Genomic DNA, 57671 nt, shown 5'->3' on the forward strand with positions numbered 1-57671 from the left:
CTTGTGGTCATCACCCCACCGCCCCCGGCGGCGGGGTTCACCCAGCGGGGGGGGGGGGGGGGGCGGGGTCTGGCGCCCCACCATAATTCCCGCCCCCCCCGACAGACCCGGGGTTGGAACCGCGGGCGGCAGAGGCGGCCCAGCTGGCGCGTCCGGCGGCGCCAGCCTTGTTGAAGCTCGAAGCTCTGGTTGCAGCGGGACATCGCCCGAGCAGCCCTTGTCCTGACTCATTTTGAGCACAACTGGCTACCTGCAATTCGCTGAGATCACCTCATTGTCATCTTCCGCGTCCTGTGATGAGTTGGTAGATGGTTCGCGTCGGATCGGCGGCTCCGACGGGAATCGCGGCAAGTCGCTCGACGCGATTTCGGTCCACCCACGCGAGGCGATCAATGGAAAGGTTTGTCGCCCAGATGGGAGAGTGATGAGGGGGACCGGTATGATGCGTCGCGAATCGAATCCCTTACTTGCGTGACACGTGTTTGCCTGAATTCAATACGGCCTCACCATTTCCGGCCGGTGAGTCGGACGTAATCGGCAAGGAGTTCATTTCGTGTACGATAAGACTCTGATCAAGGTCTACAAGGACCGCGAGTACATCTCCACTACAATGGTCCGGCACAACGGCACCGTGGTCGGCTTCGCCCTCGGCGTCGACCGGCGCGTCTACTACAGCGTGCTCAGCCTGGACCAGGCCGACCGGGCGCGCGGCGCACTCGACGCGGCCTACTGGAACGCCGACCCGGCCGTGCTGGTGTTCCCCACCGAGATCGTCGACGTGGGCGCCGAGACGCCCCAGGTGGCGGTCATGCCGATCGTCAAGAAGCTGGGCTCGACAGAGGTGTCGCCCTCGGAGAAGCTGCTGCCCGGCGAGGAGGACCCGTTCCTGTCCACGACCGCCCGGCTGACCTCCGAGTTCCCCATCCAGGTGGTTTCCGACGGCCGCTACCTGCTGGTATTCCGCCAGTCGGTGGCGGCGGGCGCGGCCGGCTCGGTCTACGAGACGACCACCGGGCGGCTGACTGGCGACGCCACCGGAGGCAAGGCGGCCAAGGCCGACGCCGCGCTGCTGTGCGACCGCTTCGTCCTGGTGGGCGCCGAGCTAAAGCCGGTGGTGGACGTGCGCTACCAGCGCAGCCGCAGCCGGATCCTGCCCGCCTCCGGCGGTGACACGCTGGGCACCCGGGACATGGAGGGCCGGCTGTTCTACGAGCCGACCATGGAACTGTCGTTCGCCGGACGGCTCACCGGCGGCCTGTTCACCGCGCTGACGCTGCCCACGGCCGTCACCGGGCACACCCGCTGGCAGATCTTCACCGCCGACGCGTCCGGCACCGTGCACGGCCACAACCTGGAGCAGACCCCCGACGGGCTGTTCAACCCCGCCGGAACCCAACTGTGGACCAGCCCCGACCCCAAGTACGCCGCCTCGGTGCTGGAACGGTCCCCTGGGATCGACTCGCACACCCGCAAGCTGCTGGTTCCGGTCAAGCCGCCGCAAGACCGGGCCGGAACGGCGCTGCGCTTCGACGGCACGGGCGCCCCGGTGATCGCGGGCGTGGACGTCACGGCCGCGCCGGCGGGGCCGTACACGCTGGAGGCCTGGATCAAGCCCGCCGCCGCCACCGGGACCGGGCTGATCATCGGGCGCACCCAGCGCACCAGCATGGACAGCCCTGTGCACGTGAGCCTCCAGGCCGACGGCAAACTGCGGTTCGGCCACGGCACGCAGACCCTGACCTCGACGACGGTGGCGCCGATGGGTGTCTGGGCGCACGTGGCGGCCGTCTTCGACGGAGCGGCGCTGCGGCTGTATCTGAACGGCGCGGCGGCGGGCACGCTCACCACGTCCGAGAAGGTCGACGTCAGCGCCCGGATCGTGGTCGGTGGGCGCGGCCCTGGTCAGACCTCCGCCGACGTGTTCACCGGCCAGATCGACGAGGTGCGGATCTGGACGATCGCGCGCACCGACTTCGCCACCCGGGGCCAGCGCCTGTCGGGCGGCGAGAGCGGCCTGTACGCCTACTTCCCCCTCGACGAGGGCGCCGGCGTGGAAGTCCGCGACCGGAGCGCCAACAAGTTCTCCGGCCGCTTCGACCCCGGCCCCGTGTGGGCCGACTCCGACGCCCCCGTCTACGACGGCCCCGGCATCACCCGCCAGTCGTTCACAGTCACCGGCCGAAAGGCTGTCGCCGGCCTGACCGCGACGCTGTACTACCAGCAGCAGTCCTCGGTGACGGGCTACGGCCAAGCGCCGGTGCCCGAGCGCAGGCAGGCGCGCGTGCTGCTGGCCTTCGCCACCTCCGGGCCGCCGCCCACGAGCGAACCGGCCGACCGCTCCTACGTCGCCACCCTGGACTTCGCCGTCTCCAAGGACGGCCGGCTGTCCAGGCTGCCCGGCGTCGTCGACCTGGCCTGGATTGGCACACCCGACCCGACCAAGGACACCGAGCGACTCCGTCAGGCGGAGGAGGCGGTGACCGCGGCGCGCGGCAAGCTCTATACCGACCAGCAGCTCACCGACTGGATGCCGAGCACCGTGGCCCGGCTGAAGCAGCTCGAGGAGGAGTTGAACGGCGGCGGTATCTTCAGCATGTACAACCTCAACCGGAACATCGTCGGCCCAGCCAGGAACGCGGGGCGGCAGCGGGAGGCCGAGATCATGGCCGAGGCGGTGCCGCTAGCGCAGAAGTACCTGCAGCAGCTGGAGGCCTCCAGCCGGCTCGGCGGCGACAAGGCGGCCCTGGACACCGCGCTCAACACCCTGGCCACGCTGACCGGCGCGCAGGCGGGCGCGGCCGAGGCGGTGCTGCCGATGCCCACGCTGCACACCGACCGTGCCGGGCTCACCACACTCGGCGCGCTGCTGTCCTTCGCCTGGACGGCCAACGCCCCCGCGCTGCTGGACAGCTCGACCGGCGAGGTGGTGCTGTACTTCCGCGGCGGCGCTGGCCAGTATTTCGCCGCCTACTACGCCGCCACGATCGCCCCTGCCGTCAAGCAGTTCACCGTCGCCGATGGCACGTTGCGGCTGTCGGCCCGCGACATGGCCCTGCGCTCGGCCGACTTCGCGGTCAAGGTGACCGCCACCGGGACGGACCTGTGCACGGTCGAGGTTAGCCGCGGCACGACCAAGGAGACGTTCCCCTCGGTGCCCGACCGGGCCGACCGGCTGGCCTCGGTGCTGAACGGCACCGCCAAAGGAGCCGAGCTGGGCACGGTGCTGTCGATCCAGGACAAGGTGGTGACGCTGATAGAGCCGCTGGCGACCGCGCTGACCGCCGGCTCGGCCGTGACGGTCGGCGCCGACAGCCGTACGGCCGAGGCGGCCCCGGCCGGTTCGGCGCAGATCACGCTGACCAGCGGCGGCCTGACCGCTGGTACGGGCGCCAAGGTGCGCACCCCCGCCTACGACTACACCAAGGCCACCTGCAGCGCCCCCGGCGTGTCGGTGGCCTCCGGTTCGCTGATCGTCAGCGCGTACGCCCAGAGCGCCACCGGGCCGGTCCCCGCCGGGACCGCCGCCGACGTCAGCCAGCCGCTCGGCCCGCGCTGGCACGGCGACGCCCCCGGCCGGGCGTTCTCCTTCGACCGCGACGCCAAGAACCGTCTGCACCTGGCGAACACCGCCAACGTCGCGGCCCTGGCCGCCTCCGGCGACCTGACGCTGGAGGCGTGGATCAGGCCGACCGTGGTCAACAACGGAGACCTGATCCTGGCCACCGACGCCGGCCCCACCCGGTACGCGCTGAGCCTGGCGCAGCTCATGAAGGGCGACGGCTCCTTCGCCTACCAGATCGACGCGACCGTCAACGAACAGAGCGTGCGCAGCGTCGACCAGTTCCCGCCGGGGGAATGGGCCCACCTGGCCGTCGCGTTCACCCAGGACTGGGCGATGCGGATGGACGGCGCCGGCTACCTGGACGCCGGCGGCCCCGGCGGCCTGGACATCGTGGAGAACCTGACCATCGAGGCGTTCGTGCAGATCGAGTCCAGCGGCCGGCACGGGCTCGTCGGCAAGGGCGTGCTCGGCGACGGCGGTCAGACGGCCGTGCCCTACTGCCTGTACGTCGACAACGACAACCGCCTCGCCTTCGCCTTCGAGGCCGGATCCGGTACGGCCGCGCCCGTCGTGCACAAATCCACCACGGCCCTGACGACCGGCAGGTTCCACAAGGTCGCCGTCGTGCGCAGGAACCCGACGGGCATCGAGACGGGGGTGGAGATCCGCTTCTACGTCGACGGCGCCGACGCCGGGGCGCAGCGCTACAAGGGCGCCAAGCCCGTGGGCAACGACGCGCCCGCCGAACTGGGCCGCATGGTCGAGGGCAAGACCGTGTCCGGCCTGAAGGGCATCCTGTCGGAGGTACGGATCTGGAACGTGGCCAGGGACGCCGACCAGATCGGCGTGCCCATCAGTCCCAAGGCGCAGGGGCTGGTCGCCTGGTGGAGGTTCCCGGAGTCCAAGGGCTCCACCACGCAGGACATGTGCGGCTCCTATCCCGCCACGCTGCGCGCCGTGACGCGGGTGCGCACCCCCGACCTGGCGGGCAACAGGTTCACCCTGTACCGCAACGGCAGTCCCGTGGCGACGGCGCCGATGACGCAGCCGGCCGTCGGCCGGTCCGCCGCGCCACGCTCGGTGGTGGGCGAGGGGTTCACCGGCGACCTGGACGAGATCCGGGTCTGGCGGACCGTCCGTACGCAGGAGCAGATCCTGGACAACATGTTCGGCCGCGTCAAGGGCGACCGGCAGCACCTGCTCGCCTACTACCCGTTCGAGGCCGACGACACGGTGGCCGGGGCGCTGGTCAAGGACGCCGGGCTGAGTGGCCAGCACCTGACTCAGTCAGCGCCCGGTCCGAAGATCGTGCTGTCCACAGCGCCGATCTCCACCGACGCCGCCCGGATCCGCTCGGCGCTGACCGGCATCAAGACCTCCTTCCACGGCACGATCGCGACCACCCCGGCCGCCACCGAGTACGGCGACGTGCAGCGGCTCCCGGACGACTCGATCATCGGAGTGCTCAAGCGGGCCTACGGCTACCTCCAGGACGACAAGTCGTGGGCGCTGAGCACCGGCTTCAAGGTCGGCGAACTGGCCACCACCTGGGTCGGCCAGGTGCAGTTCGACCCCCAGCTCATCGGCTACATCGAGGGCGCGCCGCCGGTCCCGTCGGAGAACATGATCGACGAGAAGAAGGACTACGCGGGCGCCTCGTCGGTCTCCTTCGTGCAGGCCGACAACGTCGTCAACACCATGTCGTCGCAGCGGGACGTCAGCGTCGACACCGCGATGAAGATCGCCTTCGACCAGGCGTTCGGCGACGAGGTCTGGGCCGTCGCCGCGCCGCTGGGCGCCGGCACCGCCAAGCCGATAAGCGCGGTCAAGCAGGAGTGGGGCTTCTACCTGTCCCTCGACTTCTCCAACAGCTGGAGCAACACCACGGAGGTGTCCCAGGGCGCCAACACCACCCGCGCCAGCAAGGTCACCCTCGCCGGCGGCTGGGAGGACGGCGACGGCACCAAGCATGTCAACCCCACCGTCGGACGCCGCTGGGTGCCCGCCAACACCGGCTTCGCCGTCGTGCAGTCCGAGACCGCCGACATGTACGCATTGCGCTTGACGCACACCGGCGCCGTCGTCGCCTACCGGATGCTGCCCAGCCCCGACATCCCCCGCGACTGGAACCTGATCCCGTTCCCGATCAACCCCCGCTATACCAAGCAGGGCACCCTGGACGGGATCGTCGGCTTCCACGAGTACGGCCAGGTCCCCGGCCTGCGTCCGTTCCCCGACCCGCACTTCCCCAACGCCGCCGACGGGGTGAGCGGCGAGTACAGCTACTACCGCCCCGCCGAGGCATACCGGATCAAGAAGCGCATCCAGCGCGAGCAGCAGCAGTTACAGGGCTTCTACGACTCGGTGTCCATCCAAACCCACACCTGGGACCCCACCCACGGCCAGGCGGCCAAGGTGCTGAACGGGATGACGGGCGGCACCGGCGCCACCACCGAGGCCGGTTCCGGCGGCGACCCCGAGGCCAAACGCGCGGCCACCAGGTCGGCCTCGCGCCGCAACATCGTCAACACGTACGTGTGGACCGCCGCTGGCGGCTTCTTCGCCGAGACGACGGCCACGACCGACCAGGTCACCGAGACCACCTCGGGGGCGTTCTCCTTCAAGTCCTCCTTCGGCGGCAACTACGCCATCAGCTTCGACATCATGAACTTCGGCAACAAGTTCGGCGTGGAGGCGTCCGTAAGCGCCGGGTACAGCGTCACCCGCAAGAAGTCCAAACAGGCCACCCGTACGTTCAGCCTCGATGTGAGCTGCGGGCCCGGCGCCGAGCTGCAGAAGTTCGTCAGTGACAAGCCGCAGTTCGATGCCGAGGGCAAGCCGATCCTGGTGCCCGGCCGGGTCGACGCCTACCGGTTCATGACGCTCTACCTGGACACCACCACCGACAACTTCGAGGACTTCTACGGCAAGGTGATCGACCCCGAGTGGCTGGACCGGGGCACCGACCCGAACGCGCTGGCGCTCAAGCGGGCCCAGCAGACCGAGACCAAGCCGCCGTGCTGGCGGATCATGCACCGGGTCACGTTCGTCAGCCGGGTGCTGGACACCGGTGTGAGCACACCGTCGCTGGCCCAGGCGATGGGCTCGCTCGGCATCGCCAGCGACTACGCGCTCATCACCAAGCTCCAGCCGCACCTGACCGGCGCGACGAAGGACTTCGCCGCGCTCAACAAGGCGGCCAGGGCCGCGCTGGTGGGCAACTTCGCCCGGCTGGCCCCGTACGCCGACACGATCGTGGGCCGCCTGGCGGCCTACTACAACCTGCAACCGGACGACGCCCCGCTCACCTCCGCGCTGCCCGCCGCGGCGGCGGCTCCCGACGGCAAGCTCACCCTGGGCGCGACGTCGGTCCCCAAGGGCACGAGCCTGACCTTCACCTACTCCACGCTGCCCGCCACGGTCAGCGCGAAGAACTGGATCGGCCTCTACCCGGCCACCATGGCCCCCAAGGACGGCGCGTCCATCGACTGGCGCTACACCCCCGGCGCGGACGGCACGCTCGTGATGCCGACCGACAAACTCCCCGGCCCGGGCGCGTACGCGGCGTACTACCTCCACAACGACGGCTACACGGTTCTGGCGGGACCCATCCGCTTCACTGTGACCTGACGTACCGGGCGACGCCGACCGGCATCGGTCGGCGTCGCCGATGAAAGCGTTCACGCGCGTCCTGCGGAGACGTTGGCCCGGCCGGGGAATCTTGTAAACCGTGAATTCTTTAACGGTCTCGGATGATCGGCATGCCCAGGTGTGCGACGCCCACTGCCGGCGGCTGTCGTGCGGGTGAGCTGGCCCAGCGTCGCCTTGGCCGCATCGAGGCTGACCTGCAGCGCGTACGCATAGCTCCGCACGCTGCCCGCCGTGTTCCCAGAGGCGACGAAATCCCGCAGGAACCGTACGACTGGCTCCACCGGCTGTCCGCCGGGATCGAGCAGGAGCCATGGCACCGTTCCTGATGCAGGCACGACTCTGCCCCAGTGCTCGAGCCGGATTGTCGCGATGTCGCGTTCCGGATGATCGAAGCTTGCCAACGCAGCCCTCCCACCTGGCTGGACTGCGTCAGTTCTAGCTGGCCATGGATCCCCTCAGGGATGGACACGCGGACCCTGGCCTGCGTAGTTCGGTCAACACCCCGAAGTCGCGGCGACGCATCTCCAGGTGCTGCGCTGCCTGCTAACCCCGGACACGCCCGCCGGTGGGGAGGACGGTGCCGCGGGTCAGGGAGCGGGCGCGTCCAGCGCCGGGATGAGCTGCTCCTCCTCGTAGTCCAGGTGGGCCTCCAGCTCGTCGATGAGCCGCTCCACGCGGGCGAGCACCTGGGCCGGCCCCGCGTCCGGGGTGGAGACGGCCCGCCGCAGTTCTTCCAGCAGCGCGGCGACCTTCTCGTGCTCCTGGCGCAGGCGTTCGAGCACCGGGGCCAGGTCGGGGCGCATCCCGGCCACGTAGGGGAAGATGCCGGTGTCCTCGCCGACGTGGTGATGGTGCAGGCCCTGGCAGACGGTCAGGCAGTTCACCCGCAACTGGGCGGCGAGCCCCGGCCCCGAGCGTGCGACCTCCCCGCGGACCACGGCCAGCTCCCGCCGGAACGCGTCGTGGATCGCCTTCAGCGCCGCGCCGAACGACCCGGCCCGGGGCGGCCCGCCCGCGACCTGCCGGAGGGCCACCACGGGCAGGACGCGCGTGGTCTCGGCCTGGTAGGCGGCCCAGCCGGGGTCGGCCTCGGCCGCGCGGGCGAACAGGCTGTCCCGTTCGGCCCCCTCCAGCACGGTCGCCCGCGCCTCGACGGTGAAGACGCCGTACTCGACGGTGACGCGGGGGTCTGCGACCACGTTGTGGTACCAGTCGGGGTGGCGGGGGGCGCCGCCGGCCGAGGCGATGACCAGGGTGCGCTCGCCGCCGTCGGGAAGGTAGGCGAGCGGCGTGGTGTGCGGCCGTCCGGACCGCGCTCCGGTGGTGGTCAGCAGGAGCAGCCGCCCGCCCTCGAACGGGCCGCCGACCCGCCCGCCGTTGGCGCGGAACTCCTCGATGATCTGCCGGTTGAAATCGATGGGCATTCTGTGTTTCTTCTCCAGGCATGACGATGCCGCGAACGGTACGCGGGCATGGCGAGACGGCCGCCCGGCGGGTGGCCGGAATCGAACCGCGGAATGGCTTTTCGCCGCGGCGCGGGGAATGGGGGAGCGGAGCCGGGACATTCGCGGGAATCGGACGGCCCGCCGTCCGCACGGGAATTCACCGGGGCTGCGACCTGGGCGGCGACGCGCGCCGCAACATGAAATCGGGTCACGCGGAATGCGCGGATAACATCGGAAGGCGGACCTCTGGCCCGCCCGGCGCTCACGGGATGGCCGGGTGCCTCACTCGGTTATGGCCCATGGCCGACCCGGCAGTCACAAAACAAACCTTAATGCCGGGAAACACACCACGGCAACCTCGCATACCGTGGTCATGCCGTGGCCATGTCGTCGCGGAACCACCCGGGCCCGGCGGCGCGAGACGCGTAGGACGGGGTGAAGGTCACGGTGATCTCCAGCCCGCCGCCCGGGTTGGCGCGCGCCCGTACCTCGGCCCCGTGCGCCCGGGCGATCGAGGCGACGATGGACAGGCCCAGCCCGCTGCCCTGGCCGCGGGTGGTGTGCAGCCGCCGGAACGGTTCGAACAGGTCGCCGAGGCGTTCGGCCGGCACGACCGGCCCGGTGTTGCGGACCGTCAGGACCCCGGCCGCCAGCGTCACCTCCACGCGGCCGCCGGAGTGGTTGTAGCGGACGGCGTTGTCGAGGAGGTTGGTGACCAGCCGGTTGAGCAGGACGGCGTCGCCGTCGACGACGAGCGGCTCGGCTCGGACGGTGACAGCGACCTGGCCGGCGCGGGTCTCGGCCACGACGAGCCGCACGACCTGGTCCAGGGCGACCGGGCGGCTGTCGTCCAGGCCGTGCTCGGCCTGGGCCAGCACCAGCAGGGCGCCGATGAGGTTCTCGATGCGGCGGTTGTGCGCCAGCAGCGTGCCGCGGATCTCGCCGGCGTCCTCGGGCAGGCCGATCTCGATCGCGGCCCGCTGGACGGCCAGCGGGGTGCGCAGTTCGTGGGAGGCGTTGGCGATGAACCGGCGTTGGCCCTGCACCGAGCGTTCGAGCCGGTCGAGCATCGCGTCGAAGGTGTCGGCCAGTTCCTTCAGTTCGTCCCGCGGCCCGGCGAGCGCGATACGTTCGTGCAGGTTGGAGACCGACAGCCGCCGCGCGGTCGCGGTGATGCGGTGGACGGGCCGCAGGATCCGCTCGGCGACCACCCATCCGACGGCCACCGACACCGCCGCCAGGATCACGACCGCGACCGCCGCCACGGCCCATTGGTAGCCGACGACGTCCTGCACCTCGTCGGGTAGAGGCGGCCGGGGACGCGGAACCGGCGTCCCGGCGATGAGCTCTGGCGGTATGGGGGCGGGCGGGGCCTGGGGGCCGTCGGGCCGGCCGCCGACGCGCGCGTGCAGCGCCTGGGTCAGCAGCAGGTTGAGCGTCACCACCAGCACGGTCCCGGTGAGCAGGAACAGCCCGGAGTAGATCAGCGTGAGGCGTACGCGGACCGTCGTCACAGCAGGTATCCCGCGCCGGGGACGGTCTGGATGCACGGCGGGTCGCCCAGCTTGGCGCGCAGGCGACTGACCACGACCCGCACCACCGTGGTGAACGGGTCGGCGTGCTGGTCCCACGCCTCCTCCAGCAGCCGCTCGGAGCTGACGACCGCGCCCTCGGCGCGCATCAGCGTCTCCAGGACGGCGAACTCCTTGAGCGACAGGTGCAGGTGACGCCCGTCGCGGGATGCCTGCATGCGGTGGGTGTCGACCACGATGCCGTGGCGCCGCAGCACCGGGGGAGCCTGGGGCATACTGCGCCGCCCGAGCGCCCGCACGCGCGCGACCAGCTCGGCGTAGTCGAAGGGCTTGGGCAGGTAGTCGTCGGCGCCCATCCCCAGGCCCGCGACCCGGTCGGGGACCGAGGCCGCGGCCGTCATCATCAGGATCCGCGTACGGGCGCCGCGTTCCACCAGCTCGCGGCACACCAGATCCCCGTGCGTCCCGGGCAGGTCCCGGTCGAGCACGAGCACGTCGTAGTCGTGCACCGCCAGCCGTTCGGCCGCCGCCGCCCCGTCATAGACAACGTCGACGGCCATCGCGTGCCGGCGCAGCCCCACCGCGACCAGGTCGGCGAGGTCACGTTCGTCTTCGGCCACCAGAACCCGCATATGGCCTTCGTACCCTGCCGGGGGTTACAGCGGCGTTAACCGCCGACGTAGGCCGCGAGGTGCCGGCCGGTGAGGGTGGAGCGGGCGGCGACGAGGTCGGCGGGTGTGCCCTCGAAGACGATCCGGCCGCCGTCGTGGCCGGCGCCGGGGCCGAGGTCGACGATCCAGTCGGCGTGCGCCATGACCGCCTGGTGGTGCTCGATGACGATGACCGACTTGCCGGAGTCGACCAGCCTGTCGAGCAGGCCGAGCAACTGCTCGACGTCGGCGAGGTGCAGGCCGGTGGTCGGCTCGTCGAGGATGTAGACGCCGCCCTTGTCGGCCATGTGGGTGGCCAGCTTGAGCCGCTGGCGCTCGCCGCCGGACAGCGTGGTGAGCGGCTGGCCGAGGCTGAGGTAGCCGAGCCCGACGTCGGCGAGCCGGACGAGGATGGCGTGCGCGGCGGGCGTGCGCGCCTCACCGGCGCCGAAGAACTCCGCAGCCTCGGTCACCGTCATCGCCAGCACCTCGCTGATGTCACGACCGCCGAGGTGGTGGTCCAGGACCGATGCCTGGAACCGCTTGCCTTCGCACTCCTCGCAGGTGGTGGCGACACCGGCCATCATCGCCAGGTCGGTGTAGATGACGCCGGCGCCGTTGCAGGCGGGGCAGGCGCCCTCGGAGTTGGCGCTGAACAGCGCCGGCTTCACGCCGTTGGCCTTCGCGAACGCCTTGCGGATCGGGTCGAGCAGTCCGGTGTAGGTCGCCGGGTTGCTCCGCCGCGAGCCGCGGATCGCGCCCTGGTCGACCGAGACAACGCCCGCGCCGGCGGGGATCGAGCCGTGCATGAGCGAGCTCTTGCCCGAGCCGGCGACGCCGGTGACGACGACGAGCACCCCGAGCGGGATGTCGACGTCGACGTCGCGCAGGTTGTGCCTCGTGGCGCCGCGGATCTCCAGCGTGCCGGTGGGCGTCCGCATCGTCTTCTTGAGGGTGGCCCGGTCGCCGAGATGGCGGCCGGTGAGGGTGCCACCGGCCCGCAGCTCCTCGACGGTGCCCTCGAAGCAGACGGTGCCGCCCGCCGTACCGGCGCCGGGGCCGAGATCGATCACGTGGTCGGCGATCACGATCGTCTCCGGCTTGTGCTCCACGACCAGCACCGTGTTGCCCTTGTCCCGCAGCCGCAGCAGCAGCTCGTTCATCCGCTGGATGTCATGGGGGTGCAGGCCCGCGGTGGGCTCGTCGAAGACGTAGGTGGTGTCGGTGAGCGAGGAACCGAGGTGGCGGATCATCTTGACGCGCTGCGCCTCGCCGCCCGACAGCGTGCCCGACGACCGGTCGAGCGAGAGGTAGCCCAGCCCGATCTCCACGAACGAATCGAGAGTCTCCCGCAACCTCGCCAGCAACGGCGCGACGGACGGCTCGTCCAGCCCGCGCACCCACTCGGCGAGGTCGCTGATCTGCATCGCACACGCGTCGGCGATGCTGATCCCCATGATCTTGGAGGACCGGGCCGCCTCGCTGAGCCGGGTGCCGTCACAGTCGGGACAGGTGGTGAACGTCACCGCCCGCTCCACGAAGGCACGGATGTGCGGCTGCATCGCCTCCTTGTCCTTGGAGAGCATCGACTTGCGGATTCGCGGCACCAACCCCTCGTAGGTCATGTTGATGCCCTCGATCTTCATCCTGGTCGGCTCCCGGTAGAGGAAGTCGTGGAGCTCCTTCTTCGTGTACCTGCGGATCGGCTTGTCCGGGTCGACGAAGCCCGAGGACGCGTAGAGGCGGTGGTTCCAGCCGCCCGCCGTGTAACCCGGGATGGTGAGCGCACCTTCGGCGAGCGACTTCGTGCCGTCGTAGAGCTGGGCGAGATCGATGTCGGTGACCGAGCCGCGGCCCTCGCAGCGCGGGCACATGCCGCCGGTGATGCTGAAGCTGCGACGCTCCTTCACGGTCTGTCCGGCGCGTTCCAGGGTGACCGCACCCGCTCCGCTGATCGAGGCGACGTTGAAGGAGAACGCCTGGGGCGAGCCGATGTGCGGCCGTCCGAGCCGGCTGAAGAGGATGCGCAGCATCGCGTTGGCGTCGGTGGCGGTGCCGACCGTGGAGCGGGGGTCGGCGCCCATCCGCTGCTGGTCGACGATGATCGCGGTCGTCAGCCCTTCGAGGACGTCGACCTCGGGCCGCGCCAGTGTCGGCATGAAGCCCTGCACGAAGGCGCTGTAGGTCTCGTTGATCAGCCGCTGCGACTCGGCGGCGATCGTGTCGAACACCAGAGAGCTCTTGCCCGAGCCGGAGACGCCGGTGAACACCGTGAGCCGGCGCTTCGGGATCTCGACGCTGACGTCCTTGAGATTGTTCTCGCGCGCGCCGTGCACGCGGATCAGATCGTGGCTGTCGGCGACGTGCAGCGTGGGCGACTGCGTGTCCGTCCTCGTCGTGATGCTCACCGTGTCTCCATCTATGTCTATCTGGTGGGCGGGGCCGCCTTCGCGGTCCCCACCGGCGCCGCCTGGCCGAATCTGACCAGGTTCGAGCAGTATGTCTGGTTTTCCTCCGCAGGCGCGATCGCGGCCGAGCGCGGGAGCGGGGGCGGACTCATCGGTCCTGAAGCGGCCCGGGGACGTCGCCCTCGGGGACGGTGACGGTGGCCACCAGGCGGACGCCACCGGCCCCGAGGACGGACTCCCTCACGGTGCCGTCTCCGTGCGGGTCACGGCTGCGATCGCCGGACGGCTCAGGGCAGTTGCTGGATGCGGACCATGTTGCCCGCGGGATCGCGGACAGCGCAGTCGCGAATCCCGTACGGCTGGTCGGTGGGCTCCTGGACGACCTCGGCGCTGCCGGCCTGCAGCCGCTCGAAAGCGCCATCGAGGTCCTTGGTGGCCAGGATGATGCCGGCGTAGGTGCCCTTGGCCATCATCTCGGTGATGGTGCGGCGCTCGTCGTCGGTGATGCCGGGGTCGACGGCCGGCGGATGCAGGACGATGGAGGTGCCGGGCTGGCCGGGGGGACCGACCGTGATCCAGCGCATCCCGCCGTATCCGACGTCGTTACGGACCTCGAAGCCGAGGGTGTCGCGATAGAAGGCCAGGGCGGCGTCCGGGTCGTCCTGCGGGAGGAAGCTCGCGTGAATGGTGATATCCATGCAGGTCAGACTAGTTGCGCCTCCGCGGAACGCGCTTCTCGATTCCTGACCGGTCTGGTCACCTGCTTCGCGACGCACGACGGGATCCCCACCGTCGCGCGCGTCGCGTGGCGCCGATAGACGCTGGGCGGTACGCCGACCAGTTCGGTGAACCGAGTGCTGAACGTGCCGAGCGACGAGCAGCCGACCTCGAAGCAGACCTCGGTGACGCTGAGGTCGCCACGACGCAGCAGCGCCATCGCGCGCTCGATGCGCCGCGTCATCAGGTAGCCGTACGGCGACTCACCGTAGGCGAGCCGGAACTGACGGCTGAGGTGCCCGGCCGACATGTTCACGCCGCGGGCGAGCGCCTCGACGTCCAGCGGCTGGGCGTACTCCCGGTCGATCCGGTCACGGACGCGGCGCAGCCGCGCGAGGTCGCGCAGGTGCTGCGCTGATGCGGATGTGCTGGTCACCCGGGAATCGTACGTCGCGCCGGGGTAGCCCGGTGCCGCCGACGTCCCACGTCACCACGTCTCGTCGGTGGCTGCGACCCGTGGCGACATGCCGGAAAACGCTGTCGATCCCGGCTTGTCGCACCATGGGCGAGCCGTAATCCCCGCGCGGACGCGCCGGCGGCCCGCGGCTTCCTACCGTGGGGGGGTTGCGGTGGTGTTAACGGATCCGTTCACGGCCGCGCAACCGGGGCGCCGTCATGCTGGCGGCCATGATCAGATCTGTTGGCGCGGCCATCGTGATGGTGGCCTCCTTGCTGTCCGCGCCCGCCACGGCGCCCACGCCCCAGCCCGTCCCGTCCTCGCCATCCTCCTCGGCCGCCGCCGAGGGCGACTGCGCGGTCCTCACCGCGCCCCCGCCCCAGCAGGCGCCGCCGACGACGGTGAACACGTTGCGGCAGGCGTACTACTGCGTACTGGACAACTACTACAGCGGCCCGGCCATGGACCCGAGGACGCCGCTGAAGGACGCCTTCTCCGCCTACACCCGGGACCTGTTACGGCGCGGCGCCGACCGGCCGGGACTGCAGTTGCCCGCGCTCACCGGGAACCGCGACACCGACTGGGCGGCGCTGGCGAAGGTCCTCGGCGCCGGGGACGCGACCGCGCTGCGCGCCGCGATCGCCGGCATCGTCGCCGGGCTGCGCGACAACCACGCCCGCCTGGAGCGGCCGTCCCCGCCACCGGAGGGCGGGCCGACGGGGATGGGCATCATGGGCGCCTCGGCGATGCAGGGCCCGCAGCTGGACCCGGCCGCCCGGCCGCCGCTGTTCATCACCAGCGTCCTGCCCGGCAGCCCGGCCGCCAAGGCCGACGTCAGGCCGGGCGACATCGTGCTGAAGGTGAACGGCGTCCCGGTGTTCGTCGGGGACGCGGCCACCCCGGGGATCCTGGAGGCCTTCAACGCCGCCTCGGTCCGGCTCACGCTCAAGCGCCCCACGACCGGGCGGGTGCGCACCGTCCGGATCACGAGGGGTCCCATCACGCTGCCGCCCCTGGAGGTGACCGCCAAGACGCTGCGCGAGGGCGTGACCTACGTGCGGCTGCCCGGGTTCTTCCCCGGCGGGGCCGACCAGGTCATCGCCAAGCTGCGGGGCGCCTCGGGGGCGGTGGTGCTGGACCTGCGCGGCAACGGCGGGGGCTCGCCGCGCGAGGTCACGCGGCTGCTCGGCGCGTTCGTCCACGGCAAGGTCACCAGCTACTTCTGCCCGCTCACCGGCGAGTGCGCGCCCAACCGGACCGACGACACCGTGCCGCTGCTCGGGCTGCGCCTGGTCGTCCTGACCGACCGCGGGTGCGCCTCGGCGTGCGAGGACTTCAGCGCGGCCGTCCACGACCTGGACCTCGGCCCGCTGGTCGGGACCCGCACGGGCGGGGCGATCTCCGGGCCCTCCGCCCCCTACGGCCTGGACGACGGCAGTGTCCTGCTGCTGCCCAAGGTGCGCCACCTCGGCCCGGCCCGGGAGATCATCGACACGGTCGGCGTGCCGGTCGACCACTACGCCCCCATGACGGCCCTGGACCTGGCGAGCGGACGCGATCCGGCGGTGACCAAGGCGCTCTCGCTCCTGTGACTCCCGCCCTGGCGCTTGGTCCCCGCCCTGTCGGCCGGACGAGCGTGCGCAGGACGTCGAGGACGTCGCCCGCCACCGGCGCCGCAGACTCGGGCCGCCACAAGAGGTGGTCTGCCACACATCCGGCCCGATCGTCTCCCTGGCCCACTGCCCATCACCGCGGGACATGAGTCTGGCCCCACCCTTCACAGGGCGGGGCCAGAACTCAAGATCTTCGGTCTTCTGGGCGGAGGCCGGTCAGGGGGGTCAGTTCACCTGGAAGACGGTGAGGACGGCGGCGTGGTCGGAGGTCCAAAGGTTGGCCGACGGGTTGGACTCGGAGGGGGTGCCTTCCCAGACGGCTTCGGAGGACAGGACCGAGAGAGGACCTCTGTAGTAGACGAAGTCGATGCGGTCCTGCGGTTCCGGCTCGCCGGTGTGGGAGTCGTAGCCGTAGCCGCCGGTGAAGGTCTTGGTAACCGGGGACCAGGTGGTGCCCGGGTGGGTGGCGGGGTTGGGGTGGGCCTGGCGGTAGGAGTCGGTGAGGCCGGCGTTGACCGGGGCCGTGGAGGTGGGCCAAGGGACGGCGCCGTAGCCGCAGCGGGAGTTCGCCGACGTCCAGTCGAGGTGGGACGGGGCGTTGAAGTCGCCTGTGAGGAGGACCGGGGTGGTCGCAGAGGCGGACAGGTCGGCGGACATCGCGGTGACGATGTCGTTGATCTGTCCGGTGCGGCCCGAGGTGGACTCGCGGTTCAGGAGCTGCTGGACGGTCATGCGCCCGAAGCAGGCGTCGTAGGGGCCGTAGGGCGTGTAGCCGAGGTGGGCGCTCCACAGGCGGAGGGAGCGGGAGCCCAGGTCGATCTTGGCGGCGAGGGCGCTGCCCGCGACGGTGGGCGTGGTGCCGGTGATCGGGTAGCGGCTGATGACGGCGACGTCGGAGTTCTGGAAGTAGGACCAGCCGAGGGAGTCCGCGAGGGTCTGGACGACGGTGCCCTGGTTCTCCTGGATGCCGACGACGTCGATGTCGCGTTCGAGCAGGAACTTCAGCTGCTTCTCCAGGCTGTTGGTCACCCGGGTGCCGCCGTGCCACAGGTTCCAGCTCAGCGCCTTGAGCTGCGGTACCAGCGCGCCGGACTGGACGCGGATCGTCACGGTCGCGTCGGCCGTCCCGGAGGCGGTGGTGGCGCGGATCCCGAGGGTGGCGTTACCGGCCGCCGTCGGCGTTCCGGTGACGGCGCCCGAGGAGGAGACCGACGCCCAGGCGGGCCCGGAGGTCTTGGTGAAGCTCAGCCCGGTGGTGTCGCCCTGGACGAGCCCGCCGATCTTCGCCGAGTAGGCCGCGCCGACCTTGGCGTTGCGCAGCGTGAACGCCGACGTCGGGAAGCGCGGCTTGGCGTTGCTCGTCAACCGCAGCGTGACGGGTAGGGTGAGCCACGTGTACCCGTCGTTGAACAGGTAGTAGACGATGTAGTCGCCCGTACTCAGCCCCGAGGTCGGCAGCGAGGCGGAGCCGCCGGCCCCAGGCGTGTAGGTCCACTGGAGCGACTGCCCGACGAAGGACTGGTTGACGGGGCCGTCGCCGGGGTTGCGGTAGAGCCCGACCCAGTTTGTGGCGTTCGGCTTGGTCGTCGTGTAGTTGAGCTGGATCGGGTCGCCCGCGGTGACCGTCGTCGAGGCGAGCGTCAGCGTGCCCGAAGGCGCGGTCAGCTGCAGCGCGACGGGCTGAGCCAGCCAGGTGTAGCCGTCGTTGTACAGGTAGAACAGCTTGTAGTTCCCGGCGGCCAGGCCCGCGGTCGGCAGCGTGCCGGTGCCGTTCGCGGAGGCGGCGTACACCCACTTGGTGGACGGCCCGACATAGGCCTCGTTGACGGGCCCGTTGCCGGGGTCGCTGTACAGCCCGACCCAGTTTGTGGCGTTGGGCCGGGGCGTGGAGTAGCTGAACTGTACATCGGCGCCGACCATGATGGACGCCGACGATACCGTCAGCGTCCCGTCGACGGCGGCCTGGGCGGGCCGGACGGTCAGGGTGACGGCCAACACGGCCAGCACCAGAGCGAGAAGTCTGCGCATGCGCGCTCCAAGGAACTGAGGGGGATGGGGGGAGTCCCTTGGTCATCCCTACACGGCGTGCACGCCATGTTCAAGTGCCGGGTTTGATGGAGGCTTTCCGATTCGATCAGCGAATCGTAGTTATGTCGTGGCTTGTTGTTACCAGCACGCCCGGCGCCCAGGCGACGTCGGGCACCCTCCCCGGTCAGGCTGTGCACGCCTGACCGGTCAGCGTCCGGAGGGACGTGCTCAGCGGGCCGGCGGCTCCGGTTGCCGGCACCAGGGCACGAAGACGATCGGTGAATACCGGGCAGCTCGTTGTGCCTTGATTCTGTGTAACACACAGGATCGCAAGCCAATCAGAGACGCTGTGATCACCCGCTGGCCGCACCTGTCCGCCTGGGTGGGTGCGGCCGGGCCGGTCGGGACGCGGGGCTCCGGAGGTGGTCAGCGCCAGCCGGGTTCCTGGACGCCACCGGGGACCGGGGCGGCGGGGTCGTAGGGCAGGCGGGTGAAGATGAAGGTGTTGAGGTCCAGGTGGCTGACCGAGCCGTCGGGGCGGCGCACCAGGCGCATGATCTCCCCGGCGTAGTAGCCGTCCAGCCCGAGCCAGGTGCCGTCGGCCTGGGCGGCGAAACGGGAGGCCCGGCCGACGTGGCCGAGCGGGGTGAGCGAGACGTCGCGGCCGGGCAGCAGGCGCAGCAGGTAGGCGGCCGGACCCCAGTACCAGGGGCCGGTGAGCTCCAGCAGGTCGGGCTCGGCGGGCGCGGGCGTCCACTCGGCGGGGATGGCCGGCTCGTGGGTGTCCAGGATGTCCAGCAGGTCGGTGGCGACCGACCCGCGCAGCCCAGAGGTGGTGTTGGCCATGCACAGCACGCCGGTGCGGTCGGCCGGGTCGGCCCACACCACGGCCAGGAAGCCGGGCATCGAGCCGCCGTGCCCGGCCAGGCGCCGCCCCCGGTGGCGCAGCAACTGCACCCCCAGGCCGTAGCCGCCGTTCCAGGCGTCGCCGTCCTCGACGATGGCGGGCTCGCGCATCTCGGCCAGCGTGGCCGGGCGCAGGACGCGCTCGTCGCCGCCGGACAGGAACGCCGCCCAGCGCGCCAGGTCGGCCGGGGTGGACCACAGCTGCCCGGCCGGGGCCATGGCCACCGCGTCGTGCTCGGGCTCGGGCAGCAGCATGTCGGCGAAGGGGTGGACGGCGTAGCCGCGGGCGTGCGGCTCGCGCGGGCGGGTGGTGGTGTCGCGCATGCCGAGCGGCTGGAGGATCTCGCAGGACACCGCCTGGTCCCAGCCGGTGCCGCGGTGGCGGGCCACGAGGTCGCCGAGCAGGGCGAAGCCGACGTTGGAGTAGTGGAACCTGCGGCCGGGGCGGTGACGCGCGGTCTCCTCGGTGAGGGCGCCGGTCAGGGCCTCGGCCGGTACGCCGGGGGTGCGTTCCCACCAGTGACCGGGGGGTTCGGCGGTGAGGCCGCCGGTGTGGGCGAGCAGCTGGGCCACGGTGACCTCGCCCACGGGGGTGGAGGGCACGTGCTTGCCGATCGGGTCGTTGAGCTCCACGGCGCCCTCGTCGCGCAGGCGCATCACCATGACGGCGACCAGGGTCTTGGTGATCGACCCGATGCGATACTGGGTGTCGGGCGTGGGGGCGGCGCCCTCGACCGTGCCGCGGGCGGCGAACCAGACCGGCTCGCCGTCGCGCACGATCATGACGGCGAGCGACGGCGCGCGCGCCTCGGACTGCTCGATCGCCACGCGCCGCAGCAGCGCGCGCGCCGTGGCCTCCAGAACCGCCGCCATCCGGCCGCCTCCCCGTCATCCGTACGCCGCTCGCCGGCAACCCTGCCACACTAGCGGGGATCTTCCCTCGCGCTCGACCTCGGCGCGGGGCGGCGCCACCGGTGTAACCGCCTAGGGTGGTTACGTGGCGGATGGTCTGACGATGCGCTCTCCGGAGGGCACCACCTACCGGTTCGACCCGGGCGCGTTGTGCCTGGAGTTCCTCACCACCGGCGGCCCCGGCGCGCCGGCCCGCCATCACGCGCTGCTCGTCCCTGACGACCTGGCCGTCTTCGCCGCCGCCTCCCGGCTGCGCCTGGATCCGGCCGAGGTCCGCGTCACCCCCGCCGAGCTCGCCCGCGCCGTACGACTGCGCGACGAGCTGTGGCGGCTGGCGCGCGACCGGGTCGCCGGCCGTCCTCTGACCGGCCCGGACGTGCTGAACGCCGCCGCGACCGGCCCCACTCCGGTGCCCCGGGCCGAGGACGGGCGGCGGAGCTGGGCGGCGCCGGTCACCGGCGACCAGGTGATCTCCCAGATCGCCCGAGACGCGATCGAGCTGTTCACCGGCCCGCTGCGCGACCGCGTGCGCGAGTGCGCCGCCCACGACTGCCACCTGGTCTTCGTGGACACTTCGCGGCCGGGCGCGCGCCGCTGGTGCTCGATGGAACGCTGCGGCAACCGCGACAAGGTGAGAAACCACCGCGCCCGCGGCGCCGGATGACCACCTGGTGAGCGCCGGATGCGCGCCGCCGTCGCGCCGGGCCCGCCGCAACCCCCGCGCCCCGTGGGCTGCGGGAGAATACCCGCCATGACCACCCCAGCCGACGGCTCCCCTCCCGGCCTGGAGCTGCGCGCCGTCCTCGAGCGCATCACCTACGCCAACGAGGAGACCGGGTACACCATCGCGCGGGTCGCCCCCGAGCGGGGCGGCGCCGACCTGGTCACCGCCGTCGGCCCGCTGCTGGGCGCGCAGGTGGGGGAGAGCCTGTGCCTGCGCGGCCGCTGGAGCTCCCATCCCAAGTACGGCCGGCAGTTCGAGGTGTGGTCCTACTCCACCGTCCTGCCGGCCACCGTGCAGGGCATCCAGCGTTACCTGGGATCGGGACTGGTCAAGGGGATCGGCCCGAAGATGGCCGAGCGCATCGTCGGCCATTTCGGCACCGCGACGCTGGACGTCATCGAGACCTCGCCCGAGCGCCTGGTGGAGGTCCCGGGGCTCGGCCCCAAGCGCACCAAGATGATCGCCGCGGCATGGGAAGAACAGAAGATCATCAAAGAGGTGATGATCTTCCTGCAGGGTGTCGGGGTGTCCACCTCCATCGCGGTGCGCATCTTCAAGCAGTACGGCGACACCTCCATCACCGTCGTCAGGACCGAGCCCTACCGCCTGGCCGACGACGTGTGGGGCATCGGCTTCAAGACCGCCGACACCATCGCCCAGGCCGTCGGCATCCCCCACGACAGCCCCGAGCGGGTCAAGGCCGGCCTGCGCTACACCCTGTCGCAGGCCGCCGACGCCGGCCACTGCTTCCTGCCCGCCCCCAACCTCGTCGCCGACGCCGTCAAGATCCTGGAGGTCGGCCCCGACCTGGTGGCGAGCTGCCTTGAGGAACTGGTCGCCGCCGAGGGCGCCGTCCGCGAGGAGGTCCCCGCCGCCGAGGGCCCGGTCCCGGCGGTCTACCTGCCGCCCTTCCACCGCGCCGAGCGGGCGCTGGCCGGCGGGCTGCGCCGCCTGCTGGACTCCGGGCACGACCGCCTCAAGACCTTCGCCGCCGTCGACTGGGAGGCCGCCTTCACCTGGCTGCGCAGGCACACCGGCTCCGAGCTGGCCCCCGAGCAGGCCGACGCGGTGCGGCTGGCCCTGACGTCCAAAATGGCCGTGCTCACCGGCGGCCCGGGCTGCGGCAAGAGCTTCACCGTGCGCTCCATCGTCGCCCTGGCCCGCGCCAAGAAGGCCAAGGTGATCCTCGCCGCCCCCACCGGCAGGGCCGCCAAGCGCCTGGCCGAGCTGACCGGCCACGAGGCCACCACCGTTCACCGGCTGCTGCAGCTGCGCCCCGGCGGGGAGGCCACCTTCGACCGTGAGAACCCCCTGGACGCCGACCTGCTGGTCGTCGACGAGGCCTCCATGCTCGACCTGCTGCTGGCCAACAAGCTGGTCAAGGCCGTGCCCTCCGGCGCTCACCTGCTGTTCGTCGGCGACGTCGACCAGTTGCCCTCGGTCGGCGCCGGGGAGGTCCTGCGCGACCTGCTCGCCGCCGACACCGTCCCCCGGGTACGGCTCACCCAGATCTTCCGCCAGGCCCAGCAGTCCGGCGTCGTGGTCAACGCCCACCGCATCAACACCGGCCTGAGCCCCGTCCTGGAGGGCATGGGCGACTTCTTCCTGTTCCCCTGCGAGGAACCCGAGGAGATCGCCGCGCTCACCGTCGACGTGGTGGCCCGGCGCATCCCGCGCAGGTTCGGCCTCAACGCGCGCCGCGACGTTCAGGTGCTGGCCCCGATGCACCGCGGCGCGGCCGGGGCGGCCAACCTCAACACCGCCCTGCAGGAGGCGCTCACCCCCTCCCGGGACGGCATGCCCGAGCGGCGCGTGGGCGGCCGGGTGTTCCGGATCGGCGACAAGGTCACCCAGCTGCGCAACAACTACGACAAGGGCGTGGCCGGGGTGTTCAACGGCACCGTCGGGGTGGTCACCGACCTGCGCCCGGAGGAGAGCAAGCTCACCGTCCTCACCGACGAGGACGAGAGCGTGGAGTACGCCTTCGACGAGCTGGACGAGCTCGCCCACGCCTACGCCGTCTCCATCCACCGCTCCCAGGGCAGCGAGTACCCCGCCGTGGTGATCCCGCTGGCCACCAGCGCGTGGATGATGCTGCAGCGCAACCTGCTCTACACGGCGGTGACGCGGGCCAAGAAGCTGGTCGTGCTGGTCGGCTCCCGCCGCGCCCTGGGCCAGGCCGTGCGCACCCGCGGCGCCGGCCGCCGCCACACCGGCCTCACCCACCGCCTGCGCCAGGACTGACCCGCCCTCGTCGCCGCCGGCGTGAAAGGCGCGATGATCCCGCGTCCGGCGCGGCGGCGAAACGCTTTACGGGCCGCGCGGGCGGAGGCTTTCGGGCTCGCCGCGCGGCCCGGCACGGCGAATTCCCGTTCGGATGCACGTGAAGCGGCGCGGGTTCACGGACGGTATCGGTGAATGCTCCCCGTGACCGGGCAGGCGGGGCCCGGCGCGGGCGTTCGGGTGATCTCAGCCCGTGCTCCACGCCGGTGCCGCCCCCGGCGAATGATCGTTCACGGCCGCGCCGCGCGGCCCTTTCCTGACCTATCGCGAAGATCTTCTTGACGGCCCGTAGTGGCTTTGCGGCCCGCATTACCCCTAGCAAGTGACCTAAATGTGATCTAACTCGCCCAAAAGATGTGCGTTCGGGCGCGCGTCCCCATTAGGGTTTTTTTAATTGGACTTTGCCGCCGTGGGGGAGAGGTCTGTGCGGGACTTTCGTCAGCGTCTGAGGACTCCGATCGCCGTGTTGGCCGTGGGGACGGCCGGGCTGCTGACCGCGTCATGCTCCGGCGCGCCCGGGTCACCGGGCCCCGGCGGCGGTACGGGCACGGGGACGACCGCGCCGGCCACGCCCGCGCCCATCATCAAGGTCAGCCCGGCGAAGGGCGCCAGCAAGGTCCGCCCCGACAAGAGCGTCGTGGTCACCGCCAGCAACGGGGAGCTGGAGGAGGTCACCGTCCAGGGCGAGGGCGGCAAGGTGCTGGAGGGCGAGTTCGACGCCGACCACACCAAGTGGGTGTCCAAGGGCCCGCTGACGCCCGCCAGCGGCTACACCGTCTCGGCCAAGGCCAGCGGCGACGGCGGCCCGGCCACGGTGACCAGCTCCTTCACCACGCTCAAGCCCGCCCAGGAGCTGCGCATCATCGACGTCACGCCCAACGTCAAGGGCGAGACAGTCGGCATCGGCATGCCGATCATGGTGCGGTTCAACCAGCCCGTCGGCGACAGGAAGGCCGTCGAGGAGGCGCTGAAGGTCACCACGCAGAAGCCCGTCGTGGGCGCGTGGCGCTGGATCGACGACAGGTACGTCATCTACCGGCCCGCCAAGTACTGGCCCGCCCACCAGAAGGTCCGCTTCACCGCGGCCCTGGAGGGCGTGCGCGCCGGCAAGGACATGTACGGCGTGAAGAACTACGCCACCACCATGCAGGTGGGCGCGGCGTGGATCAGCACCGTCGACACCAGGACCCACAGCATGGTCGTCCGCAAGGACGGCAAGATCGTCCAGCGGATGGCGATCAGCGCCGGCAAGGCCACCACCCGCGAGTACACCACCACCAACGGCATTCACCTGACCATGGAACGTGGCAGCCCGGTCACCATGATCTCCCCCGGGAAGAAGGAGGGCGACCCCGGCTACTACAAGGAGGTCGTCGACCACGCCGTGCGCATCTCCAACAGCGGCGAGTACGTCCACAGCGCGCCCTGGTCGGTCGGCTCGCAGGGCCGGGCCAACGTCAGCCACGGCTGCATCAACGCCCGCCCCGACCAGGCCAAGTGGTTCTATGAGAACTTCCACCGCGGCGACGTCGTCAAGATCGTCGGCACGACCCGGTCGCTTGAGTGGAACAACGGCTGGGGCTTTTGGCAGCTGCCGTTCAAGCAGTGGAAGAAGGGCAGCGCCCTCGACGCCTGACGGCCGTCTGCGCCGCCGTCCAGCGGCCGGTAGTCGGAAGGCGTTGACGGGGACGACGTGGACGGCGGCCCGATCCCGGCGGTCTTTCGGCGGGTCAGTCCGGGGACACCAGTCCGGCACGGTAGGCGATGATCACCAGGTGGACGCGGTCGCGCGCGTCGAGCCTGGTCAGAAGGTGGCGTACGTGCGTCTTGACCGTTCCCGGGCCGATGTGCAGCCGATGGGCGATCTCGGCGTTGGACAGACCCTGGGCGATGAGCGTCAGCACCTCCCGCTCGCGCCCGGTCACCCCGGGCAGGTCTCCCCGCGCGGGCAGGGGACGGGCGGCGAACTCGGCGATCAGCCGGCGGGTGACGCGGGGGGCCAGCAGCGCCTCCCCGGCGGCGACGACCCGGACCGCCTCCAGCAGGTCGCGCGGCGGGACGTCCTTGAGCAGGAAACCGCTGGCGCCGCCGCGCAGCGCCGCGTACACGTACTCGTCCAGGTCGAACGTGGTGAGCATGACCACCCGGGCCCACCCGGAGGCCGTGATGCGCCGGGTGGCCTCCAGGCCGTCCATGCCCGGCATGCGGATGTCCATGAGCACCACGTCCGGGCCGGTCCGCTCGGCCACCCGCACCGCCTCGGCTCCGGTGGCGGCCTGGCCGACCACCGTCAGATCCGGCGCGGTCCCGACGATCCCGCACACTCCGGCCCGGACCAGCGCCTGGTCGTCGGCCACCACCACGCGCACGCTCACCAGCCGTCCTCCGCACAGGGCAGCCGCGCCGCCACCTCGAACCCGCCCCGCGGCAACGGCCCGGCCCGCAGTTCCCCGCCGCACGCGGCGGCGCGTTCGCGCATGCCCACCAGGCCGTGGCCGGCGGTGAGAGCCTGGCCGGGGCGGGCGCGGCCCTCGTCGGTGACCTGGACGACGAGCTCGCCGGGCTGGTAGGCCAGGGCCACCCGGGCGCGGGACACGCCGGCGTGCTTGATCACGTTGGTGAGCGACTCCTGGACGATCCGGTAGGCGGTCAGGTCGACACCCGCGGGAAGGTCGCGCGCGGCGCCGCTCACCGCCAGCTCGACCTCCAGCCCCGCCCGCGCGGTGCGGCCGATCAGCGCGTCCAGGCCCGCCAGCCCGGGCAGCGGCGCGGGTGCGGCGTCCTGGTCCCCGTCCTCGCGCAGGACGCCGAGCAGGCGCCGCATCTCCGTCAGTGCCTGGCGGCCGGTGGTCTCGATGGTGTCCAGCGCGGCCCGCGCCTCGGCGGGGCGTTCGCCGACGACCAGGCCGCCGAACCCGGCCTGCAGGGTGACGATGCTCATGCTGTGCGCGACCACGTCGTGCAGTTCCCGGGCGATGCGCAGCCGTTCCTCGGCCACGCGCGCCCTGGCCCGCTGCGCCTCGGCCTCGGCCAGCCGTTCCTGGTGCGCCAGCAGCGCCCGGCCGTACTCGCGCTGCCTGCCCAGGGAGAACCCCGCCGCCCACGCCACGATGAAGATCAACGAGTACGGGGCGACCGCGCCGGTGCGGGAGAGATCGGGCAGCGCGGTGGCGACGGGGCCGGTCAGGGCGAGCCCGAGCATGACCAGGGCCGGGCGGGGACGCAGCGCCCCGGCGAGCGTGTACAGCACCGCCACCATCGGCGGCAGCGCGAGCGTCGCCATCAGCGGTTCCAGCGGCGTCAGCCAGAACGCGGACAGCACGGCCGCGAACGCGGTCAGCGGGCGGCGGCGGCGCCATGCCAGTGGCAGACAGGCCAGCGACGTCCCGGCGGCCGCCAGGATGCCGGGACCGTGCCGGTGGGAGAGCATGCCCCACGCCAGCAGGCCGTACCCGGCGGCCGCGCAGAGGTCCAGGGCCGCCCACACCCGGGCGCGCTGCCCTGGTGGCACAGGATTACGCATCGCCCAACCCTAGGAAGCCGCGGTCGGGCGGCGCATCGTCCATCCGGCCTATGCCCGCGGGGTGACGACGCGGGCCGGGGAGCACCGGCAGGCTGTGGGGCTTCGAACCCGATCTCAAGGACACCGATGCGCTGGACCCGGCGCGCTCTGCCGTACGGCATCGCCGCGGTGGCCCTGGCCCCGATCCTGGCTACGGCCGCCGTCCCCGTGGCCGCGGTCCCTGGGGCAGCGGTCACGGCCTGGGACCTGCACGAGTTCCGCCACCTGTATGCCCCGGCTCGTTCGCTGACGGGTTACAGCCAGCTTTCGCGCTGCTGCTGCAGTCCGTCGAGGATCAGGTCGAGTCCGATGTCGAACTCCTCGGTGTACGCATACCCACCTTTCAGGGCGCGGTCGACGATCATCTCGGTGAGGTGCGGGAACTCATCGCGGGGCATCTGCTTCAGGATCGAGCCCGCCACGTCCTCGAAGGCGGCGGATGATTTGAAGGGCAGGCTGAGCTCCTGGAACGTGAACCCGTAGATGTAGCTGTCCAGCGCTGAGAGTGCGTGTGCCGCACCAGCGATCGAGAAGCCGCCCGACCGCAAGCAGCCGATTACCGCGTTGTGGTGGCGCAGAGTCGCGTGGCCAGGGCTTGTCCGTGAGTCCATCAGGCTGATTGCCCACGGGTGGCGGATCAGTGCGCCGCGCATTGAGACGGCCCGCCGTCGCATCGCGACCCGCCAGTCGACGTCGTCCGGCGGGAGCTCGATCTCGCCGAAGACGAGGTCGACCATGCCGTCGAGGATCACGTCCTTGTTGCGGAAGTGGTGGTACAGCGACGCAGCCTCGACGCCGAGCCGCTCGCCGAGTCTGCGCATACTCGGCACACCGGTGCCGGCCTCGTCCGCCAGCGCGACCGCCGTGCGGAGCACCGTCTCCCTGCTGAGCGAGTTGCGGCGGGGTGCGGGCGTGCCGGTTGACTCCATGGCCACGAGGTCCTCCCGCCTAGGGTGCTTCGGCTTGACAACCTTACACCGTTAGGTGGAACCTTACGCCGTTAGCCTCCACCTAACGATGTAAGGGTGGAGGTGTCGGGTGCGCTGAGGAGAAGTCGTGGAACCGATCGGTTTAGACGGAGCCAAGATGCCGGGCACGGGCAAGCGGATGTGCATTGTCGGCGCGTCCGGGAAGCTCGGGCGCTACATGGTGCAGCACGCATTAGACCGCGGGTACGAGGTCGTGGGTGTCTGCCGAGAGCAGAGCCTTTCCAAGCTCGCCGAGTTCGAGGGACGGATCACGGTGATCCCCGGAGCGACCGACGCCCGTGCGGTCATCGCACGGGCGGTGAACGGATGCGATGCCGTGCTCACGGTGCTGGTGCCGTGGGGGGTGAACCACTATGCCTCCGGTACGGCCCAGGCTGTGCTCGACCACGCACGTCAGGGCGCCCGCTTGGTGTTCTCCTGTGGCTGGCACATCACCCGCGATGGGAAGGACGTGTACAGCCGGAAGTTCAAGGCGTACGCGGCCGTGTTCGGGCGGCTGGCGAAGCTCGCCCGTGTCGTGGACGTGGACGACCAGGTGGAGGCGTGCCGGAGGATCTTTGCCAGTGACACCAGCTGGACGGTCGTGCGTGGCAGCGACCTGGAGGAGGGCGACGGTCAGGGCCTGCCGGTGTGGAGCCGACACGTGGGCGACCCTGTCCTCGCGAGCAACCTGACCCGTCGCGTGGACTTCGCCCGCTTCATGGTCGAGGCGGTGGAGAACGACGCCCTCATCCGTGAGGCCCCGGCCATCGTCGGCCGGCTGACCCCATCGGCCCTTGCTCACGCCGGCGGTCCGGCGTGAGCCTCCGGCTCGCGTCCGCCCCGCGCGCGACGGAGGGGACTCGCCGGGACGCCGGGTCGAGGTCCGCCCACGAATCTTCGGCCCCGGGCTGGTCTGCACCGGGCGTTGGACTCGCTGCGATCTCCGCGGCTGCGGGGATCGCGGAAGCGATGTTCACGACGTGGATGCTCGTCAAGGCTGTGCGGGGTCCCGAATCCGACGCGCGTTCCCGCCACGGCCAGATTCGGCTCGCCGGCCCTGTAACCCAAGGGAGGACCAAACTGTGACCGCGCCGAAGACACTCGCGAGGATCGCGGGTTTCCTGTATCTGATCGTCGCCGTGCTCACCAGCTTTGCCGGGCTGGTGAACACGCGCATCGTCGAGTCAGGGGACGCAGCGGCCACGACCGGCAACATCGACACCTCGGCCACCCTGTTTCGCATCGGCTTGGTCAGCGAGTTGGTGGGGGCCGTGGCCTTTCTGGTGACGGGTATGGCCCTGTACCTGCTGCTCAAGCACGTCAACCAGATGGTTGCCGCGGCGATGGTCGCCTTCGTCGCGGTCAGCGTCGCGATGCAAAGCCTGAACCTGCTCAACCAGCATGCGGCGCTGACGATCGCCACCGGCCAGGGCTACACCGCCGCCTTTGGCCCTAAAGGTTCCGGCCAGCTCACTCTGCTGTTCGCCGCCATGCAACACGACGGGTACCTCATCGCCCAGACGTACTTCGGCCTGTGGCTGCTGCCGCTTGGCTACCTGGTCGTCAAGTCGGGCTACTTCCCCAAGGTGTTGGGCGTCCTGCTGATGATTGGATGCTTCGGCCACCTCGTGGACGTGTTCGCGCGCCTGCTCGCCCCCGACTTCGGCGCAAACATCTCACCCTTCGCCATGACCCCTGCGGCGGTCGCGGAACTTTCGTTCATCGCGTGGCTGTTGGTCAAGGCCGTGCGGGTTCCCGAACCCGGCACGCGGGTTCCTGTCATCGCCCACTCCGGCCCCCTAGGCCGCCTCGGTCAAGGTGGTGAAGTCGATCGCGGGTAGGTCGGGGTCGAAGTCGTCGGGGCGTAGTCGCAGCACGTCGGTGGCGTAGAGGCCGAACCGGCTGATGTGTGCGGTCAGGTAGGGCGAGAGCTGAACGTGCCGCACAGTCCGAGCCAGTTGTTGGTCACACAGTCCTCGGGTTGACGCATTCCGATATAGGCATATGATTGGCGCCATGGCACGAGCGGCGACGACCTCGGACGCGTTCAACGCGATCGCCGAGCCGCAGCGGCGGGAGATCCTGGTGCTGCTGCGGGGCGGCGAGCGGCCCGTGACCGAACTGGCGCGGGACCTGGGGATGAGCCAGCCGCAGGCGTCCAAGCACCTGCGGGTGCTCCGCGAGGTCGGGCTGGTGCGGGTCCGCGGGGCGGGCAAACAGCGGCTGTACGGCCTGGACGCCCGCGGGCTGCAGCCGGTGCACGAGTGGCTGGGCGGCTTCGAGCGGTTCTGGAACGAGACCTTCGACCGGCTGGACGAGTACGTGCGAGATCTGAAACAGGCAAGGCAGGAGGAACCACCGGATGACGACGACCAGTAGCGGCGTCGAGCCTGACCACACGACCGCGGACCGCGAGATCGTGGTCTCCCGGGTAATCGGCGCCCCACGGGAGCTGGTGTTCGAGGCGTTCACGCAGGTCCGGCACCTGTCGCGGTGGTGGGGACCGGAAGGGTTCTCCACCACGACGCGGTCCTTCGAGTTCCGCGTCGGCGGGGCCTGGGACTTCGTGATGCACGGGCCGGACGGGACCGACTACCAGGAGTGGATCACCTGGACCGAGATCGTCCCGCCGGAGCGGATCGCGCTGGAGCACGGCGAGTCCCGCGACGACCCCAACGCCTTCGAGTCGGTCCTGACCTTCGAGCCGGCCGGCGAGCAGACCCGGATCGTGATGCGCACGGTGTTCCCCACCAAGGAACTCCGTGAGGAGGCGGTGGAGAAATACCACGCGATCGAGGGCGGCGAGCAGACCCTGCGCAACCTGGCGGCCTACGTCGCCGAACTCACCTGGAACGAGACCGCCCGGAACGAGACCACACCGAAGGGAGCGGAGGGCTGATGGCCGGGAAGGTGTTCTTCAGCGTGACGATGTCGCTCGACGGCTTCATGGCGCCGGAGGCCGTGCCCGTCGAGCTCGTCTTCTCGCCCGAAGGCCGGAACGATCCGAGGGTCCAGCGCTGGATGACGAAGTGGTCGGAGCTGCAGGCGTGGGCGTTCCCGCAGCGGTGGATCAGGGAGAACCTCAAGCTCGGCGAGGGCGGCGAGGAAGGACTCGACAACGACATCGCTCGGGCGACGTACGAGCGCACCGGCGTGAGCGTCATGGGCAAGCGCATGTTCGACGCCGGAGAGCTGGCATGGCCGGAGGAGGCGCCGTTCCACACCCCGGTGTTCGTCGTCACCCACACCAAGCGTGACCCGTGGGAGCGGCCGGGCGGCACCACCTTCCACTTCGTCAACGACGGCATCTCCAGCGCCCTCGACCAGGCCCGCGAGGCCGCCGGCGACCGCGACGTCCGCATCGCCGGCGGCGCCGAGACGATCCAGGAGTACCTGGACAGCGGCCTGATCGACGAGTTCTCGATCACCCTCGCGCCCGTGCTGTTCGGCACCGGCATCCGCCTGTTCGACCGCGTGGACCCGGCCCGCCTCGCCCTCGACCAGACCCGCACGGACGCATCATCCCGGGTGACCCACCTGACCTACACCGCCGGGAAGCGGTAGCCGGCGCACCACGCCGCGGCCGAAGTTGCCTCTGACCTGCGTCGATCCCGGGTCCTATGGCTCTCGCCCGTGCCCGGCCCGCCCTGGAAGCCGATCGCGGCCGGCACGTTCGGGGTGAACGCGCCCCCGCACCGCCGCCGCGGCGTGCTCAGGCATGCTCAGCGGTACTCAGGCGGCTCGGATATTTTGGCCTCGGTGCCGGGAGGAGGTTCAGCCGAGCAGTTCCTCGGAGCGGTCCCAGAGCCGGCGGGCCAGGTCGGCGTCGAGGGCTTGGGGGTTGTTGCGCTTCGCCGGCTTGCGCTTCTCGTAGTAGGTGCCGGAGATCCAGTCGACGCCGGGCCGGCCCTGGGCGAGCCAGACGAGTTGATCGGCGCCCTTGTCGGGGGTGATGAGGAAGGCTCGGCCGAGGCGGGTGCCGGTGATGTACTTCAGGAAGCTGTCGGACTCGGTGGCGAAGCTCGTCGCGACGGTGCCCGGGTGGAAGGCGGCCGTGGAGATGCCCTCGGAGTGATAGCGGCGGTGTAGTTCCTTGGTGAACAGGATGTTCTCGAGCTTGGCGGTGCAGTAGGCCCGGACCGCGGTGAAGTCCCTGTCGTGATCGAGGTCGTCAAGGACGACCTCGCCGGCCATACGCGCGCCGGCACTCGCGGTCTGGATCACCGTCGCGTTGCTCGCGATGAGCCGGTCCATCAGCAGTTGGGTGAGCAGGAACGGCGCCAGGTGGTTGATCTGGAAGGTCTTCTCGAAACCGTCGACGGTCTTGGCGCGGTCACCGAAGATGCCGCCGGCGTTGTTGGCGAGCACGTCGATGCGCGGGTACGCGGTGTTCAACTCGGCGGCGAGCTTGCGGACCTCGTCGAGGCGCGTGAAGTCGGCCAGGTAGCGGTCCGCGCCGATCTCGCGGGCGATGGCCTGAGTCTTCCGCGGGGAGCGGCCGACGATGACGACGCGGTGGCCTTCCCGGTGGAGCCGGCGGGCCGCCGCGGCGCCGATGCCGTCGCTGCCGCCCGTGATGACGACCGTTTTTGGCTGGTTCATGTTCTTCCTCTGCTGCCGACGCGACCCCCTGATGTCGACGGTGCCGATGTCGACGGTGCTGCCGCCACGGGACGGCCGGCCCGCCGACAACGTGAAGCCGCGAGTCACCAGGGTCCTCCGCCGGCACGCGCCCGAAAGAGGGCCTTGGTCACGATTCGATGGGACATGGGATTTGCGCGCACATATACCCCCTAGGGTATGGTTCATGCTATGGAGCTGCACGAGAACATGGTGGGCGACGCGCTGACGCGGCTGAAGCGGGCGCACGGCCAGCTCGCCGGTGTGATCGCGATGATCGAGGCGGGCGAGGACTGCAGGAAGGTCCTCACCCAGCTCGCGGCCGTCTCCAAGGCCCTCGACCGCGCCGGCTTCAAGATCGTCGCCTCCGGGATGCGGCACTGCCAGGCCGCCCAGAACGACGGCGACCAGCCGCCTATGAGCGTCGCCGAGCTGGAGAAGCTCTTCCTGGCACTCGCCTGACACCAGCGGCCGCGATTCACCCGCGGCCGCACATTTTTGATCTATGGATACCCCCGGGGGTATCGAGGGGAGTTCCGCGGACGATGGACGTCATGTCATTCCGGACGCCCGGCCTGGGCGACCAGACCTACCTGTTCACCCACGAGGGCAAGGGCGTCCTCGTCGATCCCCAGCGCGACATCGGCCGCTTCCTGGACGCCGCCGCGGAACGAGACGTCGACCTGCGGTTCGTGCTGGAGACCCACCTGCACAACGACTACGTCTCCGGCGGGGAGCAGGCCGCGCTGCGCACCGGCGCCGAGCTGGTGCTGCCCGCGGCCGCGGCCCCCGCCTACAAGCACACGCCCGCCTTCCACCTGGAGGACATCGACGGCGGCGCCGGTCTGGCCCTCCGCCCGATCCACACGCCGGGCCACACCCCCGAGCACACCAGCTACCTCGTGCTCATCGACGGCGAGCCGGTCGCGCTGTTCTCCGGCGGCAGCCTGCTGGTCGCCTCGGCCGGCCGGCCCGACCTGCTCGGCCCCGAACGCGCCCGCTCCCTGGCCCGCCTCCAGCACCTCTCGCTGCGCCGCCTGGCCGGGCTGCCACCCGGCATCGCCCTGTACCCCACGCACGGCGAGGGCTCGTTCTGCACCGCCACCGGCGCAGGCAGGCTCACCTCCACCATCGGCACCGAACGCGCCGGCAACCCGCTTCTGGCCGTCGACGACGCGGAGAAGTTCGCCGATGCGCTGCTGGCCGCCCCGATGCCCATCCCCGCCTTCTACCGGTACATGGGCCCGGCCAACACGCTCGGCGTGCCGCCGATGCCGCCCGTGCGCGTGCCCGAGCTCGACCGGCCCACCGGTCATGTCGTGGACATCCGGCCGCGCCACGTCCAGGCCCGGGGCATGCTGCCCGGCTCGTACGGCATCGAGCTGGGCGACGACTTCGGCAGCTGGGCGGGGTGGCTGCTGCCCCACGCCGAGCCGATCACGCTGGTCGCCGAGCCCGGCCAGGACGTCGGCGAGGCCGTCACTCAGCTCGCCCGGATCGGCATCGACACCGTCCGCGGTGTCGTCCGCGACCTGGGCGAGACCGCCACGCAGACGTACGAGCTGCTGGAGCCGGCCGATTTCGTCAAGCGGCTCGCCCGGCGGCCCGGCGCCCAGCTGCTGGACGTGCGCATGCCGAGCGAGCGGGAGCAGATCCGCCTGGCGGGCGCCGTCGAACGCTTCCTGCCCGATTTGTTCGCGCAGGGCATCCCCGAGGAACTCGATCCGGAGCGGCCTTTGCTGGTCGTGTGCGCCTCCGGCCGCCGGGCCGCCATCGCCGCCGGGCTGCTGGCCCGCGAGGGTTACCGGCCGATCGTGCTCACCGGGGCAGGCGCCACCGAGCTCGCCGCCGCACTGCGCGAGCACGCCGCCGCCTGACCCTCCGTACACCACCCGACCAGGGGCCTTTCATGACCTGTGCATACCCCCCGGAGTATCGATGTTCGTCCTGACCCTCGCCGCCGCCGTCCTGATCGGGGTGACGCTGGGCCTGTTCGGCGGCGGAGGGTCCATCCTCACCGTGCCGGTGCTGGTCTACCTCGCCGGCGTGCCGGCCAAGCAGGCCATCGCCATGTCGCTGTTCGTCGTGGCGGTCACCAGCGCCGTCGCCTCCCTCGGTCACGCCAGGGCCGCACGCATCCGCTGGCGCACCGGGCTGATCTTCGGCGCGGCCGGCATGGCGGGCGCGTACGTCGGCGGGCTGATCGGCCCGCACATGCCCGAGGCGCTGCTCATGGCGGCCTTCGCGACCATGATGCTCGCCACCGCCGTCGCCATGATCCGCGACCGCCGCACGCCGGCCGCCAGGCGCCCGCGCCGCGAGCTTCCCGTCCCGCAGGTCATCGCCGACGGGGTCGGCGTGGGCCTGGTGACCGGGCTCGTCGGCGCGGGCGGCGGGTTTCTCGTGGTGCCCGCGCTCGTCCTGCTCGGCGGCCTGCCCATGGGGGTGGCGGTGGGCACCTCGCTGCTCGTCATCGCCATGAAGTCCCTGGCCGGCCTGGCCGGATACCTGGCGAGCACGCCCGTCGACTGGTCGCTGGCACTGCCGGTGACCGCGGCGGCGGTGGCCGGCGGACTGGTCGGCGGCGCCTTCGCCGGCCGGCTCAACGCCGACCGGCTGCGCAAGGCGTTCGGCTGGTTCGTGCTCGCGATGGGCGCGTTCGTACTCGTCCAGCAGGCGCCGCCCGCGCTGCCGCACAGCGCCTGGACCGCCGGAGCGGCCCTGGCGGTGGCGGCGGCCGGGATCGTCCTGCTACGACGGCGACGGCACGATCTTCACCGTCGCCGGGCAGGCGACCCCGCGCAGTCAGCCGGCGTGGACGCGTCCGTTCTGGATGACGGTCCTGTTCCCGGGCCCCGCCCACAGGACCGACGGATCGTCGAACGGGTTCCCGTCGAGGATCAGCAGGTCGGCGGTGGCCCCGACCTCGACGCGACCGAGGTCGGGACGCCCGATGATCTCGGCGTTCACAGACGTCGCGGAGCGGAGCGCCGCCACCGGCCCCTCGACCTCGACCTGTAGCCGGAGCCCGGTGAGCTGCTCGTCCTCGAGCACGCCCATCAGGTCGCTGCCGAAGCCGATCCGCACACCGGCGGCCCTGGCGAGCTCGATCGCCCGGCGGCCCGCGTCCAGCACCTCGCGGTTCTTCTCCTGGGACACGGGGGCCAGACCCAGCTCGGCTCCCCGCCTGTCCATCGCGTCGTAGGCCACGAGCGTCGGCACCAGGAACGCCTCGTGCCCGGCCATCAGGCCGGCCGTGGGGGCGTCCAGCAGGTTGCCGTGCTCGATCGTGCGGACGCCGTTCTCCACGGCGTGGGCGATGGCCTCGGGCGAGTAGGCGTGCGCCGCGACATAGCTACCGCGGCGGCTCGCCTCGTCGCAGACCGCGCGAATCTCCTCAGGGGAGTACTGCGGGAGGCGGATCGGATCGGTGAGCGAGACCACCCCGCCGGAAGCCATGATCTTGATGGCGTGCGCGCCGCGCCGGAAGCGGTCGCGTACGGCGCGGCGGAGCGCGTCCACACCGTCCACGATCTCGGCCATGTGGCCTCCGCACGCGCACAGGTCCTGGTCGCCCGGGCGGGGGTCGCCGTGCCCGCCCGTCTGCGAGAGCGCCGGGCCGGTGTACAGGTAGCGCGGCGCGGCGATCAGGCCGCGGGCGATGGCCTTGGCCAGGCCGGGGTCCCCCCCGGCCACGTCGCGCACTGTCGTGAATCCGCGTCCAAGGGCTGCGGCCAGCCGCCGGGCCCCGGCGAGCGCGACGTAGCTGAGCGGGCTGGTCTCCAGCGCGAGCAGGTCCAGCTCGGTGCCGTAGGCGTGGAAGTGCGCGTCGATGAGACCGGGGACGACCGTGCCGCCTCTGGCGTCGATCACCGTGCCGGCGGTCCTCTGGGGTCCGCCGATCTCCACGATGATTCCGTCGCTGACGCGGATCGGGCCCTCCGCGAGCTCGCCCGAGACGCCGTCGAAGACCACGGCGTTGACGATGGTCAGGCCGCCCGCGGTCATGCCGGCCGCTGCCCCTCGCGCAGCCGCCGGGTGGCCTCGTGGTCGACTTCGAAGGTGCCGGGGCCGACCACGACGCCGTAGTCGCGGGCGGCGGCGGACACCGACACGAAATCGTTTCGCACGTCGTGGGCGACCTGGGCGGGCTCGCGCTCGAACGGGTCGCCGTAGCCTCCGCCGCCGCCGGTGTTGTTGACCAGCACCTCGCCGGCGTCCAGATGGTTGTAGCCGCCGCCCTGCGTCACCTCGCGGTCGGTGCCGGGGTTGAGGATGATGTGGTTGTTCTCGCCCGGCCGTCCCCCGGCGACGCCCCAGGGTTTGGTCTTGGTCTTGTAGACGAGGCAGATGCCGGTGGACGGCGCGGTGAACCGGTAGGTGCGTCCCACCCCGACCCCGCCGCGGAAGCGTCCGGCCCCGCCCGTGTCCTGGCGGTAGCCGTAGGCCTCGATGAACATCGGCGACTTGGTCTCGAGCACCTCGACCGGGTTGTTGCGGCATCCCGGCTCGGACAGGTGCATGATGCCGTCCTCGCCGTCGCCGCCGGCGTGGGCGCCGAATCCGACCGCCTCGTTGGTGGCTTCGAGCCACGTTTCGCCGTTGCGGGGGTTGACGCCGAGGCCCATCATCGAGCTGACGTCGCCGCCGGAGCAGGCGGGCACGCGGCCGGGCATGCCCTGCGCGAGCGCCTTCAGCACGACCTCGCCGCCGAGCAGGCCCGTCCAGAGCGTGAACGTGGGCATCGGCGGGACCGCGTGCATCACCGAGCCCGGCTCGGTGACCACCCGCAGGGGCCGGAAGTTGCCGGCGACCACGGGCGTGTCCGGGGTGGTGAGCGCCTTGAATATGAGGCTGCAGAACGCCTCGGTCTGGCCGAGGGGCAGGTTGATCGGCCCCTTCACGTCGCGGTCGCTGCCGGTCCAGTCGACGATCATCTCGTCGTCGGTGATGGTGACGGTCACCGCCATCTTGATCAACCGGTCCAGGTCGACGCCGTCGCTGTCGACGAAGTCGTGCGCCGACCACGTCCCCCTGGGCAGCTTGGCCAGCGCCAGGCGGGCGAGCCGCTCCCCATGGTCGTTGATCGCGTTCATGGCCTGCAGCAGGACCTCCGGGCCGTACTTGGCCGCGATCTCCTGGGTACGGCGGACACCGGTGACGCAGGCCGATACCTGCGCCTGGATGTCGCCGATCGTGCGCTGCGGCATCCGGCTGTTGAACCGGATCAGGTTGAAGACGTCGTCGTTCTGCACCCCCTCCCGGTAGAGCTTGGTGGCCGGGAAGAAGATCCCCTCCTGGTACATGTCCGTGGAGTCCAGGACATATCCCGGGTCCTTCTGCTTCAGGTCCAGCACGTGGATCCGGCACGAGGTGAAGCCGATGAGCTCCTCCCCGTGGTGCACGGGCGCGAACACGAGCGGGTCGAGGGTGTGCGCCGACGACCAGTACGGATAGTTCAGGATGAGCACGTCGCCCGGCCGCATCGCGTCGCGGCCGAGGAACTCGATCGCCTTCTTGATCCCGTGGTCGTTGCCCCGGGTGAAGACCGCGATGCCGGGCGCGTCGGCCACGACGTCGCCGTCGACGTCGTGGATGCCGATGCCGTAGTCGTGGATCTCGTAGACGACCGTGTTGTACGCCGTGCGGCACAGGTTGCGGGCCATCTCCTCCGCCGCGGCGAGCAGCCCGTGCCGGATGATCTCTGTCGTGATGGCGTCGCTCATCGGATGACCTCCCGGTCTCCTGGTTCGGTCTGGTGGTTCACGGAAATGACCAGCTCGCCGTACGAGCCGACCACGAGGCCGTCGCCGGCGTGCAGGACCGTCGTGGCGGTGTGCTCGGCGATCACCGCGGGGCCTTCGATGACGTCGCCGGCGAGCAGGGCCTCGCGGGTGTAGAGGGCGTACGGCGCATCGGGCCGGTCGTCGGACAGGTACACGGCCCTGGCGCCCTCCGGTCGCAGCTCCCCGGACGTCCGCGCGGCGACCGGCGGGAGGGCCGGCTTGTCCACCGCGCCCACCGCGCGCAGCCGCAGCGTGGTGACCTCGATCGGGTCGTCCATGACGTGGCCGTACTGCCGCTCGTGCAGCCGGGCGAAGCTCGTCTCCACCGCCCCGGCCATGTCGGCGGCGTCGGCGTCGGCGGGGAACGGCACGGTGACCGAGTGCTCCTGGCCCGCGTAGCGCACGTCGAGGCTGCGGACCATCGTCCGGCTCCCCTCGCCGAACCCCTCCTCCGACAGCAGCGCCTGCGCCTCGGCCTCCATCTCGCGGTACGACGCGTCCACGGCCGCGGGATCGAGCCCGGCCAGCGGCGACACCAGGGTGCGGGCGAAGTCGTGCTGCACGTCGGCCATCAGCATCCCGAAGGCCGAGAAGGCTCCCTGGCCGGGCGGCACGATGACGGTGGGGATGCCGAGGTCGCGCGCCACGTCGACGGCGACCAGGCCGCCGCCCCCGCCGAATGACAGCAGGGCGAAGTCCTTGGGGTCTCGGCCGAGTTCGACGGTGATGGCGCGGACGGCGCCCATGATCTTGGTGTTGGAGATGCGGATGATGCCGCGGGCGAGCCCTTGGACGCTCATTCCGAGCGCGGCGGCGACCGGCTGCAGCGCCTTGTCGGCGAGGGAGGCGTCCAGGGTCAGCCTGCCACCGAGCGGGGTCTCGCCGCCCAGGTAGCCGATGGCCAGCGCGGCGTCGGTGAACGTGGGCGCGGTGCCGCCCCTGCCGTACGACGCCGGCCCGGGCGCGGCCCCGGCGCTCTGCGGTCCGACCTGCAGGGCGCCCGCCTCGTCCAGCCAGGCGATCGAGCCGCCACCCGCGCCGATGGTGTGGATGTACAGCGACGGGGTGTTGATGGGCATCTGCTCGAACTCCGCGCCCTGGTACAGGACGGGCTCGGAGTCGAGGATCAGGGACGCGTCGAGGCTGGTCCCGCCCATGTCGATCGTGATGAGGTTCGGCCGGTCCAGGAGCCGCGACAGCGCGGCCGCGCCGATCACGCCGCCGGCGGGCCCGGACAGGATCAGGCTGACGGGCTGCTCGCGGGCCGCCAGTGCGGTCATCGCGCCCCCGCCGGACCTGGTCATGAGGAAGCGGCCGTGGAATCCGCCCGCGGCGAGTTCTCCCTCGAGGCTCCGCAGGTAGCGGTGGACGATCGGCTTGACGTAGGCGTCCAGGACGGCCGTGCTCGTGCGCTCGTACTCGCGGTACTCCCGGGAAAGCTCGTGCGACAGCGTGACGGCCACGCCGGGCGCCGTCTCCTCGAGCACCTCGCGCATCCGCAGTTCGTGCTCCGGGGCGGCGTAGGAGTGCAGGAAGGCCACCGCGACCGACTGGTAGCCGCGCGCGGCGATGAGCGCCGCGACGCGACGCGCGTCCTCGACGTCGAACGGCGTGTGCACCGTGCCGTCGAACCGGACGCGCTCGGTCACCTCGTAGGTGTCGTACCGCTCGAGCAGCGCCGCCGGTTTGCGGTAGGTGATGTCGTAGTTGGTGCGGCGGTCGGTACGGCCGAGCAGGTAGACGTCGCGGAAGCCCTTGGTGCCGATGACCGCCGTCCGCGCCCCGGTGCGCGTGAGCAGGGCGTTGAGCCCCAGAGTCGTGCCGTGGGTGAACATCCCGATCTCCGGCATGGCCGCCCGCGCCACGCCGAAGGCGTTGATGACACCACGGGTCGGGGCGTCCGGCGTGGTGGGGACCTTGTCGAAGCGCAGCTCGCCGGTGTCGGGGAGCAGTTCGACCACGTCCGTGAACGTCCCTCCGACGTCGATCGCCAGCCTGCTCGTTGTGCTCATCGTGCTTTCAAGCCTTCCTGTCTGGGAGTACGAAGTGGGGCGGGGGGTGGGGGAGTGGCGGTCAACGGCCACCGGCCAGGGGTCACAGCCCGTGTGCGGCGAGAACCGCCCCGAGGCTCTCGGCCGGCAGCCCGCGCCCGTCGTCGCCACGCGGCCAGTGCACGGTGACCTCGTCGAATCCCATCGCCGACAGGCGGCCGAGGAAATCGGCGTACCTGCCTGCGCTCTCGAACGGCCATCGCACATCGAGAGCGATCTGGGCTACGCGCCGCACGGATGTCGCCGCTCTGCCGGCGGCCTGGAGTTCCCGGGTCAGCGCCGCGCTCTGCTCGCCGACGGCCTGAAACCAGGATTCGGGGTCGTCCTGCTGCCGGTAGGGGCCGTAGGTGACCCAGGCCTGGCCGAAACGCGCGGCCAGGCGCAGGGCGCGCGGGCCGGCGGCGGCCACGGTCAGCGGCACGCGGGGCCGCTGGACGCAGCCGGGGATCTGGTGGGCGTCGACGGCGCTGAACCACGTCCCCTTGACAGTGGTCACCCGGTGGGTGAGCAGATGGTCGAGCAGGCCGAGCCACTCGGCGAACCGCTCGGCGCGTTCGCCGCGGTCGCGCGGCGGGTCGCCGAGGACGAGGGCGTCCGGGCCCTCGCTGCCCGCGCCGACGCCGATGTCGAGCCGGCCGCCGCTGATCCGGTCGAGCGTCATGATGTCCTTGGCGAAGGTGACCGGATGCCGGTAGTTCGGAGTCGCCACCTGGGTGCCCAACCGCACGCGGCCGGTGGCGGCCGCCGCCGCGGCCAGCATGGGTACGGCGGCGTACCAGGGCCGTTCCCTGAGCGCCGGCCAGGTCAGGTGGTCGTAGGTCCATACCGTGCGCACGCCCGCGGCCTCGGCGTTCTGGACGTCGGCGACGAAGGCGGCGGGTGGATCGCGGTCGGGAAGGACGAGAGCCGACAGGGCGAGCAACGGGCTTCCTCCGTTCGATGGGGGCGAATAGGCGACCGGTCGCGACACACGGCGCCTCGACTCATGGCGCAGCGACACACGGCGCCGCGGCGCGCGCCGGATACAAGCAGTGCCCGAGCGCGTGTGCCCGCCGGATACCGGAGCACGCCGGCATGACGGCCCGCCGGCCGGTGTTCGACCGGCCACCGGATGGGAGGCGACGAGGAGCGCGGTCAGGCGCCCGGGGGCCGTTCCTCCCTGCCCGCCCACTTGCCGCGCACGTGACCGATGTGCGCCTCCATCAGCCGTTCCAGGCCATGCCGGTCGACCGCCGCGATGAGGTCGAGCATCCGCATGTGCTCCAGGGCCGAGGTGTGCAGCTCCCCGGTCTGCGCGAGCCGCTTGAGCCCGAACAGCCGGGCGCGGGCCCGTAGCTCGCCCACCAGCGACACCAGCTCGGTGTTGCCCGTCAGCGACAGAAGCTCCAGATGGAAGTCCCGGTCGTGCTCGATGTAGGCGATCAGGTCCATCTTCCGTGCCGCGTCGACGATGCGCTGGGCCATCGGCCGCAGCCTGGCCAGGTCCTCCTCGGTGGCGACGCCGATCACCTTCACGGTCGTCGGCACCTCGAGGAGCTGCCGTATCTCGGTGAGATGGTCGAGCTCCTTCTCGGACAGCTCGGTCGCCCGGAAGCCCTTGTTGCGCACCGTCTCGACGAGGCCCTCCTTGACCAGGTCGAGCATCGCCTCCCGTACCGGTGTGGCCGACACGCCGAGCTGAGCGGCGAGGGTCGGCGCGGAGTAGATCTCGCCGGGTCGCATCTGACCGGCCACGAGCGCCGCGCGCAGTGCCTGCGCGACCTGCGCGCGCACGCTGCGCTGCACGCGCAGGGTCGGCAACTCCAACGACTCCGCCATGGCGCACCTTCCTCGACCGGCACGAGAATTCCCCGGGCTCTGCCGACATTATGGGAGCGATCACGCCTGGCGGCGGCATGGATTCCGGTACGCGCATGGCGTTATCTGCATCCCGCCGCCACCGCTTTCTCGGTGGCCTCCCGTACGGCCTGATGCTGCTCCTCGGTGAGGGGCGGGCGCGGGGGCCTGCACGGCCCGCCGTACCGGCCGGCGATGTCCATCGACAGCTTGATGGCCTGCACGAACTCGACCTTGGAGTCCCAGCGCAGCAGGGGGTGCAGCGTCCGGTACAGCGGGAGCGCCGTGGCCAGGTCGCCGGCCGCGGCCGCGTTGAACAGCTCCACGCAGGAGCGCGGCAGCGCGTTGGGGTATCCGGAGATCCACCCGGGCGAGCCGGCGATCACCATTTCCAGGGTGACGTCGTCGGAGCCGGCCAGGACGTCGAGTCCCGGGGCGAGCTCGGCGATCTGGTAGATGCGCCGGACGTCCCCGGAGAACTCCTTGACCCCCACGATCAGCCCCTCGGCGTGCAGGTGGGCCAGCAGGGCGGGGCTGAGGTCGACCTTGGTGTCGATGGGGTTGTTGTAGGCGACGACGGGAACGCCGGCCTTGGCGACCTCCCGGTAATGGCCGACGACGGCGCGCTCGTCGGCCCGGTAGGCGTTGGGCGGCAGCAGCATCACTGCGGGGCAGCCGGCCTCGGCCGCCTCCTCGGCCCACCGCCGCGCCTCGAACGCGCCGTACGCGGCGACGCCCGGCATCACGGTGAAACCGTCGGGGGCGGCGTCGAGGGCCACGCGGACGACCGCCCGGCGTTCGTCGTCGCTCAGGGTCTGGTACTCCCCGAGTGACCCGTTCGGTGTCACGCCGTCGCATCCCTCGGCGGCGAGCCACCGTACGTGCTCGGCGTAACGGTCGAGGTCGACCTCGAGCCGCTCGTCCATCGGTAGCGCCGTGGCCACCAGCACGCCGTGCCAGGGCTTCTGTCGCGCTTGCATAGTCGCTCCCGTCGTTGATTGCGAAAGGCTCGATCCGGGGGCCGGGGGCCGTTCCCGGTTCATCTGCCCTTCTTCGCCGCGCTCAGGGCCACGGCGGCGAGGATGACGACACCGGTCGTCAGATCTTTGAAGAACGGGTTGGCGTTGAGGATGTCGAACCCGTTGTCGATGAGGGCCAGCAGGTAGACGCCGCAGACGGATCGCCAGATCGCGCCTATGCCGCCGTAGATGCTGGTGCCGCCGAGGATGACCGCGGCGATGGCGAGCAGTTGCAGCCCGCTTCCCGCCTGGGGCTGGCCGGAGCCGATGCGGGACACGCCGATGGCCGCGGCGATCCCGGCCGCCAGCCCGCTGTAGAGGAAGGTGTACAGCTTGATCCGGTCGACCCGGATGCCGGACAGCTCGGCCGCTTCCGAGTTGCCGCCGACCGACAGCACGTACCTGCCGAAGGTCGTGTAGTTCAGCAGGAACCCCGAGACCAGCGCGAACACGGCGAAGATGATGACGGCGTAGTAGATGGGGCCGACGCCGCCCCGGCCGAGCGCGGTGAAGGAGACGTCGCCGACGCTGATCAGGAAGCCTCCGGTGATGAGCACGGCCAGGCCGCCGTAGACGAGGCTCGAGGCCAGCGTCGCCAGGAACGAGTGGATCCTGAGCCGGGTGATCGCCACCCCGTTGACCAGGCCGAGGACCGCGCCGACGACGGGCGCGGACAGCAGGCCGAGCAGCGGGCTGCCCAGGTTGGCCGCGACCCACGCCGCGACGACCCCCGCGACGCTGAAGATGGCGCCGGTCGACAGGTCGAAGCCGCCGCAGATGACGACCAGGGTGCCCGCGCAGGCGATGATCGCCAGCGGGGTGTTCTGGTTGAGAATGTTGATCACGTTGGTGACGGTCAGGAACGACGAGGTCGACACGCTGAGCGTCACGAACAGGGCCACGAGCAGGATCAGGACCGCGTTCCTGCGGATGAAGGGCAGCGTTCCGGCGGCCCACGACCCCGCCGTCGGGGACGCGGCGTGACCCCCCGCGGCGCCCCGCGTGTCCTGCTTGGCCGACATGCTGTTCATACGTCCTCCCCGTTCCCGGAAGGTGTGCTGGTCGTGGGGGTGTCGCCGACGCCGAACAACCGCTGGAGCACGACGTCCACCGAGGTGTCGGCGGACGCCATCTCGCCGATCAGTGAGCCCTGCCGCACCAGGTAGACGCGGTGGCTCAGCCCCACCACCTCCTGCAGTTCCGAGGAGATGAGCAGGACGCCCGTACCGGAGCGGGCGATGCCGACGATGAGCTGGTAGATGCGGGCCTTGGCGCCGACGTCGACGCCGCGCGTCGGCTCGTCGAGGATCAGCAGCTCGGGCCGGCCGAGCAGCCATTTGGCGAACAGCACCTTCTGCTGGTTGCCGCCCGAGTAGACCGAGACGTCGCCGTCGACCTGGCGCGGGCGCACCCCGAGCTGTTCGATGAGCTCCTCGACCGCGCCGCGCTCGGCGCGGCGGGCGAGCACCCCGGCCTTGGAGAACCGCCGCAGGTGGGGCAGGGTCACGTTCTCGAGCGCGGGCCGCGCCAGGACCAGACCCTGCGCCCGCCGGTCCTCCGGGATCATCGCCATGCCGCGCTCGATCGAGCCTCTGGCCGATGCCCCGCGTACCTCGGCGCCCCGGAACACGATGCGTCCCGAGTCGGCGGGTTCGCAGCCGAACAGCACCCTGGCGATCTCGGTCCTGCCGCTGCCGACCAGCCCGGCGAGACCGACGATCTCACCGGGCCTGACCGTCAGCGACACGCCGCGCACCCGATCTCCGCTGTGCACGTCGCGCATCTCGGCCAGGGGCTCGGTGTCCGGGCCGGGGGCCGGCGGCCGTTCGGGCAGCAGCACGTCGGCGGGCTCTCCGAGCATGGCCTCGACGAGGCTCGCCTTGGTCTCGCTCGCCGTGTCCGCCGTGCGGATGACCTGGCCGTCGCGCATCACGGTGACGCGGTCGCAGTGCTCGAGCACGTCCTCCAGGAAGTGGGTGACGTAGACGATCGTGGTGCCGCGCGACCTCAGCCGGGCGATGATGTCGTGCAGCCGGGCCGCCTCGTCGGCGGTGAGGGACGAGGTGGGCTCGTCCATCACGATGACCTTGGCGTCGCGGGCGAGCGCGCGCATGATCTCGACCTTCTGCTGGTCGGCGATCGGCAGACTGTCGACGGGCACGTCGGGTGGCAGTCCGAACCCGCACACCCGCTCGAGCTCCTGGTAGCGCCGTTCCAGCCCCGGGTGGAGCACGCCGAGCGTCCGTCTCTCACGTCCGAGGAAGACGTTCTGCGCGACGGTGAGCGCGGGTACCAGGGACAGCTCCTGCGCGATGATGACGACGCCGGCGTCCTGGGCGCGCCGGACGTCCCAGCGCCGCACCCGTCCGCCGAACACCTCCAGCTCGCCGTCGTCGGGGTGGTAGAGGCCGCCGATCACCTTGCCCAGGGTCGACTTGCCCGCGCCGTTCTCGCCGACCAGGCCGTGCACCTCGCCCCTGGCGATCGACAGCGTGACCGCGCTCAGGGCCTGCGTGGACCCGAACCGCTTGGAGAGATTCCGTACGGAGACCGCCGGTTCCGCGAACTGGACGTCTCCCGCATGCCGTGCCGCGGCCACGCCCTCACCTCCTTCCATGCCGGATCAGTCGGACCATTCGCCGGTGAAGTCGGGGTGCTGGTCGAGGATCTCCTTGTTGACGATGAGCGGCACGTCGCCGAGCTTGTCGGCGTCGACGACCTCGGTCACCGGCTTGCCCTTGACCGCGTTCACCACCTGCTCGAGCGCGACCTTGCCCATGCTGACCGGGAAGTTCACCAGGTCGGCGGCCCACTTGCCCGCCCGTACCTGCTTGATGGCCTCGATGTTGCCGCCGCCGCCGGAGACGTACATCTTCGACAGGTCGATCCCGGCGCTCTCCAGCGCGATCTGCGCGCCGGTGGTCTGCTGGTCGGCGTTCGACAGCACGACGTCGAGCTTCGGGTTCGCCTGCAGGATGTTCTGCATCGCCTTGAGCGAGGTGTCGCGGTCGTAGTTGCCCTGGCCGGTCGCGACGACCTTGATGTTGGCGTGCTGGTCGAGGACCGACCGGTAGGCCTTGTACCGCAGGTTGTCGAACGGGAACTGCAGCTGGCCGATCAGGAGCGCGACCTTGCAGGGGCTCTTGCCCTCGCAGTACTTGACCACGTCCTCGGCCTGGGCCTTGGCGTCGGCCTCCGCGTCCGAGGCGACGGTGGACACGATGCCGGGCACCTGGGGGGTCAGCTTGGTCAGGTCGGGACCGATGGGGAACAGCACCGTGACGACCGGGATCTTCGCCTGGGCCGCCGCGGGGACCGCCGCCGCGATGCCGACGTTGTCGTTGGGCACGATGACGATGCCGTCGAACTTGTTCTGGCTCGCCACGTTCTGTAGCTGGTTGAACTGGGTCTGGCTGTCGAACTTGCCGTCGAAGATGGTCACCTCGACGTCGCCGAGTTGTTTGGCCTCCGCGACGGCGCCGTCGTAGACGGCCTTGTTGAAGCCGTTCTGGCTGGAGGAGGCCAGCAGCGCTATCCGTACCGGGCCGGTGTGCCCGGCCTGGCCGCCGGCGCTCGGGCCGGCCTCCTGCGAGGCGGTGACGTCGGAGCTGCAGGCCGACAGGGAAAGGGTCAGCGCGGCCGCCGCGACGGCGGCGGCGCGGATGCGGAGAAGTGGGGTTCCTGGCACAGGCACCTCGCAAGGGTGGAGATGTCGACGATCTCGGTGGATCGCGGATTGTTTTCTCGGGTCCCCTCGACCGAGTGCGCAGTACAATGTCACACTACAACTGCCCCGTCAACGACTCCGGCCAGTCGAGTAACAGCAGGAGCAGGTTCATGAACGCTTCACCTCATCACCCGGCATCTCCCCAGGCGGGGCGGGCGTGAGCGCGGACCTCGTCGTCGCCGGCGCCGGAATCGTGGGAGCGGCCTGCGCGTACTATGCCGCCCGCGAGGGCCTGTCGGTGACCGTCGTGGACCGCGGGCCGATCGCCGGCGGCACCACAGGAGCGGGCGAGGGCAACATCCTCGTCTCCGACAAGGAACCCGGACCGGAACTCGACCTGGCCCTGCTGTCCAACCGCGAGTGGCGCGAGCTCGCCGGCCTGCCACTGGACGGTGAGACCTTCGCCGCCGCGGTCGAACTCGAGCACAAGGGCGGGCTCGTGGTCGCCTCCCGTCAGGCGTCCTTGGACGGGCTCGACCGGCTGGCGGCCGAGCAGCGGTCACTCGGCGTCGAGGCCGTCGCCGTACCGGCGAGGCGGCTGCACGACCACGAGCCGCACCTGGCCCACGACCTCGCCGGCGGCTACCTGTACCCCCAGGACATGCAGGTCCAGCCGATGCTCGCCGCCGCGCACCTGCTCAGGATGGCGCGCGCGTCCGGCGCCACCGTGCTGCCGCACGAGCCGGTGACCGGGTTCCTGCGCGACGGCGAACGCGTCACGGGCGTACGCACACCCCGCCGCAAGATCCCGGCCGGCGCCGTGCTCAACGCGACGGGAACCTGGGCGGGCGAGCTCGCCGCCCTGGCCGGGGTGCCGGTTCCCGTCGCACCACGGCGCGGGTTCGTCCTGGTCACCGAGCCCCTGCCGCCGATGATCCGGCGCAAGGTGTACTTCGCGGACTACATCGCCGACGTGGCCAGCGACTCCGCGGCCCTGCAGACATCGGCCGTCGTCGAGGGCACCAAGGCGGGCACCGTGCTCATCGGCGCCAGCAGGGAACGCGTCGGCTTCGACCGCGCGTTCTCCCTGCCCGCGCTCAGGCTGCTCGCCGCCGGAGCCCTGCGGCTGTTCCCCGTGCTCGACGGCGTCGCGGTACTGCGCGCCTACCGCGGCTTCCGGCCCTACTGCCCCGACCACCTCCCGGTGATCGGGCCCGACCCCCGGGCCCCCGGCCTGCACCACGCCTGCGGGCACGAGGGCGCGGGAATCGGCCTGTCCCTCGGCACCGCCCGCCTGGTCACCCAGGCGCTGACCGGCGGCACGCCCGACATCGACACCCGCCCGTTCCGCCCGGACAGATTCGGCACGGAGGCCGCCGCGTGACCACTCCGCCCCAGTTCGAGATCTACTTCGACGGCGAGCCGATCCCGTGCAGGGACGGCTGGACCATCGGCGCGGCACTGACCGCGGCCGGGATCCGGTCATGGCGGACGACCCGGCACCGGCAGCGGCCACGCGGCCTGTTCTGCGGCATCGGCGTCTGCTTCGACTGTCTTGTGACCGTGGACGGGCAGCCCTCACTGCGGGCGTGCCTCACCCCCGCCCGCCCCGGCGACGACGTGCGCACGCAGGAAGGAACCGGCCGATGAAATCCCCTGTCTACGATGTCGCGGTCGTCGGCGCCGGCCCGGCCGGCCTCGCGGCGGCGCTGGCGGCCGCGGAGTCCGGGGTCACCGTGGCGATCGCCGACGCGGGAGTGCGCCCCGGCGGGCAGTACTGGCGCTCGCCCGCCCCCGGCGCGGGCGCGTTCCGGCCGCACACCCTGCACCACGCATGGCACCGCTTCACCTCGGCCGACGCCAGGCTGGACGAACTGGCCGCGGCGGGGCGAGTGACCCGTCTCGCCGAGCATCACGTCTGGTCCGTCGAGCGGACCGAAGACCTGTGGTCGGCGCACTGCGCGGCCGGCGCCGAGCCCCGCCGCGGCGACGCCCGCCGGGACGTCGTGATCAGGGCGCGGCGGCTGGTCCTGGCCACCGGGGCCTACGACAGGCAGCTGCCGTTCCCCGGCTGGGACCTGCCGGGCGTGATGACGGCAGGCGGGGCACAGGCGCTGCTCAAAGGCCAGCTCGTCGTCGCGGGCGCGACCGCGGTCGTCGCCGGGACCGGCCCGTTCCTGCTGCCCGTGGCCGTCGGCCTGGCACGCTACGGCGCGCGGGTCGCGGCCGTCGCCGAGGCGAACTCGCCGCTGGCCTTCGCCCGCTTCCCCCGGGCGGTGCTCGGCGCGTCGCGCAAGGCCGGCGAGGCCGCCGAATACGCCGCCGCCCTGCTGCGCCACCGCATCCCGGTACGGCACCGGCACGTGGTGATCGGCGCCTTCGGACGCGACCGGCTGGAGGGCGTGCGCGTCGCCAAGATGGGCGGGGACGGGCGGGTGCTCACGGGCACCGAGCGGGTCATCCCCTGCGACGTGCTCGCCGTCGGCTGGGGATTCACCCCGCAGCTCGAACTGCACCTCCAGCTCGGCTGCGCCACCCGGGTCGATGTGGACTCCAGCCTGGTGGTGCGGGTCGACGACGACCAGCGGACCACCGTGGAGGGAGTGTGGGCGGCCGGCGAGTCGACGGGCGTCGGCGGCGCCGACCTCGCCTTCATCGAGGGCGAGCTCGCCGGGCACGCCGCCGCCGCGTCACTCGCCGCGGCGCCCCGTCGGCCCGTCGGGGCGCTGCGCAAGCGCCGCGCCGCCCTGCGCGCGTTCGCCGCGGCCATGCACCAGGTCTACCCGGTCCCCGAGACGCTGATCGACGGGTGCGACGACGAGACGATCGTCTGCCGCTGCGAGGAGGTGACCGCCGGCGCCATCCGGCATGCCGTCACGGAGCTGGGGGCGACCGAGCCGCGCACCGTCAAGCTGCTCGCCCGCCCCGGCATGGGCTGGTGCCAGGGCCGCGTATGCGGCTTCGCCACCGCGTGCATGACCGCGCGGGCCGGCCGGCGGCCCGTCGGCGAGACGGACCTGCGGGCCTTCGCCGAGCGGCCGATCGCCGCCCCCATCCCGCTCGGCCTCCTGGCGACCCCACCCGAGCCGTGATGCCGCCAATCCGTGCCTGCCGGTGGGAGACGAGGGAAGTCGCCTACAGCCGGCGCATGGTCGCGCTCCTCATCGACGAACTACGCCACGGCGCCGATACGTGCCGGTCTCGCTCCTGAAGTCGCGCACGGATCGGTGTACCCGAGGGCCGGCGGGCAGGGCGGCGCGTCCCAAGGCGCCGTCTACAGCCGTCTACAGCAGGGCGAGCTGGTGGTCGGCGGAGCGGCGGGCCTGCCAGGGGGCGCGCCGGGCGCCGATGCCGTACAGGCGGGCCAGCTCATCCACCCGGGCGACGACGCGCCGCCGGTAGTCCTCGCCGGCGAGCGGCCCCTCGGCGTACAGCTCCTCGTAGCGCGGCAGCAGCCGGGGGTGCTCCTCGGCCAGCCAGCGCAGGTACCACTCCCGGGCCCCGGGCGGCAGCTGCAGCACCATCGGCGTGATGCTCACCGCGCCGGCCTCGGCCACGCGGCGCACCACCGCCCGCAGCTGGTCCTCGGAGTCGGTCAGGCAGGGCAGGACGGGGCCCATCAGCACCCCGCACGGCACCCCGCGCTCGCCCAGCTCCGCGCACAGCTCCAGGCGTTTCTGCGCGCTGGGCGCGCCGGGCTCGACGGCGCGGCGCAGCCGGTCGTCCACGAAGCCGATCGAGACCCGCGCCTCGACCTCGGCCACCTCGGCGGCCTCGGCCAGCAGATCGGCGTCCCGCAGCACCAGCGCGCTCTTGGTCATCACGCGGAAGGGGTTCCCGGCGTCGCGCAAGGCCGCGATGATGCCCGGCATCAGCCGGTAGACCTGCTCGGCCTCCTGGTAACAGTCGCCGCTGAAGCCGACGCCCACCGGCTCGCCCTTCCAGCGCGGCGCGGCCAGCTCGGCCCGCAGCCGCCTGGCCGCGTCGGTCTTCACCACGATCGCCGAGCCGAAGTCGCGCTCGCCGTCCAGGCCGAGCTGGCGGTGACCGCCGCGGGCCGCGCAGTACAGGCACGCGTGCGCGCAGCCGCGGTAGGGGCTGACCGCCCAGGACACCCCGAGGCCCACGGCCTCGGGGACCCGGTCGATGATCGTGCGCGACGGCACCTCGTAGAAGGTCGTGGCACCCGAGGCCCGGCGGACCGCCCGCCGCTCGATGCGCGGCCGGGTCGCGGGGGTGCTCTCGACAAGGGGAAGGGCGTCGAAACGCATGACTGATAGTGGAACACGCATTCGATACCCGTGGCAAGCGAACGCGCCATGCCGCACCGGGCACACGGGTACGGCCTCGACCGGACTCCCCGTGCCGCCCACCGGCCTGCGTGAAGCCCTCGCCGCGCGGCCGCCCGGAGATCCCTCGTCCGCTGCGCCCGCTCGCCCCCCGCCCTGCGGCCGCCCGTGGAGGTCCGCCCCGGACGCCGGTGGCCGCAGCGACGTTCGTCCTGCTCACCCATGTCTTGCCGGGCGCCTGAGCGGCATCGCCGGGGGACCGGCGTGCCGGTGGGCGCCGGTGACGCGATGGACTCAGCCGCTGTGCCCGGGCGGGGACAGCGTGCGCAGGGCCCGGACGAGGATCTCGTGGGCCTCCCGGGCGGCTTCGGGGCGGCCCTCCACCGCGTACTCCATCCACAGACCGGCCATCAGCATGCCGATCATGCGGGCGGGCACGCGCCCGCAGGGGTACCCGGCGCGGTCCAGGACCTGGGTCACCATCGCGTCGCACCCGTCGGTCCAGTCCCTCGCGATCGCCTGCAACGCCGGGTCGCGGCCCGCCTGCAGGTACAGCTCCCACAGGCCGAGCTGGCGCAGCCGGTCGCCCTCGCCGTCCCCCCGCACACCCGCCCGCGCCCGCGTTTCCGTGCCCGCGCCGGTCGTTTTCGTGCCTGTTTCCTCGTGAAGCGGTGGGCCGGCCCTCGAGGCGGGCTGCGTGCCCGATTCCGGGGCGGAGCCCGCGGCGGCCGCCGGGCCAGGCCCCGGGCCCATCGCCATGGCCAGAGCCGCCGCCAGGGTCTCGGGGTCGCGCGGGCGGCCCGCCGTCCCCGCGTTCAGGCGCAGGCGCATCTCCTCCAGTTCGCGGGCCACCAGCAGGGCGAAGGCCTCGGACACGAGCTGGTCGCGCGAGGTGAAGTAGTAGGTGGTCGCGGCGAGCGGCAGCCCCGCACGGCCGGCCACCGCCCGATGGGTGACCGCGGTGAACCCGCCCTCTTCCAGCAGGCCCACCGCCGCCGCCAGCAGTGCCGCGCGCCGGCGCCGTCCCCGCTCCTGGGCCGGGCGCGCCGCCGCCCCCGAAGGCTCCGGGCCGTCGTCAGGCTCGGATGCGCGCTTCTCGCCGGTCATCGCCGCCCTCCACGGATCGCGTACCGAACCTTCACGCCCACGGCCCGCGCCCCGGACGCCCGCCAGGATCACCGGCGGGACGGCCGGCGGCCCGAAGGACCGGCCGGGACGCCACGCCGCCTCGTGCGCGGGCAGGTCGCGGACGGGCCGGTCAATGGGCGCCGGCCAGGTTCAGCACGACGACCCCCGCGATGATCAGGACGATACCCCCGATCTTGGCGAGGTTCATGGCTTCGCCGAGGAACAGCGCCCCGATCACGGCGATGGCGGCGGTCCCGACACCCGACCACACCGCGTAGGCGACGCCGATCTCCATCTGCAGCTTCAGGGCGCGGGCGAGCAGGGCGAACGAGGCGACGTAGCCGATGACGACCACCACGGTCCAGCCTTTGTGGGCGAAGCCGTCGCTCAGCTTGAGCGCCGTGGTCGCCAGCACCTCCGAAGCGATCGCGACGGCGAGCAGCAACCACGCCATGAAAACCGGCCTCCCTGATCCCGACCGGCCACGAATACCGGTACATGCGTACCAGTTTAGCGGAATGGGACAACTGTGACCGATAACCCGGTTTACGGCTGATTTAGGCGCTGGGGAGTTCGGGGACCCGGCACGAGCCGCGTCCCGGCGCGACACGGGGGCCGTCGGATCCGGTCAGGTGACGGGGCGGGCAGGCGAATGCCCCGGCCGGGCCCCGCGGCCGGGCGGGACGCGGCGTCCGTCCGGGAGCGGGTCACGGGTGGGACCGGGGTGTTTGCGGGGGTGTGGGGTGATCTACGCTGTCGACGGTGACGATTCTTCATCTGGCGCTGGCCGACGACTGGACGGCCGCGGTCGGCGCGGGCGAGTACCGCGTGTCCACGCTGGGACGCACCCTGGCCCAGGAGGGGTTCATCCACGCCTGCGCCGACCTCGAGCAGTTGCGCGGGGTGGCCGGACGGTACTACGGCGGGGTGACCGAGCCGCTGGTGGTGCTGGCCATCGACGAGGAGCGGGTGGGATGCCCGGTGGTGCGGGAGGTCCCCGACGGGGCCGAGGATGCGTTCCCCCACATCTACGGCCCGCTGCCGGTGAGCGCCGTCGTCGAGGTCACGCCGTTCTCCCGCTGACCCCGGATCTCCCCTGACCCCCGACTTCTGACCCGTGACCGCTGACGTCCCTGCCGGGGCCCGCCGGTTCGCCGCCGGGCGCCGCCCACCGCGGTTCCAGGTGGCGGCCGGGCCGTACCCTCACCGCCGGGCGGGCGGTTTCACTCGCACAGGGTGCGCTGCAGGCGGCGCGCGGCGAACAGCAGGCCGGCGACGATCATGGCCAGCAGATAGGCGGTGTGGACGAGCAGCCCCCAGCCGGCCTGGCCGATGGCGATGCCCCGGACCAGCTCGACCGCGTGGTAGAGCGGGGTGGCCTGGACGAGCACCTGCATCGCCGCCGGGTAGTCGGTGACGGGGGAGAACGTGCCGGAGAACAGGAACAGGGCGAACTGGCCGGTGGCCATCAGGTCGAAGTCCTGCCAGCCGCGCAGGATCGTGCTGATCGCCATGCCGAGCGCCCCGAAGGCCAGCCCCACCAGCATGGTGGCCGGGAACGCGGCCAGCGCCCACAGCGGCGCGGTCAGGCCGAGGGACACCATGACGACCAGGAAAAGCCCGGTGTACAGGGAGCCGCGGACCATGGCCCAGCCCAGTTCCCCGGCGGCGATCTCGAAGGGCCGCACCGGGGTGGCCAGGACCGCCTCGAACGTCTTCTGGTACTTCATCTTGAAGAAGAAGTTGTAGGTCGTCTCCGACAGCGCGCCCGACATCGCCGAGACCGCCAGCATGGCGGGGGCGACGAAGGTGGCGTAGGGCAGCGAGCGGCCGCCGACCTGCAGGTCGCCGACCAGCGCGCCGACGCCGACGCCGATGGACAGCAGGTACAGCACCGGCTCGAAGAACCCCGACAGCAGGACCAGCCAGTAGGCCGGGCCCGAGCGCAGCGCCCCTACGTTGCGGCCGAACACCGCGCCGACCCGGGCCGGGGAGACCCGGGCGACGATCATCGTGGTCACCATGTGTCAGTCCTGAAGTCGTCTGCCGAAGGCGTGGAAGGCCCACAGGATGCCGCCGGCCGCGAAGACCAGCAGGTAGGCCAGATGCGCCGCCACCGGCCACGGGGGAGCGGCGCCCAGGGTGGCGGCGCGGTCCAGCTCGACGCCGTGCCACAGCGGGGACAGGTACGCCAGCGGCCGCACCACGGCGGGCAGCTGGCCGACGGGGAAGAACACCCCGGAGAACAGCGTGGCGGGGATCATCACGAACCGGAACAGCAGCGCGAAGTAGCTGTCGTGGTCGATGCCGGCGGCGAAGGCCATGGTGGGGGCGGCGGTGGCCAGCGCCACCAGCGCGCACACCAGCGGGGTGACCAGCGCCCACGGCGAGTGCAGCGTCCCGAACAGGGCCGAGACGCCGAGGAACACCACCGCGGCGATCTCGACGCGGATCAGGATGTACAGCAGGTAGCCGCAGACCATGTCGCCGGCCTCGACGGGGGTGGCGCGCATGGCATGGAAGCCGCGCGTCCATTTGAAGTCGCCGAGGATGGGATAGGTGCACTCGCCGACGGCCATCTGGAAGGCGGTGGAGGCCATCACGCCCGGGACGATCCAGGCGAGGTAGCTCACCCCGCCGATGTCGCCGACGTGACCGCCGACCCCCAGGCCGATGCTGAGCAGGAACAGCACCGGCAGCACGAAGGAGGAGAACACCGAGGCGCGCCACAACCGCCGGTACAGGGTGAGGCCGCGCTCGAGGACCGCCAGCGTGGAACGCGCGCTGACCCGCGTCGCCAGGATCGCCATCAGTCGACCAGGGTGCGGCCGGTGAGGTGCAGGAACACGTCCTCCAGGGAGGAGCGGCGCACCAGCACGCTGGAGGGGGTCAGGCCACGCCGGTGGACCTCGGCGGTGGCGGCGTCGCCGTCGGCGGCGTACACCAGCAGCCGGTCGGGCAGCGGGTCGATGCGGGTGCCCACGCCGGTGAGCTTGCCGGCCAGGTCGGCGGGGCGTTCGTCGCCGAAGCGCAGCTCGACGACCTCGGGGGTGGAGTAGGTCTCGATGAGCGCGCGCGGCGAGCCCTCGGCGACGATGCGCCCGCCGTCCATGACCACCAGCCGGTCGCAGAGCTGCTCGGCCTCGTCCATGTAGTGGGTGGTGAGCACGAGCGTGGTGCCGCGCTTCTTGAGCTGGAACAGCCGTTCCCACAGCAGGTGGCGGGCCTGCGGGTCCAGGCCGGTGGTGGGCTCGTCCAGCAGCACCAGGTCGGGGTCGTTGACCATGGCGCGGGCGATGGTCAGGCGGCGTTTCATGCCGCCCGACAAGGGATCGACCTTGCTGCCGGCCCGATCGGCGAGCTGGACGAACTCCAGCAGCTCGTCGGCGCGGCGGCGGGCCTCGGCCCGGGGCACGCCGAAGTAACGGGCGTAGGTGACCAGGTTCTCGCGCACGTTGAGGTCGACGTCGAGGTTGTCCAGCTGCGGGCAGACCCCGAGCCGGGCGCGGATGCGAGTGCCGTCGCGGACGGGGTCCATGCCGAGGATGCGCAGCTCGCCGGCCGTGGGCATGGACACGCAGCCGATCATGCGCATGGTGGACGACTTCCCGGCGCCGTTGGGGCCGAGGAAGCCGAACGCCTCGCCGGGGGCCACCCGCAGGTCGATGCCGTCCACGGCGGTGAAGTCACCGAAGCGTTTGACCAGGCCATGCGCGTAGATCAGAGGTTGGTCGGACACGGAGCAGAACCCTAGCCAACCCCTCCGACATTTTCCCACCGGGTTTTCGCGGTCGCCGTGCCCGCTGGGGGATCTCAGGGGGCGGCGAGAGGGCCGCCCGGGGGGCACGGCAACCGCCGCCGGGCGTGTTCCGACGACGCTCGTCCCGGCGCCTGTTCGGCTACTCGACGACGAGTTCGACCGGGATGTTGCCGCGCGTGGCGTTGGAGTAGGGGCACACCTGGTGGGTGGCCTCGACCAGTTTGCGCCCGGTCTCGCCCTGCAGCTCGTCGGGCAGTTCGACGCGCAGGGCGACGGCCAGGCCGAAGCCGCCGTCCTCTCCGGAGACCAGCGAGACCTCGGCGGTGACCGAGGCCTGGGAGACGTCGAGCCTCTCGCGGCGGGCGACCAGGCTGAGGGCGCTGGCGAAGCAGGCGGCGTATCCGGCGGCGAACAACTGCTCGGGGTTGGTGCCCTCCCCGGTGCCACCCAGGGACGTCGGCGGGGCGAGGGTGAGGTCCAGGCGGCCGTCGGAGGAGACCGCGCGGCCCTCGCGGCCCGAGGCTGTGGCGATCGCGGTGTACAGCGTGCTCATGGCGCTGCCCTTTCTGCCAGATATGCCGGTTATGTCGGAAGGTGCGCGGGCGGGTGAGACGTCCGGCGCGGCACCGTACCGCGTCGGCGGGCGTCCCGGGCCCGTACATAGATTGTGCACAATTCAATTGCGCGCGGTCAAGTTGTACAATCGTCCCATGCAGGACCCGACGCGATCCGACCCGCTGCGCCTGGACGACCAGGTCTGCTTCGCCCTCCACGCCGCCTGCCGCGCCCTGGACGGCGTCTACCGCCGCGAGCTGCGCGAACTCGGCCTCACCTACCCCCAGTACCTGGTGATGCTCGCCCTGTGGGACCGGCCGCCGGACACCCCGGACGGGGCGGACGCGGCGCGGGGGCCGGGCCAGGGGCTGAGCGTCAAGCAGCTCGGCGCGGCGCTGCGCCTGGACTCCGGCACGCTGTCGCCCCTGCTCAAGCGGCTGGAGGCCGCCGGGCTGATCCGCCGCGCGCGCGACCCGCGTGACGAGCGGTCGGTGCGCGTGCTGCCGACCGCCGAGGGGACGGCGCTGCGCGGGCGCGCCGCGGGCGTGCCGGGGCGGATCGCGGCCGCCACAGGGCTGCCGGGGCCGGAGCTGATCTCCCTGCGCCAGGCCCTGCGCCGCCTGACCGCCACGCTGGACACCCTGGACTCCCCGGAGGATCAGCCCGGCGCCCCGCCTGGTGCCTCGTCCGGCGATGCGGCGGGCGACCGGCAGCCCGTCCCGCCGCGTACCGCCACGGCTCGATGACCGGGCGGGGCGCGCGAACGGGAGGCCGGGCAAGATCGGGACCAAGGTCTCTGGCATAACCGCCCCCCACGGGGAACGCTCGTAGGCATGAGTGAGCTCGAGCGCATCGACGCCTACTGGCGCGCCGCCAACTACCTGTCGGTCGGCCAGATCTACCTGCTGGACAACCCGTTGCTGCGCGAACCGCTGCGGCCCGAGCACATCAAGCCGCGGCTGCTCGGGCACTGGGGGACCACTCCGGGGCTGAACTTCTGTTTCGCCCATCTGGACCGGATCATCCGGGAACGCGACCAGGACATGATCTACATCTGCGGCCCCGGCCACGGCGGCCCGGCCACGGTCGCCAACGCCTGGCTGGAGGGCACCTACTCGGAGGTCTACCCCTCGGTGTCCCAGGACCAGGACGGGATGCGCCGGCTGTTCCGCCAGTTCTCCTTCCCTGGCGGCATTCCCAGCCACGCCGCCCCCGAGACGCCCGGGTCGATCAACGAGGGCGGCGAGCTCGGCTACTCCCTGGCCCACGCCTACGGCGCCGCGTTCGACAACCCCGGCCTGGTCGTGGCGTGCGTCGTGGGCGACGGCGAGGCCGAGACGGGCCCGCTCGCCACCAGCTGGCACTCCAACAAGTTCCTCAACCCGCAGCGGGACGGGGCGGTGCTGCCCATCCTGCACCTCAACGGCTACAAGATCGCCAACCCGACGGTGCTGGCCCGCATCCCCGAGCCGCAACTGATCTCCCTCATGGAGGGGTACGGCTACCGTCCCCACGTGGTCTCCGGCGAGGACCCCGGCC

The 57671-nt window shown here is 71.6% G+C and carries 48 protein-coding genes and 1 pseudogene (1 of these 49 running past the window's edge); 19 read left to right on the plus strand and 30 right to left on the minus strand.

From position 1 onward, the window contains the following. The first annotated feature begins 553 nt into the window (after window positions 1-553). Window positions 554-7192, plus strand: coding sequence for a LamG-like jellyroll fold domain-containing protein (locus AB0H21_RS30000; RefSeq protein ID WP_358523164.1), 6639 nt, complete (start codon window positions 554-556; stop codon window positions 7190-7192). A 50-nt stretch (window positions 7193-7242) separates the two neighbouring features. Here the strand turns inward: AB0H21_RS30000 and AB0H21_RS30005 are convergent, their stop codons facing one another. From AB0H21_RS30005 to AB0H21_RS30035, 7 genes are all read right to left on the minus strand, one after another. After that, window positions 7243-7614 carry a hypothetical protein gene (locus AB0H21_RS30005; protein WP_358523167.1) on the minus strand — a complete coding sequence of 124 codons (372 nt, stop codon included), beginning with the start codon at window positions 7612-7614 and terminating at the stop codon, window positions 7243-7245. 186 nt (window positions 7615-7800) lie between these two features. Continuing rightward, entirely contained in the window at window positions 7801-8637 is an 837-nt protein-coding gene (locus tag AB0H21_RS30010; RefSeq protein ID WP_358523170.1) for a nitroreductase/quinone reductase family protein, read from the minus strand. Between the two features lie 392 nt (window positions 8638-9029). Continuing rightward, a complete protein-coding gene (locus tag AB0H21_RS30015; RefSeq protein WP_358523172.1) occupies window positions 9030-10172 on the minus strand; it encodes a HAMP domain-containing sensor histidine kinase in 1143 nt (380 codons plus the stop codon). Further along, the gene (locus AB0H21_RS30020; RefSeq protein WP_358523175.1) at window positions 10169-10822 is read right to left on the minus strand and encodes a response regulator transcription factor; all 654 of its coding nucleotides are present in this window, start codon (window positions 10820-10822) and stop codon (window positions 10169-10171) included. Before AB0H21_RS30020 ends, AB0H21_RS30015 begins: the two co-directional genes overlap by 4 nt. Before the next feature lie 35 nt (window positions 10823-10857). After that, the gene (locus AB0H21_RS30025; RefSeq protein WP_358523178.1) at window positions 10858-13248 is read right to left on the minus strand and encodes an excinuclease ABC subunit UvrA; all 2391 of its coding nucleotides are present in this window, start codon (window positions 13246-13248) and stop codon (window positions 10858-10860) included. A 287-nt stretch (window positions 13249-13535) separates the two neighbouring features. Next, complete coding sequence (locus AB0H21_RS30030) at window positions 13536-13946, minus strand: VOC family protein (RefSeq protein ID WP_358523180.1); 411 nt, start codon at window positions 13944-13946, stop codon at window positions 13536-13538. A 5-nt stretch (window positions 13947-13951) separates the two neighbouring features. Beyond that, window positions 13952-14401: a helix-turn-helix transcriptional regulator gene (locus AB0H21_RS30035; RefSeq protein WP_358523183.1), complete on the minus strand. Its 450-nt coding sequence runs from the start codon at window positions 14399-14401 to the stop codon at window positions 13952-13954. A gap of 251 nt (window positions 14402-14652) precedes the next feature. Here AB0H21_RS30035 and AB0H21_RS30040 point away from each other — a divergent pair, with 251 nt between their 5' ends. Continuing rightward, complete coding sequence (locus tag AB0H21_RS30040; RefSeq protein WP_358523186.1) at window positions 14653-16014, plus strand: S41 family peptidase; 1362 nt, start codon at window positions 14653-14655, stop codon at window positions 16012-16014. Between the two features lie 246 nt (window positions 16015-16260). Here AB0H21_RS30040 and AB0H21_RS30045 read toward each other — a convergent pair whose 3' ends face one another. Beyond that, window positions 16261-18063, minus strand: a complete 1803-nt coding sequence (locus tag AB0H21_RS30045) for an endonuclease/exonuclease/phosphatase family protein (RefSeq protein ID WP_358523188.1) — start codon at window positions 18061-18063, stop codon at window positions 16261-16263. 426 nt (window positions 18064-18489) lie between these two features. After that, the gene (locus AB0H21_RS30050) at window positions 18490-19842 is read right to left on the minus strand and encodes a serine hydrolase domain-containing protein (RefSeq protein WP_358523190.1); all 1353 of its coding nucleotides are present in this window, start codon (window positions 19840-19842) and stop codon (window positions 18490-18492) included. A gap of 124 nt (window positions 19843-19966) precedes the next feature. On the opposite strand from AB0H21_RS30050, the gene AB0H21_RS30055 reads away from it, so the two are divergent. From AB0H21_RS30055 to AB0H21_RS30065, 3 genes are all read left to right on the plus strand, one after another. Next, window positions 19967-20545 (plus strand): CGNR zinc finger domain-containing protein, encoded by a 579-nt coding sequence (locus AB0H21_RS30055; RefSeq protein WP_358523193.1) that lies wholly within the window; start codon window positions 19967-19969, stop codon window positions 20543-20545. An 87-nt stretch (window positions 20546-20632) separates the two neighbouring features. Then, window positions 20633-22849: an ATP-dependent RecD-like DNA helicase gene (locus tag AB0H21_RS30060; protein WP_358523195.1), complete on the plus strand. Its 2217-nt coding sequence runs from the start codon at window positions 20633-20635 to the stop codon at window positions 22847-22849. 502 nt (window positions 22850-23351) lie between these two features. Then, entirely contained in the window at window positions 23352-24524 is a 1173-nt protein-coding gene (locus AB0H21_RS30065) for an Ig-like domain-containing protein (protein WP_358523198.1), read from the plus strand. Window positions 24525-24618: 94 nt separating this feature from the next. On the opposite strand, the gene AB0H21_RS30070 is transcribed toward AB0H21_RS30065, so the two are convergent. From AB0H21_RS30070 to AB0H21_RS30080, 3 genes are all read right to left on the minus strand, one after another. Further along, window positions 24619-25263, minus strand: coding sequence for a response regulator transcription factor (locus AB0H21_RS30070; protein ID WP_358523201.1), 645 nt, complete (start codon window positions 25261-25263; stop codon window positions 24619-24621). Further along, window positions 25260-26411 (minus strand): sensor histidine kinase, encoded by a 1152-nt coding sequence (locus AB0H21_RS30075; RefSeq protein ID WP_358523204.1) that lies wholly within the window; start codon window positions 26409-26411, stop codon window positions 25260-25262. Before AB0H21_RS30075 ends, AB0H21_RS30070 begins: the two co-directional genes overlap by 4 nt. Before the next feature lie 293 nt (window positions 26412-26704). Continuing rightward, a complete protein-coding gene (locus AB0H21_RS30080) occupies window positions 26705-27379 on the minus strand; it encodes a TetR/AcrR family transcriptional regulator (protein WP_358523684.1) in 675 nt (224 codons plus the stop codon). Between the two features lie 127 nt (window positions 27380-27506). Between AB0H21_RS30080 and AB0H21_RS30085 the strand changes: the two genes are divergently transcribed. Together AB0H21_RS30085 and AB0H21_RS30090 are read left to right on the plus strand one after the other, a co-directional pair. Then, window positions 27507-28241 (plus strand): NAD(P)H-binding protein, encoded by a 735-nt coding sequence (locus AB0H21_RS30085; RefSeq protein ID WP_358523207.1) that lies wholly within the window; start codon window positions 27507-27509, stop codon window positions 28239-28241. 262 nt (window positions 28242-28503) lie between these two features. Beyond that, entirely contained in the window at window positions 28504-29262 is a 759-nt protein-coding gene (locus AB0H21_RS30090; RefSeq protein ID WP_358523210.1) for a DUF4386 domain-containing protein, read from the plus strand. Here the strand turns inward: AB0H21_RS30090 and AB0H21_RS30095 are convergent. After that, complete coding sequence (locus AB0H21_RS30095; RefSeq protein ID WP_358523213.1) at window positions 29221-29367, minus strand: hypothetical protein; 147 nt, start codon at window positions 29365-29367, stop codon at window positions 29221-29223. The genes AB0H21_RS30090 and AB0H21_RS30095 overlap by 42 nt on opposite strands. 70 nt (window positions 29368-29437) lie before the next feature. On the opposite strand from AB0H21_RS30095, the gene AB0H21_RS30100 reads away from it, so the two are divergent. The 3 genes from AB0H21_RS30100 to AB0H21_RS30110 are packed head-to-tail and all read left to right on the plus strand — an operon-like array spanning window position 29438 to window position 30985. Continuing rightward, entirely contained in the window at window positions 29438-29800 is a 363-nt protein-coding gene (locus tag AB0H21_RS30100) for a metalloregulator ArsR/SmtB family transcription factor (protein WP_358523216.1), read from the plus strand. Beyond that, entirely contained in the window at window positions 29784-30320 is a 537-nt protein-coding gene (locus tag AB0H21_RS30105) for an SRPBCC family protein (protein WP_358523219.1), read from the plus strand. The genes AB0H21_RS30100 and AB0H21_RS30105 overlap by 17 nt, the downstream gene beginning before the upstream one ends. Then, the gene (locus AB0H21_RS30110) at window positions 30320-30985 is read left to right on the plus strand and encodes a dihydrofolate reductase family protein (RefSeq protein WP_358523221.1); all 666 of its coding nucleotides are present in this window, start codon (window positions 30320-30322) and stop codon (window positions 30983-30985) included. Before AB0H21_RS30105 ends, AB0H21_RS30110 begins: the two co-directional genes overlap by 1 nt. Before the next feature lie 210 nt (window positions 30986-31195). Here the strand turns inward: AB0H21_RS30110 and AB0H21_RS30115 are convergent, their stop codons facing one another. Then, a complete protein-coding gene (locus tag AB0H21_RS30115) occupies window positions 31196-32131 on the minus strand; it encodes an SDR family NAD(P)-dependent oxidoreductase (RefSeq protein WP_358523224.1) in 936 nt (311 codons plus the stop codon). 102 nt (window positions 32132-32233) lie between these two features. Between AB0H21_RS30115 and AB0H21_RS30120 the strand changes: the two genes are divergently transcribed. The 3 genes and pseudogenes from AB0H21_RS30120 to AB0H21_RS30130 form a co-directional block, all read left to right on the plus strand. After that, entirely contained in the window at window positions 32234-32503 is a 270-nt protein-coding gene (locus AB0H21_RS30120) for a metal-sensitive transcriptional regulator (protein WP_358523226.1), read from the plus strand. 92 nt (window positions 32504-32595) lie between these two features. Further along, a complete protein-coding gene (locus AB0H21_RS30125; RefSeq protein WP_358523229.1) occupies window positions 32596-33918 on the plus strand; it encodes an MBL fold metallo-hydrolase in 1323 nt (440 codons plus the stop codon). A gap of 61 nt (window positions 33919-33979) precedes the next feature. Continuing rightward, window positions 33980-34723 (plus strand): annotated as a pseudogene (locus tag AB0H21_RS30130) (sulfite exporter TauE/SafE family protein); the annotation flags it as partial. Window positions 34724-34846: 123 nt separating this feature from the next. Here the strand turns inward: AB0H21_RS30130 and AB0H21_RS30135 are convergent. From AB0H21_RS30135 to AB0H21_RS30175, 9 genes are all read right to left on the minus strand, one after another. Next, on the minus strand, window positions 34847-36049 hold the full coding sequence (locus AB0H21_RS30135; protein ID WP_358523232.1) for an amidohydrolase family protein: 1203 nt from the start codon (window positions 36047-36049) through the stop codon (window positions 34847-34849). Continuing rightward, window positions 36046-37767 (minus strand): hydantoinase B/oxoprolinase family protein, encoded by a 1722-nt coding sequence (locus AB0H21_RS30140; protein WP_358523235.1) that lies wholly within the window; start codon window positions 37765-37767, stop codon window positions 36046-36048. The genes AB0H21_RS30135 and AB0H21_RS30140 overlap by 4 nt, the downstream gene beginning before the upstream one ends. Further along, window positions 37764-39839, minus strand: coding sequence for a hydantoinase/oxoprolinase family protein (locus AB0H21_RS30145; RefSeq protein WP_358523238.1), 2076 nt, complete (start codon window positions 39837-39839; stop codon window positions 37764-37766). The genes AB0H21_RS30140 and AB0H21_RS30145 overlap by 4 nt, the downstream gene beginning before the upstream one ends. An 82-nt stretch (window positions 39840-39921) precedes the next feature. After that, complete coding sequence (locus tag AB0H21_RS30150; RefSeq protein ID WP_358523241.1) at window positions 39922-40800, minus strand: LLM class flavin-dependent oxidoreductase; 879 nt, start codon at window positions 40798-40800, stop codon at window positions 39922-39924. Window positions 40801-41012: 212 nt separating this feature from the next. Next, window positions 41013-41696 (minus strand): GntR family transcriptional regulator, encoded by a 684-nt coding sequence (locus AB0H21_RS30155; protein ID WP_358523244.1) that lies wholly within the window; start codon window positions 41694-41696, stop codon window positions 41013-41015. 101 nt (window positions 41697-41797) lie between these two features. Further along, a complete protein-coding gene (locus AB0H21_RS30160; RefSeq protein ID WP_358523246.1) occupies window positions 41798-42694 on the minus strand; it encodes a dihydrodipicolinate synthase family protein in 897 nt (298 codons plus the stop codon). A 59-nt stretch (window positions 42695-42753) separates the two neighbouring features. After that, window positions 42754-43764, minus strand: coding sequence for an ABC transporter permease (locus AB0H21_RS30165; protein WP_358523249.1), 1011 nt, complete (start codon window positions 43762-43764; stop codon window positions 42754-42756). After that, window positions 43761-45332: a sugar ABC transporter ATP-binding protein gene (locus AB0H21_RS30170; RefSeq protein ID WP_358523252.1), complete on the minus strand. Its 1572-nt coding sequence runs from the start codon at window positions 45330-45332 to the stop codon at window positions 43761-43763. Before AB0H21_RS30170 ends, AB0H21_RS30165 begins: the two co-directional genes overlap by 4 nt. A 24-nt stretch (window positions 45333-45356) precedes the next feature. After that, window positions 45357-46427, minus strand: coding sequence for a sugar ABC transporter substrate-binding protein (locus AB0H21_RS30175; RefSeq protein ID WP_358523255.1), 1071 nt, complete (start codon window positions 46425-46427; stop codon window positions 45357-45359). 190 nt (window positions 46428-46617) lie between these two features. On the opposite strand from AB0H21_RS30175, the gene AB0H21_RS30180 reads away from it, so the two are divergent. Genes AB0H21_RS30180 through AB0H21_RS30190 form a run of 3 tightly spaced genes read left to right on the plus strand, consistent with a single transcriptional unit; the run spans window position 46618 to window position 49492 of the window. Then, window positions 46618-47784: an FAD-binding oxidoreductase gene (locus AB0H21_RS30180; protein ID WP_358523257.1), complete on the plus strand. Its 1167-nt coding sequence runs from the start codon at window positions 46618-46620 to the stop codon at window positions 47782-47784. Continuing rightward, a complete protein-coding gene (locus tag AB0H21_RS30185; protein ID WP_358523260.1) occupies window positions 47781-48050 on the plus strand; it encodes a (2Fe-2S)-binding protein in 270 nt (89 codons plus the stop codon). Before AB0H21_RS30180 ends, AB0H21_RS30185 begins: the two co-directional genes overlap by 4 nt. Continuing rightward, window positions 48047-49492: an NAD(P)/FAD-dependent oxidoreductase gene (locus AB0H21_RS30190; RefSeq protein ID WP_358523263.1), complete on the plus strand. Its 1446-nt coding sequence runs from the start codon at window positions 48047-48049 to the stop codon at window positions 49490-49492. Before AB0H21_RS30185 ends, AB0H21_RS30190 begins: the two co-directional genes overlap by 4 nt. Window positions 49493-49684: 192 nt before the next feature. Here the strand turns inward: AB0H21_RS30190 and AB0H21_RS30195 are convergent, their stop codons facing one another. The 3 genes from AB0H21_RS30195 to AB0H21_RS30205 form a co-directional block, all read right to left on the minus strand. Next, on the minus strand, window positions 49685-50671 hold the full coding sequence (locus AB0H21_RS30195) for a radical SAM protein (RefSeq protein WP_358523266.1): 987 nt from the start codon (window positions 50669-50671) through the stop codon (window positions 49685-49687). Window positions 50672-50983: 312 nt separating this feature from the next. Next, window positions 50984-51796: a TetR family transcriptional regulator gene (locus AB0H21_RS30200; protein ID WP_358523269.1), complete on the minus strand. Its 813-nt coding sequence runs from the start codon at window positions 51794-51796 to the stop codon at window positions 50984-50986. Window positions 51797-51947: 151 nt separating this feature from the next. Further along, on the minus strand, window positions 51948-52271 hold the full coding sequence (locus AB0H21_RS30205; RefSeq protein WP_358523272.1) for a multidrug efflux SMR transporter: 324 nt from the start codon (window positions 52269-52271) through the stop codon (window positions 51948-51950). Window positions 52272-52579: 308 nt separating this feature from the next. Here AB0H21_RS30205 and AB0H21_RS30210 point away from each other — a divergent pair, with 308 nt between their 5' ends. Beyond that, window positions 52580-52900, plus strand: a complete 321-nt coding sequence (locus tag AB0H21_RS30210; RefSeq protein WP_358523275.1) for a DUF952 domain-containing protein — start codon at window positions 52580-52582, stop codon at window positions 52898-52900. A gap of 140 nt (window positions 52901-53040) precedes the next feature. Here the strand turns inward: AB0H21_RS30210 and AB0H21_RS30215 are convergent, their stop codons facing one another. The 4 genes from AB0H21_RS30215 to AB0H21_RS30230 form a co-directional block, all read right to left on the minus strand. Further along, complete coding sequence (locus AB0H21_RS30215; RefSeq protein WP_358523277.1) at window positions 53041-53841, minus strand: ABC transporter permease; 801 nt, start codon at window positions 53839-53841, stop codon at window positions 53041-53043. A 3-nt stretch (window positions 53842-53844) separates the two neighbouring features. Then, the gene (locus AB0H21_RS30220; RefSeq protein ID WP_358523279.1) at window positions 53845-54627 is read right to left on the minus strand and encodes an ABC transporter permease; all 783 of its coding nucleotides are present in this window, start codon (window positions 54625-54627) and stop codon (window positions 53845-53847) included. Further along, on the minus strand, window positions 54627-55556 hold the full coding sequence (locus AB0H21_RS30225) for an ATP-binding cassette domain-containing protein (RefSeq protein ID WP_358523282.1): 930 nt from the start codon (window positions 55554-55556) through the stop codon (window positions 54627-54629). Before AB0H21_RS30225 ends, AB0H21_RS30220 begins: the two co-directional genes overlap by 1 nt. Window positions 55557-55716: 160 nt before the next feature. After that, window positions 55717-56130: an organic hydroperoxide resistance protein gene (locus AB0H21_RS30230; RefSeq protein ID WP_358523284.1), complete on the minus strand. Its 414-nt coding sequence runs from the start codon at window positions 56128-56130 to the stop codon at window positions 55717-55719. Between the two features lie 157 nt (window positions 56131-56287). On the opposite strand from AB0H21_RS30230, the gene AB0H21_RS30235 reads away from it, so the two are divergent. Beyond that, window positions 56288-56878 (plus strand): MarR family transcriptional regulator, encoded by a 591-nt coding sequence (locus AB0H21_RS30235; RefSeq protein ID WP_358523286.1) that lies wholly within the window; start codon window positions 56288-56290, stop codon window positions 56876-56878. Between the two features lie 87 nt (window positions 56879-56965). Continuing rightward, on the plus strand, window positions 56966-57671 hold the 5' portion of the coding sequence (locus AB0H21_RS30240; RefSeq protein ID WP_358523289.1) for a phosphoketolase family protein. The gene runs 1649 nt beyond the window's last position; only the first 706 of its 2355 coding nucleotides appear in the window; it begins with the start codon at window positions 56966-56968; its stop codon lies off the right edge, out of view.

The sequence above is a fragment of the Sphaerisporangium sp. NPDC051011 genome, from assembly GCF_040653595.1.
Lineage (GTDB): Bacteria > Actinomycetota > Actinomycetes > Streptosporangiales > Streptosporangiaceae > Sphaerisporangium.

Coding starts and splice junctions, on each gene's coding strand:
- AB0H21_RS30010 (WP_358523170.1), bottom strand. CDS start 8,637: ATGCCCATCGATTTCAACCGGCAGATCATCGAGGAGTTCCGCGCCAAC.
- AB0H21_RS30020 (WP_358523175.1), bottom strand. CDS start 10,822: ATGCGGGTTCTGGTGGCCGAAGACGAACGTGACCTCGCCGACCTGGTC.
- AB0H21_RS30030 (WP_358523180.1), bottom strand. CDS start 13,946: ATGGATATCACCATTCACGCGAGCTTCCTCCCGCAGGACGACCCGGAC.
- AB0H21_RS30040 (WP_358523186.1), top strand. CDS start 14,653: ATGATCAGATCTGTTGGCGCGGCCATCGTGATGGTGGCCTCCTTGCTG.
- AB0H21_RS30045 (WP_358523188.1), bottom strand. CDS start 18,063: ATGCGCAGACTTCTCGCTCTGGTGCTGGCCGTGTTGGCCGTCACCCTG.
- AB0H21_RS30050 (WP_358523190.1), bottom strand. CDS start 19,842: ATGGCGGCGGTTCTGGAGGCCACGGCGCGCGCGCTGCTGCGGCGCGTG.
- AB0H21_RS30060 (WP_358523195.1), top strand. CDS start 20,633: ATGACCACCCCAGCCGACGGCTCCCCTCCCGGCCTGGAGCTGCGCGCC.
- AB0H21_RS30075 (WP_358523204.1), bottom strand. CDS start 26,411: ATGCGTAATCCTGTGCCACCAGGGCAGCGCGCCCGGGTGTGGGCGGCC.
- AB0H21_RS30080 (WP_358523684.1), bottom strand. CDS start 27,379: ATGGAGTCAACCGGCACGCCCGCACCCCGCCGCAACTCGCTCAGCAGG.
- AB0H21_RS30100 (WP_358523216.1), top strand. CDS start 29,438: ATGGCACGAGCGGCGACGACCTCGGACGCGTTCAACGCGATCGCCGAG.
- AB0H21_RS30105 (WP_358523219.1), top strand. CDS start 29,784: ATGACGACGACCAGTAGCGGCGTCGAGCCTGACCACACGACCGCGGAC.
- AB0H21_RS30110 (WP_358523221.1), top strand. CDS start 30,320: ATGGCCGGGAAGGTGTTCTTCAGCGTGACGATGTCGCTCGACGGCTTC.
- AB0H21_RS30120 (WP_358523226.1), top strand. CDS start 32,234: ATGGAGCTGCACGAGAACATGGTGGGCGACGCGCTGACGCGGCTGAAG.
- AB0H21_RS30125 (WP_358523229.1), top strand. CDS start 32,596: ATGTCATTCCGGACGCCCGGCCTGGGCGACCAGACCTACCTGTTCACC.
- AB0H21_RS30135 (WP_358523232.1), bottom strand. CDS start 36,049: ATGACCGCGGGCGGCCTGACCATCGTCAACGCCGTGGTCTTCGACGGC.
- AB0H21_RS30140 (WP_358523235.1), bottom strand. CDS start 37,767: ATGAGCGACGCCATCACGACAGAGATCATCCGGCACGGGCTGCTCGCC.
- AB0H21_RS30145 (WP_358523238.1), bottom strand. CDS start 39,839: ATGAGCACAACGAGCAGGCTGGCGATCGACGTCGGAGGGACGTTCACG.
- AB0H21_RS30155 (WP_358523244.1), bottom strand. CDS start 41,696: ATGGCGGAGTCGTTGGAGTTGCCGACCCTGCGCGTGCAGCGCAGCGTG.
- AB0H21_RS30160 (WP_358523246.1), bottom strand. CDS start 42,694: ATGCAAGCGCGACAGAAGCCCTGGCACGGCGTGCTGGTGGCCACGGCG.
- AB0H21_RS30165 (WP_358523249.1), bottom strand. CDS start 43,764: ATGAACAGCATGTCGGCCAAGCAGGACACGCGGGGCGCCGCGGGGGGT.
- AB0H21_RS30190 (WP_358523263.1), top strand. CDS start 48,047: ATGAAATCCCCTGTCTACGATGTCGCGGTCGTCGGCGCCGGCCCGGCC.
- AB0H21_RS30195 (WP_358523266.1), bottom strand. CDS start 50,671: ATGCGTTTCGACGCCCTTCCCCTTGTCGAGAGCACCCCCGCGACCCGG.
- AB0H21_RS30200 (WP_358523269.1), bottom strand. CDS start 51,796: ATGACCGGCGAGAAGCGCGCATCCGAGCCTGACGACGGCCCGGAGCCT.
- AB0H21_RS30205 (WP_358523272.1), bottom strand. CDS start 52,271: ATGGCGTGGTTGCTGCTCGCCGTCGCGATCGCTTCGGAGGTGCTGGCG.
- AB0H21_RS30215 (WP_358523277.1), bottom strand. CDS start 53,841: ATGGTGACCACGATGATCGTCGCCCGGGTCTCCCCGGCCCGGGTCGGC.
- AB0H21_RS30220 (WP_358523279.1), bottom strand. CDS start 54,627: ATGGCGATCCTGGCGACGCGGGTCAGCGCGCGTTCCACGCTGGCGGTC.
- AB0H21_RS30230 (WP_358523284.1), bottom strand. CDS start 56,130: ATGAGCACGCTGTACACCGCGATCGCCACAGCCTCGGGCCGCGAGGGC.
- AB0H21_RS30235 (WP_358523286.1), top strand. CDS start 56,288: ATGCAGGACCCGACGCGATCCGACCCGCTGCGCCTGGACGACCAGGTC.